This window comes from Bacillus sp. JK106 (genome assembly GCF_053663355.1).
Window position 1 is genome coordinate 915,065 of sequence record NZ_JBSJQC010000001.1, and the last position, 57,671, is coordinate 972,735.

The 57,671-nt window shown below is 48.1% G+C and carries 54 protein-coding genes and 1 pseudogene (2 of these 55 running past the window's edge); 44 read left to right on the forward strand and 11 right to left on the reverse strand.

The annotated features are described in order from the left end of the window. Positions 1-1,382, forward strand: the 3' portion of a protein-coding gene (locus ACWJJS_RS04770; protein WP_454023359.1) for a S9 family peptidase. It extends 595 nt beyond the left edge of the window; the window shows 1,382 of its 1,977 coding nt (coding positions 596-1,977); its start codon lies beyond the left edge, outside the window; its stop codon occupies positions 1,380-1,382. 40 nt (positions 1,383-1,422) lie between these two features. Here ACWJJS_RS04770 and ACWJJS_RS04775 read toward each other — a convergent pair whose 3' ends face one another. Beyond that, the gene (locus ACWJJS_RS04775) at positions 1,423-1,758 is read right to left on the reverse strand and encodes a NifU family protein (protein ID WP_169510385.1); all 336 of its coding nucleotides are present in this window, start codon (positions 1,756-1,758) and stop codon (positions 1,423-1,425) included. Positions 1,759-1,837: 79 nt separating this feature from the next. On the opposite strand from ACWJJS_RS04775, the gene ACWJJS_RS04780 reads away from it, so the two are divergent. Continuing rightward, positions 1,838-2,164: a YuzD family protein gene (locus tag ACWJJS_RS04780; RefSeq protein ID WP_160249218.1), complete on the forward strand. Its 327-nt coding sequence runs from the start codon at positions 1,838-1,840 to the stop codon at positions 2,162-2,164. Between the two features lie 37 nt (positions 2,165-2,201). Here the strand turns inward: ACWJJS_RS04780 and ACWJJS_RS04785 are convergent, their stop codons facing one another. Next, positions 2,202-3,269, reverse strand: coding sequence for an NAD(P)/FAD-dependent oxidoreductase (locus ACWJJS_RS04785; protein ID WP_007613539.1), 1,068 nt, complete (start codon positions 3,267-3,269; stop codon positions 2,202-2,204). A gap of 266 nt (positions 3,270-3,535) precedes the next feature. On the opposite strand from ACWJJS_RS04785, the gene ACWJJS_RS04790 reads away from it, so the two are divergent. From ACWJJS_RS04790 to ACWJJS_RS04805, 4 genes are all read left to right on the forward strand, one after another. Then, positions 3,536-3,772 carry a YuzB family protein gene (locus tag ACWJJS_RS04790; RefSeq protein WP_007408721.1) on the forward strand — a complete coding sequence of 79 codons (237 nt, stop codon included), beginning with the start codon at positions 3,536-3,538 and terminating at the stop codon, positions 3,770-3,772. Positions 3,773-3,905: 133 nt separating this feature from the next. Further along, positions 3,906-5,123, forward strand: a complete 1,218-nt coding sequence (locus tag ACWJJS_RS04795) for a NupC/NupG family nucleoside CNT transporter (RefSeq protein ID WP_024085753.1) — start codon at positions 3,906-3,908, stop codon at positions 5,121-5,123. Positions 5,124-5,246: 123 nt separating this feature from the next. Next, entirely contained in the window at positions 5,247-6,101 is an 855-nt protein-coding gene (dapF, locus tag ACWJJS_RS04800) for a diaminopimelate epimerase (protein ID WP_012118345.1), read from the forward strand. A 76-nt stretch (positions 6,102-6,177) separates the two neighbouring features. Next, positions 6,178-6,540, forward strand: coding sequence for a HesB/IscA family protein (locus ACWJJS_RS04805; RefSeq protein WP_003151967.1), 363 nt, complete (start codon positions 6,178-6,180; stop codon positions 6,538-6,540). 142 nt (positions 6,541-6,682) lie between these two features. Here ACWJJS_RS04805 and ACWJJS_RS04810 read toward each other — a convergent pair whose 3' ends face one another. Then, the gene (locus ACWJJS_RS04810) at positions 6,683-7,444 is read right to left on the reverse strand and encodes an SDR family oxidoreductase (RefSeq protein ID WP_454023360.1); all 762 of its coding nucleotides are present in this window, start codon (positions 7,442-7,444) and stop codon (positions 6,683-6,685) included. 452 nt (positions 7,445-7,896) lie between these two features. Between ACWJJS_RS04810 and ACWJJS_RS04815 the strand changes: the two are divergent. From ACWJJS_RS04815 to ACWJJS_RS04845, 7 genes and pseudogenes are all read left to right on the forward strand, one after another. Beyond that, positions 7,897-8,334 (forward strand): annotated as a pseudogene (locus tag ACWJJS_RS04815) (GNAT family N-acetyltransferase). A gap of 262 nt (positions 8,335-8,596) precedes the next feature. After that, the gene (locus ACWJJS_RS04820; RefSeq protein WP_146275425.1) at positions 8,597-9,169 is read left to right on the forward strand and encodes a hypothetical protein; all 573 of its coding nucleotides are present in this window, start codon (positions 8,597-8,599) and stop codon (positions 9,167-9,169) included. Between the two features lie 67 nt (positions 9,170-9,236). Then, positions 9,237-9,572, forward strand: coding sequence for an uberolysin/carnocyclin family circular bacteriocin (locus ACWJJS_RS04825; protein WP_003151973.1), 336 nt, complete (start codon positions 9,237-9,239; stop codon positions 9,570-9,572). Positions 9,573-9,654: 82 nt separating this feature from the next. Then, positions 9,655-11,310 carry a hypothetical protein gene (locus ACWJJS_RS04830; RefSeq protein WP_003151974.1) on the forward strand — a complete coding sequence of 552 codons (1,656 nt, stop codon included), beginning with the start codon at positions 9,655-9,657 and terminating at the stop codon, positions 11,308-11,310. After that, positions 11,303-12,007, forward strand: a complete 705-nt coding sequence (locus ACWJJS_RS04835; RefSeq protein WP_003151975.1) for an ABC transporter ATP-binding protein — start codon at positions 11,303-11,305, stop codon at positions 12,005-12,007. Before ACWJJS_RS04830 ends, ACWJJS_RS04835 begins: the two co-directional genes overlap by 8 nt. Beyond that, positions 12,004-12,531: a stage II sporulation protein M gene (locus tag ACWJJS_RS04840; protein WP_454023361.1), complete on the forward strand. Its 528-nt coding sequence runs from the start codon at positions 12,004-12,006 to the stop codon at positions 12,529-12,531. Before ACWJJS_RS04835 ends, ACWJJS_RS04840 begins: the two co-directional genes overlap by 4 nt. A 16-nt stretch (positions 12,532-12,547) precedes the next feature. Then, positions 12,548-12,769, forward strand: coding sequence for a DUF5970 family protein (locus tag ACWJJS_RS04845; RefSeq protein ID WP_003151978.1), 222 nt, complete (start codon positions 12,548-12,550; stop codon positions 12,767-12,769). A 62-nt stretch (positions 12,770-12,831) separates the two neighbouring features. Here ACWJJS_RS04845 and guaC read toward each other — a convergent pair whose 3' ends face one another. After that, positions 12,832-13,812: a GMP reductase gene (guaC, locus tag ACWJJS_RS04850; RefSeq protein ID WP_102422009.1), complete on the reverse strand. Its 981-nt coding sequence runs from the start codon at positions 13,810-13,812 to the stop codon at positions 12,832-12,834. Between the two features lie 217 nt (positions 13,813-14,029). Between guaC and ACWJJS_RS04855 the strand changes: the two genes are divergently transcribed. Continuing rightward, the gene (locus ACWJJS_RS04855; RefSeq protein ID WP_003151982.1) at positions 14,030-14,173 is read left to right on the forward strand and encodes a hypothetical protein; all 144 of its coding nucleotides are present in this window, start codon (positions 14,030-14,032) and stop codon (positions 14,171-14,173) included. Positions 14,174-14,213: 40 nt separating this feature from the next. Here ACWJJS_RS04855 and yumC read toward each other — a convergent pair whose 3' ends face one another. After that, entirely contained in the window at positions 14,214-15,209 is a 996-nt protein-coding gene (yumC, locus tag ACWJJS_RS04860) for a ferredoxin--NADP reductase 2 (protein WP_003151984.1), read from the reverse strand. A gap of 311 nt (positions 15,210-15,520) precedes the next feature. Here yumC and ACWJJS_RS04865 point away from each other — a divergent pair, with 311 nt between their 5' ends. The 4 genes from ACWJJS_RS04865 (at position 15,521) to ACWJJS_RS04880 (ending at position 18,170) form a co-directional block, all read left to right on the forward strand. Continuing rightward, on the forward strand, positions 15,521-16,741 hold the full coding sequence (locus ACWJJS_RS04865; RefSeq protein ID WP_070082302.1) for an NAD(P)/FAD-dependent oxidoreductase: 1,221 nt from the start codon (positions 15,521-15,523) through the stop codon (positions 16,739-16,741). Positions 16,742-16,913: 172 nt separating this feature from the next. Beyond that, positions 16,914-17,039, forward strand: coding sequence for a YuiA family protein (locus ACWJJS_RS04870; protein WP_007408708.1), 126 nt, complete (start codon positions 16,914-16,916; stop codon positions 17,037-17,039). A gap of 68 nt (positions 17,040-17,107) precedes the next feature. Beyond that, complete coding sequence (locus ACWJJS_RS04875) at positions 17,108-17,428, forward strand: YuiB family protein (RefSeq protein WP_003151989.1); 321 nt, start codon at positions 17,108-17,110, stop codon at positions 17,426-17,428. A 100-nt stretch (positions 17,429-17,528) separates the two neighbouring features. Further along, entirely contained in the window at positions 17,529-18,170 is a 642-nt protein-coding gene (locus ACWJJS_RS04880) for a 3D domain-containing protein (protein ID WP_454023362.1), read from the forward strand. Positions 18,171-18,198: 28 nt separating this feature from the next. Here ACWJJS_RS04880 and ACWJJS_RS04885 read toward each other — a convergent pair whose 3' ends face one another. Continuing rightward, positions 18,199-18,675: a divergent PAP2 family protein gene (locus tag ACWJJS_RS04885; protein ID WP_003151991.1), complete on the reverse strand. Its 477-nt coding sequence runs from the start codon at positions 18,673-18,675 to the stop codon at positions 18,199-18,201. A 147-nt stretch (positions 18,676-18,822) separates the two neighbouring features. Here ACWJJS_RS04885 and ACWJJS_RS04890 point away from each other — a divergent pair, with 147 nt between their 5' ends. Beyond that, positions 18,823-20,313: a leucyl aminopeptidase gene (locus ACWJJS_RS04890; protein WP_278071284.1), complete on the forward strand. Its 1,491-nt coding sequence runs from the start codon at positions 18,823-18,825 to the stop codon at positions 20,311-20,313. 132 nt (positions 20,314-20,445) lie between these two features. Further along, entirely contained in the window at positions 20,446-21,774 is a 1,329-nt protein-coding gene (locus ACWJJS_RS04895; protein WP_003151993.1) for a Na+/H+ antiporter NhaC family protein, read from the forward strand. Between the two features lie 45 nt (positions 21,775-21,819). On the opposite strand, the gene ACWJJS_RS04900 is transcribed toward ACWJJS_RS04895, so the two are convergent. Next, positions 21,820-22,413: a biotin transporter BioY gene (locus ACWJJS_RS04900; protein WP_454023363.1), complete on the reverse strand. Its 594-nt coding sequence runs from the start codon at positions 22,411-22,413 to the stop codon at positions 21,820-21,822. A 99-nt stretch (positions 22,414-22,512) separates the two neighbouring features. Here ACWJJS_RS04900 and ACWJJS_RS04905 point away from each other — a divergent pair, with 99 nt between their 5' ends. The 8 genes from ACWJJS_RS04905 to ACWJJS_RS04940 all read left to right on the forward strand — a co-directional run bounded on the left by ACWJJS_RS04905 (position 22,513) and on the right by ACWJJS_RS04940 (position 36,260). Further along, entirely contained in the window at positions 22,513-23,109 is a 597-nt protein-coding gene (locus tag ACWJJS_RS04905; protein ID WP_070082300.1) for a sulfite oxidase-like oxidoreductase, read from the forward strand. A 175-nt stretch (positions 23,110-23,284) separates the two neighbouring features. Next, on the forward strand, positions 23,285-24,154 hold the full coding sequence (locus tag ACWJJS_RS04910) for an alpha/beta hydrolase (protein WP_077722776.1): 870 nt from the start codon (positions 23,285-23,287) through the stop codon (positions 24,152-24,154). 135 nt (positions 24,155-24,289) lie between these two features. Then, positions 24,290-25,075, forward strand: coding sequence for a 2,3-dihydro-2,3-dihydroxybenzoate dehydrogenase (locus ACWJJS_RS04915; protein ID WP_454023364.1), 786 nt, complete (start codon positions 24,290-24,292; stop codon positions 25,073-25,075). A 23-nt stretch (positions 25,076-25,098) separates the two neighbouring features. Next, positions 25,099-26,295 carry an isochorismate synthase DhbC gene (dhbC, locus tag ACWJJS_RS04920; RefSeq protein WP_094247535.1) on the forward strand — a complete coding sequence of 399 codons (1,197 nt, stop codon included), beginning with the start codon at positions 25,099-25,101 and terminating at the stop codon, positions 26,293-26,295. Between the two features lie 18 nt (positions 26,296-26,313). Further along, positions 26,314-27,939: a (2,3-dihydroxybenzoyl)adenylate synthase gene (locus tag ACWJJS_RS04925; protein ID WP_454023365.1), complete on the forward strand. Its 1,626-nt coding sequence runs from the start codon at positions 26,314-26,316 to the stop codon at positions 27,937-27,939. A gap of 18 nt (positions 27,940-27,957) precedes the next feature. Further along, complete coding sequence (locus tag ACWJJS_RS04930; RefSeq protein WP_454023366.1) at positions 27,958-28,884, forward strand: isochorismatase family protein; 927 nt, start codon at positions 27,958-27,960, stop codon at positions 28,882-28,884. 14 nt (positions 28,885-28,898) lie between these two features. Further along, the gene (locus tag ACWJJS_RS04935) at positions 28,899-36,026 is read left to right on the forward strand and encodes an amino acid adenylation domain-containing protein (RefSeq protein WP_454023367.1); all 7,128 of its coding nucleotides are present in this window, start codon (positions 28,899-28,901) and stop codon (positions 36,024-36,026) included. Between the two features lie 18 nt (positions 36,027-36,044). Then, entirely contained in the window at positions 36,045-36,260 is a 216-nt protein-coding gene (locus ACWJJS_RS04940) for an MbtH family protein (protein ID WP_109567161.1), read from the forward strand. A 44-nt stretch (positions 36,261-36,304) separates the two neighbouring features. Here ACWJJS_RS04940 and ACWJJS_RS04945 read toward each other — a convergent pair whose 3' ends face one another. The 3 genes from ACWJJS_RS04945 to ACWJJS_RS04955 form a co-directional block, all read right to left on the reverse strand. Further along, positions 36,305-36,982, reverse strand: coding sequence for a DUF2278 family protein (locus tag ACWJJS_RS04945; protein ID WP_454023368.1), 678 nt, complete (start codon positions 36,980-36,982; stop codon positions 36,305-36,307). 116 nt (positions 36,983-37,098) lie between these two features. After that, entirely contained in the window at positions 37,099-38,229 is a 1,131-nt protein-coding gene (ald, locus tag ACWJJS_RS04950; protein WP_454023369.1) for an alanine dehydrogenase, read from the reverse strand. Positions 38,230-38,332: 103 nt separating this feature from the next. Next, positions 38,333-39,562, reverse strand: a complete 1,230-nt coding sequence (locus tag ACWJJS_RS04955; protein ID WP_003152012.1) for a PucR family transcriptional regulator — start codon at positions 39,560-39,562, stop codon at positions 38,333-38,335. Positions 39,563-39,877: 315 nt separating this feature from the next. Between ACWJJS_RS04955 and ACWJJS_RS04960 the strand changes: the two genes are divergently transcribed. From ACWJJS_RS04960 to ACWJJS_RS05035, 16 genes are all read left to right on the forward strand, one after another. Then, entirely contained in the window at positions 39,878-40,171 is a 294-nt protein-coding gene (locus tag ACWJJS_RS04960) for a WXG100 family type VII secretion target (RefSeq protein WP_003152013.1), read from the forward strand. A gap of 75 nt (positions 40,172-40,246) precedes the next feature. Further along, entirely contained in the window at positions 40,247-40,486 is a 240-nt protein-coding gene (locus tag ACWJJS_RS04965) for an EsaB/YukD family protein (protein ID WP_003152015.1), read from the forward strand. A gap of 14 nt (positions 40,487-40,500) precedes the next feature. Then, the gene (gene essB / locus ACWJJS_RS04970) at positions 40,501-41,787 is read left to right on the forward strand and encodes a type VII secretion protein EssB (protein WP_025650213.1); all 1,287 of its coding nucleotides are present in this window, start codon (positions 40,501-40,503) and stop codon (positions 41,785-41,787) included. Between the two features lie 57 nt (positions 41,788-41,844). Further along, the gene (essC, locus tag ACWJJS_RS04975; protein ID WP_454023370.1) at positions 41,845-46,320 is read left to right on the forward strand and encodes a type VII secretion protein EssC; all 4,476 of its coding nucleotides are present in this window, start codon (positions 41,845-41,847) and stop codon (positions 46,318-46,320) included. Then, positions 46,317-49,442, forward strand: a complete 3,126-nt coding sequence (gene esaA, locus ACWJJS_RS04980; protein WP_454023371.1) for a type VII secretion protein EsaA — start codon at positions 46,317-46,319, stop codon at positions 49,440-49,442. The genes essC and esaA overlap by 4 nt, the downstream gene beginning before the upstream one ends. A 7-nt stretch (positions 49,443-49,449) precedes the next feature. Continuing rightward, the gene (gene essA, locus ACWJJS_RS04985; protein ID WP_079898251.1) at positions 49,450-49,923 is read left to right on the forward strand and encodes a type VII secretion protein EssA; all 474 of its coding nucleotides are present in this window, start codon (positions 49,450-49,452) and stop codon (positions 49,921-49,923) included. A gap of 60 nt (positions 49,924-49,983) precedes the next feature. Further along, positions 49,984-50,715, forward strand: a complete 732-nt coding sequence (locus tag ACWJJS_RS04990) for a (S)-benzoin forming benzil reductase (protein ID WP_454023372.1) — start codon at positions 49,984-49,986, stop codon at positions 50,713-50,715. Between the two features lie 163 nt (positions 50,716-50,878). Further along, positions 50,879-51,409, forward strand: coding sequence for an HD domain-containing protein (locus ACWJJS_RS04995; protein ID WP_003152022.1), 531 nt, complete (start codon positions 50,879-50,881; stop codon positions 51,407-51,409). Between the two features lie 137 nt (positions 51,410-51,546). Then, entirely contained in the window at positions 51,547-51,783 is a 237-nt protein-coding gene (locus tag ACWJJS_RS05000) for a DUF2642 domain-containing protein (RefSeq protein WP_003152023.1), read from the forward strand. A 135-nt stretch (positions 51,784-51,918) separates the two neighbouring features. Next, positions 51,919-53,025, forward strand: coding sequence for an AI-2E family transporter (locus tag ACWJJS_RS05005; protein WP_014418769.1), 1,107 nt, complete (start codon positions 51,919-51,921; stop codon positions 53,023-53,025). A gap of 61 nt (positions 53,026-53,086) precedes the next feature. Then, entirely contained in the window at positions 53,087-53,308 is a 222-nt protein-coding gene (locus tag ACWJJS_RS05010; protein WP_003152026.1) for a spore germination protein, read from the forward strand. Positions 53,309-53,380: 72 nt separating this feature from the next. Then, the gene (locus tag ACWJJS_RS05015) at positions 53,381-53,629 is read left to right on the forward strand and encodes a YueH family protein (protein WP_003152028.1); all 249 of its coding nucleotides are present in this window, start codon (positions 53,381-53,383) and stop codon (positions 53,627-53,629) included. A 65-nt stretch (positions 53,630-53,694) separates the two neighbouring features. Next, positions 53,695-54,093, forward strand: coding sequence for a YueI family protein (locus ACWJJS_RS05020; RefSeq protein WP_003152031.1), 399 nt, complete (start codon positions 53,695-53,697; stop codon positions 54,091-54,093). A gap of 96 nt (positions 54,094-54,189) precedes the next feature. Continuing rightward, a complete protein-coding gene (locus tag ACWJJS_RS05025; protein ID WP_025853916.1) occupies positions 54,190-54,741 on the forward strand; it encodes a cysteine hydrolase family protein in 552 nt (183 codons plus the stop codon). Positions 54,742-54,758: 17 nt separating this feature from the next. After that, positions 54,759-56,225 carry a nicotinate phosphoribosyltransferase gene (locus tag ACWJJS_RS05030; RefSeq protein WP_014305722.1) on the forward strand — a complete coding sequence of 489 codons (1,467 nt, stop codon included), beginning with the start codon at positions 54,759-54,761 and terminating at the stop codon, positions 56,223-56,225. A gap of 129 nt (positions 56,226-56,354) precedes the next feature. Next, positions 56,355-57,575 carry an EAL and HDOD domain-containing protein gene (locus ACWJJS_RS05035; RefSeq protein WP_003152038.1) on the forward strand — a complete coding sequence of 407 codons (1,221 nt, stop codon included), beginning with the start codon at positions 56,355-56,357 and terminating at the stop codon, positions 57,573-57,575. Between the two features lie 6 nt (positions 57,576-57,581). Here the strand turns inward: ACWJJS_RS05035 and ACWJJS_RS05040 are convergent, their stop codons facing one another. Then, positions 57,582-57,671 carry the 3' end of a hypothetical protein gene (locus ACWJJS_RS05040; RefSeq protein WP_278071274.1) on the reverse strand. 252 nt of this gene lie beyond the right edge of the window, so only the last 90 of its 342 coding nucleotides appear in the window; its start codon lies beyond the right edge, outside the window; the stop codon is at positions 57,582-57,584.

The following is a 57,671-nucleotide window of genomic DNA, read 5'->3' on the forward strand; positions in this document are numbered from 1 at the left end:
ATGGCAGGCAGCTTGCGTTTACCGCCAATTTATGCGAGCCGGGTGACGCCGGAAAGCCGAGCGATGTCTATCTGATGAATCTGGCGGACGGAAGCCTGAAGCAGATTACGCCGCACCGCGGTTCTTTCGGTTCCTGCGTGTTTTCACCGGACGGTTCTTATATCGCGATGCTGGGCCATGAGAATGAATTTCGCAATGCGACTTTAGAGAAAGCGTGGCTGTACGACGTGAAAACTGAGCGGCTGTCCTGCCTGACCGATATGCTGGATGTTCATTTGAGCGATGCGCTGATTGCGGATTCAATCATAGGAGGAGTGACGCCCCGGCCGGTATGGGCAAACGACGGGCAGGGTTTTTACGTTCTCGGGAGCGAGCAGGGAAGCACCGGTATTTATTATATCTCGATTGACGGCCTCGTATATCCGATCCGATTAGAAGAAGAGTACGTGAACGGTTTTGCTTTTCATCCCGATCAGAAAAGCTGTATCGCCGCAATCGCCAAACCCGCACAGCCTTCCGAGCTTTACAGCATTTCACTTGAAAATGGGGAAGAAAAGCAATTGACATTTGACAATGATCGGTTTATAGAGGAGCGTATCATATCCGTGCCGGAAAAGCTGCAATATGAAACAAAGGACGGGCTGACGGTAAACAGCTGGTTTTTAAAGCCCGCCGTTTTTGAAGAGGGTCAAACATATCCCCTCATTCTATACATACACGGCGGGCCTCACATGATGTACGGCCATACGTATTTTCACGAATTCCAAGTGCTGGCCGCACAAGGATATGCTGTCGTGTATGTCAACCCGAGAGGAAGCCACGGCTACGGGCAGGATTTTGTCAATCGTGTCAGGGGTGATTACGGAGGCGGAGATTACCGTGATGTCATGCAGGCGGTGGATGAAGCCGTTCAGGCGTATCCGTTTATTGACAGCGGCCGTCTCGGTGTGACAGGCGGAAGCTACGGAGGGTTTATGACGAATTGGATTGTCGGACAGACAGGCCGTTTTAAAGCAGCCGTCACGCAGCGTTCCATTTCAAATTGGTTCAGCTTCCACGGTGTCAGCGATATCGGCTTCTTTTTTACCGACTGGCAGCTCGGACATGATTTGTTTGAGGAAGCGGATAAGCTTTGGGATCGTTCTCCTGTAAAATATGCATCCCGCGTTTCGACGCCGCTTTTGATCCTGCACGGTGAGCGCGATGACCGCTGTCCGATAGAGCAGGCGGAGCAGCTCTTTACCGCGTTGAAGAAACTGAACAAAACGACGTCGTTCATCCGATTTCCGAAAGCTACGCATGAGCTGTCGAGAAGCGGCCATCCCGAACAGCGGATGAAACGCATCCGTTATATTTGTTCATGGTTTGATGACTATTTGTAAAAATAAAAAAACCAGGCTGTCATGCAGCCTGGTTTTATGATTAAAATACTTGTTCTACTTCAACGACACCCGGTACTTCTTCAAGAAGGGCGCGTTCAATTCCGGCTTTCAGCGTAATCGTTGAACTTGGGCAGCTGCCGCATGCGCCAAGGAGGCGAAGCTTTACAATGCCTTCGTCTACATCAACAAGCTCACAGTCACCGCCGTCACGAAGCAGAAACGGACGTAATTTATCCAATACTTCCTGTACTTGCTCTTTCATTTCAACCTCAGTCATGAGATTCGCTCCTTTCATATACATAAAACCATTATATTCACAGTAACGGTAAAAATCTAATGTTTGGTTTGCAAAGCTGCTTTCTCCATTATAGCATATTTAAACTTGAACATAAAAACCGTTTTTTATACAAAAGCTGCCCCGTCCTTTGTATACTGGTGTAAAGGGGATGATATACATGACAAAGCCGGTTACGCTCAGTGTTTACGGCGCTGAAACGCTTTGCGCAAGCTGCGTGAATATGCCGAGCGCCAAAGATACGTTTGAATGGCTGGAGGCGGCGCTGAAACGGAAATACCCGGAGCAGCCTTTTAACATGCAGTATATTGATATTGACGCACCGCCTCAGCAAAAGGAGACAGAAGAGCTTGCGGAGCGCATCAAGAACGATGAATTTTTCTATCCGCTCGTGCTGGTGGAGGATGTCATTGTGGGGGAAGGGAATCCGCATTTAAAAGATATATATGAAGAAATGGAAAAGCGCGGCTATGTTGCGGGCTCTTAAAAATGGCCGCTGATCGCAATCAGCGGCTTTTTTCTTATCAGCCGTTATGATGCTTGTACATCCATAAAAGGCCTGATTTTAATAAACGGGGCACACGCCCGATGAGCGGACGGTCGTTGACAAGACCGAAGCCCGCTTTTTTTCCGAGTGAACCGAGAACGCCTTTCAGCTTAAATTGCGGCATTGTTTCCGGCAGCTCTTCGTTGTTCCAGCGTTTCAGGAGGATCTGCACAATTTGTTCCGCCTGTGCTTCGGCCAGCTGGGCGCTCGGCGCATGCGGCAGGCTCGCGCAATCACCGACGACGTAAACATGCTCATCGCCCGGAAGGTTGTGATGCGGTGTTAAAACGATGCGGCCTTGCGGGTCTTTTTCAGCATCCAGTTCTCTGACGGCTTTATTCGGCTGAATTCCCGCCGTCCACACGATGGCATCGGCCGGTATTCCTTCATCATGATTATAAACGATGCCGTCTTCCACTTTTGTAATATTCGCATTATTGATAATGGTGACGCCGTGTTCTTCAAACCATTTCTGAACGTACTTGCTGAGTCTTTTCGGAAAGCTTGATAAAATCAGGTCGCCCCGGTCAAATAACATAATCTTCAGGTCGTCACGGCTCTCTCTTAATTCACTGGCAAGCTCCACGCCGCTTAATCCCGCTCCGACGATAGCGACAGATGCATTGGCGCCGAGGTTGTTCAGCTTTTGATAGGCTTCGCGTGACTGATCAATGGTCTGAATGCTGTAAGTATGTTCCGGCGCGCCGGGCACGTTATGATACTTATCCTCGCAGCCCAGTCCGATCACCGCGTCATCGTAAGAAATCGGTTCGCGGTCATGAAACAGAACCTGTTTGTTTTTCGTGTCGACGGAAGCCACCTCACCGTATTGAACATCCAGATTCGGATGCTCAGGAAAAGACACCCTGATATGATGATCAGAAATCGTGCCGGCTGCGAGCGCATAATATTCTGTTTTTAAGCAGTGATACGGGTTTCTGTCAATCAGCGTGATGGATATATCTGACGGAAGCTGGTTCGGCAGTAAGCGGTGCAGCACCCTCATGTTTCCGTAACCCCCGCCGATCAAGACCAATTTTTTCATAATGATTCCCCTTTTGCCCGAAAAATATGGTAGTCAATGTTGTTACAAAATAACGAACTATGTAAAATAACATCTAGAATTATATCGAATTTGATCTAAAACCACAATAATAGTTTTAAAATAACCTACAAATTGACCAGAAAACACGTAATAGTAAAACCTTTAACCTGAATTAATATGTTACGATAACATTGAGCGTGAAACCGCATCTTTGACGAATAGAGGAAATTCCGTTAGGATAAGGTACATATGTGAGGTGAAACCGCATGAATCCGATGATTGAATTCTGTGTCAGCAATTTAGCGCGCGGTTCCCAGGAAGCACTTGAGATCTTAGAGAAGGATCCGAACTTGGACGTGCTTGAGTACGGCTGTTTAAGCTACTGCGGAAAATGCATGGAGTCCCTGTTTGCCCTGGTTAACGGCGAAGTGGTCACGGGGGGCACGCCTGCTGAGTTGGTTGACAACATATATACATTCATAGAAGAAAATCCGATGTTTTAATCAGAGGCTCCGAACGGGGTCTCTTTTTTATTGCGCCTGGGTTTTGGCAAAATAAAAAATTTGTAGACAGCAAAAATAAATATTGTTATCTTAATAAAGACTTTTTTTAAATAAAATTTTAGAGGTGGATTCATTGAATATCGTTTGGGGGCTGCTCGGGGCAGTTGCTATATTAGCCATTGCTTTTTTGTTATCAGAGAAGAAAAGCAAAATTAACCTGCGAACCGTCATTGTCGGTTTATGTTTACAAATGGCCTTCGGATTCATCGTATTAAAGTGGGACGCCGGCCGGGCCGTATTTTTATGGTTCTCAAGCCGTGTGCAGCTTCTCATTGATTATGCGAACGAAGGCATCAGCTTTATTTTTGGCCCGCTGTTAAAAGTGGGCAGCAGCCCGGCTTTCGCGCTGAGCGTTCTGCCGGTCATTATCTTTTTCTCAGCGCTGATTGCCGTTTTGTATCACTTGAAAATCATGCAGCTCATCTTTCGCGTTATCGGAGGCGGACTGTCAAAACTTCTTGGGACAAGCAGAACGGAATCGCTTGCGGCGGCTGCGAATATTTTTGTCGGACAGTCTGAATCACCGCTTGCCATTAAACCGCTGATTGCGGGATTGACCCGTTCCGAGCTGTTTACGATTATGACGAGCGGCCTTTCGGCTGTAGCGGGTTCGACGCTTTTCGGTTACGCCCTGTTAGGCATTCCGATTGAATACTTGCTGGCGGCCAGCTTTATGGCGGCTCCCGCCGGTCTCGTGTTCGGAAAAATGTTAATACCTGAAACGGAAAAAACGCAGACGATAAAAGGCGATTTTAATATGGACGAAGAAGGCGAAGGCGCCGCTAATGTGATTGATGCAGCGGCAAAAGGCGCGTCCACGGGCCTTCAGATTGCTCTAAATGTCGGCGCCATGCTGCTTGCGTTTGTCGCGCTCATCGCCGTAGTGAACGGAATTCTCGGCGGAATCGGCGGCTGGTTCGGTTTCAAACATATTACATTAGAATCCATTCTCGGTTACGTGTTTTCACCGATCGCATTTGTAATCGGCGTTCCTTGGCATGAAGCGCTTGGAGCGGGAAGCTATATCGGACAGAAACTTGTGCTGAATGAGTTTGTCGCTTATTCAAACTTCGGTCCGCACATTGCGGACTTTTCTAAAAAAACGTCTACGATTATCAGCTTTGCGCTGTGCGGATTTGCCAACTTCTCTTCGATTGCGATTATGCTCGGCACACTGGGCGGTTTGGCCCCAAGCCGCCGTTCGGACATTGCGCGCCTCGGATTAAGAGCGGTTATTGCGGGAACACTCGCAAACCTTCTCAGCGCGGCGATTGCCGGCATGTTTATTTAGTAAACGATAAAAGCTCCCTGCATATGCAGGGAGCTTTTATGTATGAAAAACGGGGGATATTTGTATTGTGTCCGAGGGGAAGAGCTTTTATACTAAGTAAAAGAAAAAAAGTTGGAGGCCGATATGAATTCATTCCGTTTTACCAAGATGCACGGTCTTGGAAACAGTTATATATATGTAAATCAATTTGAAGAACAGCTGCCGGAAGAACGGCTGGCTGAGATTGCCGTTAAAGTGTCCAGCATTCACACGGGCATCGGCTCTGACGGAATGATCCTCATCTGTCCGTCAGAAAAAGCGCCGGTCAAAATGCGGATTTTTAATAATGACGGCTCAGAAGGGAAAAATTGCGGCAACGGCCTTCGCTGTGTGGCAAAGTACGCATACGAACATAAGCTGACAGAAGAAACGTCCTTTTTCATTGAGACGCTTTCAGGCCTTGTGAAAGCAGATATTACGGAAGACAACGGGATTGTGCGTGAAGTCGCCGTCGATATGGGCGAACCGCGCCTCACCAAAAAAGAGCTGCCGATGCTCGGCAATGAAGATGAACGGACGATCGATGAAACCTTTGTTTTTGGAGAAACGGAGCTTTCCGGAACAGCCGTATCAATGGGAAACCCCCATATTGTTTTTCCGGTTGCGGATATCAATCAAGCGCCTCTTACAACGCTCGGTCCCGTCATTGAAAAAGACCCGAGATTTCCGGAAGGCGTCAATGTCGAATTTGTGGAAACCGTCAGCGCCGATGAACTTCATTTCCGCGTATGGGAACGCGGCTCCGGCATTACACAGGCTTGCGGAACGGGCGCCTGTGCGGCGGCTGTCGCATCCGTATTGAACGGTGTTTCCGAACGAAACCGGGATATTACCGTTCATTTAGCGGGAGGCGACCTTGTGATAAATTGGCAGGACAACGGGCACGTGCTGATGACGGGACCCGCCGAAACCGTATGCAGCGGCGTCTATTATTTGTAAACAGCTCGTTTGAGAAATACGCTCCTCAAGGTTTATAATAGTATCAGCATCCGTTTTTAAAAAAGGAGGTCTACCTATGAGTGTTCCAGTAACCATCACTGAAGCAGCGGCTTTGCATATAAAAGATATGATGAAAGAGCATGAGGAAGAAAACGCGTTTCTCCGTGTGGGCGTAAAAGGCGGCGGCTGCAGCGGCCTGTCTTACGGAATGGGATTTGAGCACGAAAAAGGCGAAAAAGACAGCATGTTTGAACAGCACGGAATCACCGTTTTGGTCGACAGCGAAAGCCTTGATATTATGACCGGCACGATCATTGACTTCAAACAGTCCATGATGGGCGGCGGTTTCACCATTGACAACCCGAATGCCATCGCTTCCTGCGGCTGCGGATCTTCTTTCCGCACGGCCAAAAACGCCGGTACGCCGGAAGAGTGCTAAGGCTCAGCCCGCCATTCTCAGGATGAAAAAATAGGACGTCTTTCTTTTCGATGGCGCTTGCACCATTGTTAAGAAAGGCGTTTATCTGTTTAATAAAAGCAAAACCCGCTCAACAGAAGCGGGTTTTGCTTTTTCAAAGATGTTATTCAATTGTATGTTTCATCGCATTGTACACATTAGCGGTATGTTCATCGGCTTTATCCCGGGACATGCGCAGCCGTTCCGCTGAAGAACCGTATCCGATTTCTAGTTTGCCCTCTTTCAGTCCTTTAAAAATCCCATCCGCGAATTCATCCAGCGGTTCTCCTTGAGTATGCAGCCCTGCTCCGCCTAAATCTGTATTCACCGCCGGAGGCGCAACTTCAATCACTTCTACAGATGAATCAGAAAGCTGATGTCTCAGACTCATTGTAAATGAGTGAAGCGCCGCTTTCGTTGCTGAATAGATCGGTGCAATAGCAAGCGGTGTAAAAGCCAATCCCGAAGAGACGTTAATGACAGCCGCATCTTCTTTTCCGGCAAAAAACGGAGCGAACAGCATAGACAAGTGGAAGGGAGCTTCAATGTTCGTTGTGATTTCTTTATTAAAATAGTCCCAATTGTCCTTCGCATCCGCTTTCAGCACATGAAAACGTTGTTGAATCCCCGCGTTGTTTACTAACACATTCACTTCCGGATAATTTTCTTTCACCCAATCAAACAGTGATATACGTTCAGATGGAATGCTCAAATCACTGACATAGGTAATAAGATCCGGGAATATTTCCTTTGCTTTTTGAAGAGCGTGCTCACGCCGTCCGGTCACGATGACTTTATTTCCCGCTTTTAAAAACCGTTCTGCGAAAGCCAATCCTATTCCGGCATTTCCGCCTGTAATCAGTATTGTATTTCCCGTCAGTTTCATATTAACTCCTCTTTTCCGATTGTTTTACATTTCTTTGTCAACATTTCAGCTTTGATCCAATCAATATATTGCCTCATCCCGCAAACTAAGACAGCAGTGATTCTGTAAAATTGATTTTTAGATCACCGGGAAACCCGCCAAAACTATTCTTTCCTTGTCACAATATGATGATACGGCTTATAGCGCGGTTTAAGTCAACAAAAGAACCTTGTGATTTCGTTTGCACGAAAGGAGGTGAACGTAAAGTCTTGGATTTTCTCGATGCGATAAAGCGTACCGTATAACAAGGGTGAGAGGCAATTAAAAAACGTTTCTGATCAAAACAAAAGGATGGTGATGCCGATGTATATGCAGGAGGAGACAGCGTTGATATCAGGCCGCTCAGCCTGAATGATGCAGAGCAGGAGCTGGTTTTGCAGACGGAAAACCGCACGTTTTTTGAAAGGTTTGCCATGTCGGGACAGGAGGATTTTTATACGCTGGAAGGCCGGAAAAACGAATTGAACAATCACTGAAGAATGCGGAAAATGACACAGAATACAACTTCTTCGGCATTTTTCTTCAGGATCAGACCCTGATTGGCACGATCAGCCTTTTTCAGGTGGTTCGGGACGCCATCCAAAGCGCTTTTATCGGTTATTTTTTTAGATGGCAAACATAACGGGAAAGGCTATGCGACGAAGGCTGTCAAGCTGGCAGTCGATTATGCATTCAATGAGCTGAAACTGCATCGGATAGAAGCCGGAGTCATGCCGCACAATAATGCGTCAATCCGGGTGCTCGAAAAAGCTGGCTTTCATAAAGAAGACATTGCGAGAAAAAATGTAAAGATAAATGGAAAATGGGAAGATCATCAGGTGCTGGCGATCATACATCCGGAGGATAAATAACAATATCCTCCTTTTTTATACCCTGCGTCTCATTCCACAGATCATTCTTCTCTAATACCTCAAATCCATTGTCCGAATCATACTATTTGCAAATTCGGAAAAAAATAAAGGGTATATAGAATCAAAAAATCTGAAAGATGTGCTCTTAGTCAACACGTTCTAAAGTCATATTTTTCGAAAGGATATTGATTTTTTGATAGGAATAAACTAAATTGTAAAAGTATAGAATAGTTAATTTATTTTGTAAGAAAAGGATGATAATATGATAGGTCAATTGAGCAATAAAAAAATATTTTTAAGTTCTTTTTTCATCATTTTGATCTGTTCATTACTCTTCCAATTCAGTATTTCAGATAAAGTTCTGCAGTCATATTATTCTTCTGTCGGAGAAAGTACCTACGATATCGGGGAGAAAAGTGTTCGTACGATTGTCATATTTCTGCAAGGGTTTATGATCTTCACAACCTTTGTGGAAATTCTGATAGGCGGATTTCTATTATTCGTTGCCGCTTTTATTCTCGGTACAAAAAAACCGAAAAAAATATATTTGCTTCTATATACGCTGACTTCTTTAATCTCGGCATTTAAAATGTTGATTCTTTCAGTTGTTAACTACTTAACGGCTGATTCCTCGCTTATATATTCTGCCGGCGGCACCAGCTTGAGTCTGCAGCTGCTGGATCCATTTCTGCTCATATCAATTGCGGCTCTTTATGCTGCCGCAGGAAAACTGACCGATCTCAGTAAAGGCAAGAGAATCATTTTGACTGGATGTTTTGTTTTATTAAAACTCTTTACTATTTTCTTTAATTATTTTATGGCGGATAAAATTTAGCTCGGGAGAGAGTCAATTAAGCTGAATTTTATTATAAATTAAAAAAACAGAGTAGGGAGATGTTATGATGAACTTAGTAAAATCTAATAAAAAGTCTTTCATTTTGTTTGGCGCGGCTCTTGCTGCAGCAACATTGGTTTATGCACTATTATTAACGGGAACTGAATTAAACGTGGCGGCGGCTCATGCATTCTCAGCCAATGCTGAATTAGCTTCGACTTTGGGTATCTCTACAGCAGCAGCTAAAAAAGCAATTGATATTATTGATGCGGCATCAACAATTGCTTCTATCATTTCTCTCATCGGTATCGTTACAGGCGCAGGCGCAATTTCTTATGCAATCGTTGCAACAGCAAAAACAATGATTAAGAAATACGGCAAAAAATACGCAGCTGCTTGGTAAAATCGATCAATAAATAATTGCTCTTTTTGTACAAGCTGCAAAAAGAGCCTCTCTCCCAAATACATATGTAAGGATTGAAAGTATGATAGTCAAACAAATTGCGGCTCTTATCAAATATAATACCCTGTCATCGTTTCGAAAAAGAAAGGAAGATTGGGGCATTCCTCAACTCAACAGCAAACTGCTGTCTGCCATTATTATTTCTCTGTTATGTTTATATCTCGTTTTCCTGGGATGCGGTGTTGTATTCGGGACAAAACTGATTCAGCTGCCCCTCAGCGCATGGGGGCAATTTGTTTTAATCGCCGTTTCACTTGAGCAGCTTTTTTGGGCTGCCGGCTTCTTTAAAGAACATCACAATGCCTTTCTGCTGGATACGCGCAAGGTCATTCATCAATTAAAAAAGGTGCGTTTTTTACAGCTGTTTTCTGTTTTTGCCGGCCAGGCGATCAAAAAAACCATTTTCGTATGGTATCTTTTTGTTTTTCCGGTCTTTTTGTTTTTATCGAGCGCAGGCATGACCGGGTCTGCGGCGATCATCGTATTTTTCTTGGGCTTCGTTTATTTTCTTCTCAATTTATTTTTATCTATGCTGTTTTCTTATGTTGTTTATCTTCTTACAAATATATGGAGCAAATTGTTTTACTTGAAAATCCTGAAAGGCATTTTATTCAGCGTCAGCCTGCTGGTTCCGCTTGCAGTCGGGTATGCCGTTTATCTTCTCGTGTTTGGGGAGTATACCGCAAAGGATATTTCAAGCTTTACGGAGTCACCGGCTTTCCGGAACATCCTCATGAATACGCCGTATGTATGGTTAGCATTCCGCTCACATTCCGTGCTCGTTTTCGCTGCGGTGTTTGCGGCCGCCGTCCTTTTAACGGCGGGGATGTTTAAACTGTGGTCGGCCACGCTGAAGAAAATGGACCTTATTCCTTATATGTTTTTGACAAACGCTGATTTTGCGCCAAAGCTGAAATTATATAGAAATAACAAAATATTTCATGCCGTTTTTCAAAAGGATCTGCTGTTTTTATCGAGAATTGACGGGTTTTTTATCAGGAACTTCGGCAGTATGCTGTATTTGTTCATGCTGTTTTTAGGTTTTTGTATTCCGCTTCTATCGCATCATTTTATCGGGTATTCGGCAGCCGCCATCGTGTCTGCGGCGGTTATCATTGCGAACTTTTCGTATCAGCTCGTCGGAGATGCGCTCAAAACAGTATTATCAGTTGACGGGGAAATAAAAAATCAGCATCTGTTTCACCGGAATATCAAACATGCGTGGCAGCTGGTGTTTCCGAAAGTATGTATTTATAATCTCGCCGCTCTTATCTATTCGTTCATCATCACCATTTTGATTACGGTGTTTTTTCCGTCTTCCGCGGCGCTGACGATCTACTTGTTTATTGTGTTTTTATGTTCGGGTTTTTTATACAGTCTTGTCCAGATTTCAAGCACCGCCCTGTATCCTAAGAAAAACTGGGAGCATCTGTACGAAATTGGAGAAGCGGGGAAAGCAAAGACGTATAACAACTTATACAGTTCTTTCATTTTCATTGTGTCGCTTCAAATCGCTGCGATCACGTCCTATTTTATCTATAAAAAGCCGGAACTTGAAACGATGCTTATTCATTCTGCATCAGGTATTTTTGTCCTGTTCACACTATTAAACTATGGAGTCATGTTTCTGTTTCTTCGCAGAATCAATATGGCGGAAAGGTTTGCGAACAATGATTAAATTAGTGAATATACAAAAAAACTATAGTGAAAAACAGGTATTGAAAGATATTTCGTTTGAGGTGAAAAAAGGCTCAATCTATGCTTTGCTGGGGACTAATGGAGTCGGGAAAACAACGACTTTGAAAATCATTTCGGGCCTGCTTAAACCGACTTCAGGCCGCGTCATGATTGACGGCAAGGAACTGGATTCAGAAGAGGGGGGGCAAATATCGGCTGATATCGGTTTTGTGCCCGACCATGCCTTTTTGTATGATTATTTAACGGGAGTCGAATACTTGCGCTTTACAGCGGAGATGTTTCAAGTTCCGTCTCAGCGGACAAATGATTATATAAAGAATATGTTGGAGACGCTGAAGCTTTCTCAAGACGGAAATCAGCTGATTAAAACTTATTCACATGGAATGAAACAAAAATTATCAATTGCGGCAGCGCTCATTCATCAGCCAAAGATATTAATTCTTGATGAGCCGCTGACGGGCATTGATTTAATCAGCGGTAAAACGATACGGACGTTATTAAAGGAGTACGTCAAGCAGGGAAATACAGTCCTGTTATCGACTCACCTGCTGGAGCTGGCGCATTCGCTGTGCGATACGATCGGTATTATACATGAAGGCGTTTTTGCGGCGGAGTATCAGTCATCCGAGCATTCATTAGAAGAGATTGAAGAATTGGCTGAGCGTATCTATACATGATGAACCGCATGTTGCCGGCAATCAGAACGTCCGCCATTCCGTTAATCGCGTCAGTGCTGTTTTTTTCAGGCGGTGTGGTCGCTGCGTTTTTTTCCGATCACTTTGTTTCATCAGCGGCTTACAACGGCTCGTCAGGCGCGGTTGAACTGCTGAAAAATAATGCAATCGCTTGTCTGTTTTTAGCCGCGGGTTTTCTTACCTTTGGGTTGACCTCTATCTTTTATTTATTCACTAATGGGTTTATTTTAAGCGGCTCTATTATAGAAAATCTGCATAGCGGGGTTCCTTTTTATCAGATTTTTTTACTGCTAATTCCTCATGGTATATTTGAAGTTCCCGCGTTATTATTAAGTGGCGCCATTGGTTTTAAGGGCGTTGAATTGGTCATCAGGCTGTGTTTTTCTAAGGAAAAAAAGATAATGGCTTCAATGTTCAGGCATATTGGAATATTGGTGCTGCTTATTATTTGTCTGCTGATCGCCGCTGCCATTATTGAAGCTTACATCACACCAATTTTTAAGTAAAAGGGGCAGAAATCATATGAGAAGTAAATTATCATTAATCGGTGTGCCGATTGTTATGATTATCGGTTATATCATTTCTTTATCCTTTGAGTGGCTGTTTCCTGTTCTTACTTTTGGGGTTGCAGGACTATATCTCTTTATATTTGCTCCGGTGCAAAATAAATTCATTCGTTACATCTTTTTGTTTATTTTTGTGATTAATCTGTTAGCCAGTGCGGCTCTTTATTTCGGTATTTAATAAAAAAAATGACATTCATATTGAATGTCATTTTTTTTATCTTCGATCGGCTCTGCTGCGTGTTAAAATCTGTCGCCGTTGAAAATAGAGTTTTTTACGATTACATAGTCGACATTACGGATGGCTTCGAGTGTATTGCCGCCGGCGTAAGAGATGGAAGATTGCAGATCCTGCTCCATTTCAACCAGCGTGTCCTGCAAAGACCCTTTATGTTCGACATGCATTTTTTTGCCCTCGACGTTTTTCTTTTCGCCTTTTTGAAATTCAGAAGCGGAGCCGAAATATTCTTTGTACAGCTTTCCGTCGATTTCGATTGTTTGTCCCGGTGATTCTTCGTGGCCGGCGAATAATGATCCGATCATGACCATAGACGCGCCGAATCGGATGGATTTCGCGATATCGCCGTGCGTGCGGATGCCGCCGTCAGCAATGATCGGTTTGCTCGCAGCTTTTGCGCACCAGCGAAGCGCGGCTAATTGCCACCCGCCGGTTCCGAAGCCGGTTTTAATTTTTGTGATGCAGACTTTCCCGGGGCCGATTCCCACTTTTGTCGCGTCAGCGCCCGCGCGTTCCAGCTCCCTTACGGCTTCAGGCGTCCCGACATTCCCTGCGATGACAAAGCTTTCCGGGACATGTTCTTTAATAAATTGAATCATGCTGATCACGGCATTGGAATGGCCGTGCGCGATATCAATGGTAATATAATCCGGCACCAGCTCCTGTTCTTTCAGCTCCTGGATGAATTCATAGTCATTTTCCTTCACGCCGACACTGATGGAAGAAATCAGTCCGCGCGCTTTCATATCCCGGACAAAAGCCAGGCGTTTTTCCGGCTCGAAGCGGTGCATGATATAAAAATACCCGTTTTCCGCGAGCCAGGCCGCGATGTTTTCATCTATAATCGTCTGCATGTTGGCCGGTACGACCGGAAGTTTAAACGTGTGTCCGCCCAACGTAACTGATGTATCACATTCAGATCGGCTTTCAACAATGCATTTTGCAGGAATCAGCTGAATATCTTCGTAATCAAATACATTTTCCATATATAACACCCCTAAAAGCGAATAATATAATTAAATAAAATTAAAATGTTCGTCTTTTTATAATGTACTTCGTTTTGTCAGGAATGTCAAATGATTTCATGCTGCCTCATATGCGGTCAGCTTGTCATCCATTTGCAGTTTGGTTATCATAGTAGTATTGGTTGTTGTAAGACATTTGTTACGATAGATAGATTTGCAGAAGAAGGGAGGGGCCGGTATGGAACAAAAACAGCCCGGGCACAGCCCGAAAGCCCAGAAAATTCAGGACCGGATTATTTTAGGCACGATTTGGGTCGTGTCGGCGCTTGTCATTGCGCTCGTTGTCGGAACCGTCATGAATTATATTTGGATGTTTAAATAAAAAAGAGTCTGTGCCGGTATGACACAGACTCTTTTTTATATTATTTTTCAAACATGCTTGTAGAATGCAGTGGCTGGACGCGCGCTTTCGGGTCCATGTAAGCCTTCGCGTTGTTCACGGCTGTCGGAGCTTCGCCGAAACCGCTGGCGATCAGCTTGACTTTGCCTTCATATGTGCAGATATCTCCGGCGGCAAAGAAGCCTTCAATATTCGTTTCCATCGTGCTTTTGACGACGATGGAATTTTTCTCGATGTCAAGGCCCCAGTTTTTAATCGGGCCGAGAGAAGAAACAAAGCCGTAGTTTACGATCAGGTCATCAATTTCAATGATTTCTTTACGGTCGCCTTTCACTTCTTCGAGAACGAGTTGTTCGATCCGGTCTTCACCGACAAGTTCAGCGGGAACAAACGGTGTCAGCACGTTGACTTTAGAATTATGCAGGTTTTCGACACTGTGCTCATGCGCGCGGAATTTATCACGGCGGTGGATGATGCTGACTTCTTTAGCAATCGGCTCAAGCATGAGCGCCCAGTCAACAGCGGAATCGCCGCCGCCCAGAACGGCAACGCGTCTGCCTGCGAATTGATTGAGGTCGTCAATGAAGTAGTGCAGGTTTTTGCCTTCATATTGTTCCGCTGATTCCAGCTCAAGCTTTCTCGGCTTAAATGCGCCGTTTCCCGCGGTGATAATGACCGTTTTTGAATAATGCGTTTCTGAATTCGTGACAAGCTTAAACACACCGTCCGCCTGTTTTTCAACAGATTCGACGGCCTGCTCTAAGCAGATGGTCTGATCGAACTTTGCCATTTGCTCTTTTAAGTTATTCACAAGTTCCTGGGCGCGGATTTTCGGGAATCCGGCTACATCATAAATATATTTTTCAGGGTACAGCGCGCTGAGCTGGCCGCCAAGCTGAGGCAGGCTCTCGATGATTTTGACGCTCGCCTGTCTCATTCCCCCGTAAAAAGCGGTAAACAGGCCGACCGGGCCGCCGCCGATGACCGTAATATCATAAACCTTTGAATCCTCTTGCATACCAAATTGCCTCCTAATTGAAAATTGTTATTAATTATAACATAGAATTTGAAAGGATGACGAGTGCCGAAAACCGCCCGGCCGCTTCATTCTTGAAAAAAATTGCGGCCGCCGCTAAGATGGGGACAAATTCCAATCTGTTTTTTCCTGAATGTTTTCCGATTCTTCCGGATAGTATGGTGATATGCAGACATGTGCGGTTTTCTAAAAAATTTTATATTTCATTTCATAAAATCCCGCCAATAAGCTGAAGCTAATACAAATGTTGATTTGATTATGCGTCTAACAGCAAAAAAAAGAAGGTGGATGTGATGGCATTGAATAAACCCAAAATCGTGGTTTTAGGTGCAGGTTATGGTGGATTAATGACAGTAACAAGGCTTCCGAAGCATATCGGGGCAAATGACGCCGACATTACTTTGGTCAATAAACACAATTATCATTATGAAACGACATGGATGCATGAAGCGAGCGCAGGAACGCTGCATCATGACCGCTGCAGATATCAAATAAAAGATGTAATCAATGAATCACGGGTCAAATTTGTGCAGGATACCGTAAAAGGGATAGATGTGCAAAATAAAAAGGTGACGCTTTCACAAGGGGACATCCCTTATGATTATCTCGTCATCGGGCTTGGCGCCGTCCCTGAAACATTCGGGATTAAAGGCTTAAAAGAATTCGCTTTTCCGATCGCGAATATTAATACGTCGCGCCAGCTGAAAGACCATATTGAGCTCCAATTTGCGACATACAATACGGAGGCCGAAAAACGCCCTGACCGCTTAACCATCGTTGTCGGCGGAGCGGGCTTTACGGGAATTGAATTTCTCGGTGAACTTGCGAACCGCAAGCCGGAGTTATGCAGATATTATGATATAGATGAAAGTCTCGTCCGGATCGTCTGTGTCGAGGCCGCCCCGACGGTTTTGCCGGGATTTGATCCGGAGCTTGTCGATTACGCCGTTCAATACCTTGAGAGCAAAGGCGTTGAATTTAAAATCGGCACCGCGGTTCAAGAATGCCGCGCAGACGGTGTCACAGTCGGCAAGAAAGATGAAGAGCCGGAAGAAATCAAATCGCAGACAGTTGTCTGGGCCGCGGGTGTGCGCGGACATCCGATCGTGGAGGAAGCGGGTTTTGAAAATATGCGCGGCCGTGTCAAAGTCAACCCTGATCTTCGGGCGCCGGGACATGATGACGTTTTTATTCTCGGCGACAGCTCGCTCTTTATCAATGAAGAGACGGAACGGCCGTACCCGCCGACTGCTCAGATCGCGATGCAGCAAGGAGAAACGGTCGCTAAAAATCTGGGCGGTTTGATTAAAGGAGGCCAGCTTGAAGAGTTCAAGCCTGACATTAAAGGAACGGTCGCCTCCCTCGGTGAGCATAACGCTGTCGGAGTCGTATACGGCAGGAAGCTCAAAGGCATGCCGGCGTCCTTTATGAAAAAGGTCATTGATAACCGCTCGCTCTTTATGATCGGCGGGCTGGGCCTGACGCTGAAAAAAGGGAAGTTTAAATTCTTCTGAAAACCCGCAGCCGCGGGTTTTCTCTTCTTTTAAAAAAAAGCGCTATAAAAAGCATGTAAAAGAAAAAAATGAATGTTTCCGCTTACATGAGTTGTTATGTTACATATTCTGACTTGTTGCTTGACAAGTAAATATGATATATTATCAGAAAATTAAGAAAAAGGTGATCCGCATGAAAACGACAGCAAAAAGCACGGCTGCGTGTCCGTTCTGCTCAGGTAAAGGGTATTTTCAATTGCTTCTTGGCGGCTCCGAAACATGTCCCTCCTGCCAGGGAAGCGGCAAAGAGAGACGCTGATTTTTCCAGACGTTGACTTTTTTACCGCCCTCGAGGTACACTGAAAGTGCTGTAGGGGGTGGATGTTTGTGATTAGTTTGCCGGTTGTCCTGATCTCAATCGTACTATTTTTTGTACTGTTTTTCGGCATAGGCTTTCTGTTGAACATGCTGCTTAGAATGTCGTGGATTATGGCTGTTGTCTATCCGATTGTATGCCTTTTCATTATCAGCAATAAAAAGATGATCAGTTACGTGCAGGCGCCGGGGGAATCCTTTCAAAGCCTGTTTCAGCGCATCATGTCATTAGCGGTTGCGGATGTCGTGATTTTGGCGGGCGGACTGGCGGGAGCCATCATGTCAGGCATTGCCATAAAGGCGCTCAGAAAAAGAGGATATCAAATGTTTTAAGCCGCTTTCTTATTCAAGAAAGCTTTTTTTGTGTCGCGGCGCTTTTTGTATAGCACCTCACCGAGTTGGGAACAATGACTCGGAGGAGAGTGATTTCAGATTGACGATAATCAGACGCGTATTCATGATCGTGCTCTTTTTGGGCGCATGCCATGCGACATACTTTTCCATAACCGGTGTTGAAGCAAAGGATCTGACAATTTGGATGACGGAACATCGCGGCGCCGTTTTGAAAAACATCGGCACTCCGTTTCAATCCTTACAGAATCAGCCGGAAAAGAAGGCATCAGGCAGGGTAAAGCCGCTGGAAGAAGCTTTTGACTGGGAACGCTATCCGTCACAAAAGGTGACGGCCACCGGTTATACCGCCGGAGCGGAATCTACCGGAAAATCTCCGGGTCATCCGCAGTACGGAATTACATATTCAGGCGTGAAGGTCAAACGCGATTTATATTCAACTGTTGCGGCCGATCCGTCTGTTTTCCCGATCGGGACGATTCTGTTTATACCGAATTACGGTTACGGGGTTGTCGCCGATACCGGCTCAAAAATTAAAGGCAGCCGCCTTGACCTCTACTTTGACACTGTCAAGGACGTCTATAACAATTGGGGCAAAAAAACACTTGAAGTCTACATTATTAAAAAAGGGAACGGCACAGTGACTGAGGACGAACTTGTAAAGCTGAACGAAACAAAGTCGCTGCAAGTGTTCAGAAATCAATACAAAACGGTAAAAGAATAAAAACGCTTCAGCATCCGCTGAAGCGTTTTTACATAAAGAAATAATCTAAAATCAATGTCAGCACAATACCGGTGACGCCGCCGAAGAACACTTCAATCGGCTGATGGCCGAGCAGCTCTTTCAATTTCTTCTGTTTTTCTTTCTCTTCCGCTTTCTGAAAGTCCTTCGCTTCGCTGACAAACCGATTAAAGTCGATGACCAGTTTATTAATGACTGTCGCCTGTTCACCCGCATGCCGCCTGACACCTGTAGCATCGAACATCGTAATGACGGCGAAAATCGCGGCGACTGCAAACAGGGGCGAGTCCAGTCCCTGTTCCAAAGCGATTCCGGTTGACAGCGCGGTGACGGCGGCGGAATGGGAGCTCGGCATGCCGCCGGTGCTCGTCACAAGAGACCAGTCAAGTTTTTTGGATACGATAAATTGAATAGGCACTTTTACAACTTGGGCAAAAATAATGGCGGCAAAACTCGCCAGTAAAGGAAAATTCATAAGTACATCCATATGCGACATCCTTTCTGTATCTGCTGATTCCGATCGTATCGAAAAACTGCAGAAAACGCCCTTAGTTTGGTAAAATAAAATCAATGAAAAATGTTTTTTCATTATACCACTTTACATAACAAATACCCACATAAGGAGTGTGTACTCATGTTTTATGCATCTGATCAACTGCGGCATCCCGAAACACTGGTCATCGGTCTTTTTCAAAAAAGCACGCTGAACGGATTTACGAAGGAATTGGATGTTAAATTGGACGGTCATCTGACCCAGCTGTTAAAGGATGGTGATGTGTCCGCCAAACGCAATCGTGTATCAAAAGTATACCCTCCGGCTGCGACCGGTATGAAACGTATTTATTTTATCGGCCTGGGAAGAGAAGCGGATTATTCGTTTGAAGATACGAAAGAATGTTTTGCACGAGTATTTCAGCAGATTCATCAAGATAAAAAACAGGAAGTATCCGTGTTGCTCGATACATTCGTCTCCGGGGAAGTGCCTGCCGCCGATGCCGCTCATGCGCTTTCGGAAAGCTGTCTGCTTGCGGTTTATGAGGTGCAGGATTATAAACATAAATCGAATGAGCCGGATCAGGAACTGAAATCAGTCTGCGCCGTGACCGAAGAAGACCTGAGGGAAGTGCAGGCCGGCCTGAACGTCGGCGCGGCATACGGCCAAGGGACGAATTCAGCCCGCACGCTTGTGAATATGCCGGGTAATATGCTGACGGCCACTGATTTGGCGTCATATGCCGCTGAGCTTGCGGCAAAATACGATTTCGAGTGTGAAATTTTAGAAAAAGATGAAATGGAAGAGCTCGGCATGGGCGGGCTGCTTGCTGTTAACAAAGGCTCATCCGAACCGCCGAAAATGATCGTTCTGAAGTATCAGGGCAAAGATCAGTGGGAAGACGTCATCGGCCTGGTCGGTAAAGGAATTACCTTTGATACGGGCGGATATTCAATTAAGCCGAAAACCGGCATCGTCGGCATGAAAAGCGATATGGGAGGGGCCGCCTCGGTATTGGGCGCAATGGAAATTATCGGCGAACTCCGGCCTGAACAAAACGTGCTCGCCGTCATACCGTCTACGGACAACATGATTTCGTCCGATGCTATGAAGCCTGATGACGTCATCGTCTCGCTCAGCGGAAAAACCATTGAGATCCTGAACACCGATGCGGAAGGGCGTCTCGTGCTTGCCGACGGCATCACATACGCCAAGCAGCACGGAGCCTCTGTCCTTGTAGACGTCGCAACGTTAACGGGCGGTGTCATTGTCGCCTTAGGGAACGAAATGACGGGCGCCATGACCAATCACGCCGCGTTTTATGAACAAGTGGCGGAATCGGCGAAAGAATCCGGCGAGCCGATCTGGCAGCTTCCGATTACAGAAAAGGATAAAAAACGGGTGAGAAACAGTCAGATGGCTGATTTGAACAATTCCCCGGGAAGAGAAGGCCACGCGATTATGGCGGGGACATTCCTTGGTGAATTCGCGGAAAACACGCCGTGGGTTCATCTCGATATTGCGGGAACCGCGACGGCGAATAAAGCGACATGCTTCGGCCCTGCCGGCGCAACAGGCGTCATGGCAAGGACGTTGGCTGTTTTGACTGAGCGGTTTACGCCCGAAAGATAACAGCATCCCGCTGCCTTGATGCAGCGGGTTTTTTGATTTCCAAAATCTTTAGTTGACTAAAGCGCAGAATGTATGTTAACTTTAATTATCTACTACATTAGCAAACTAAAGGATTTTTGGAGGGACTCATCAATGAATGCTGTTGTTGTCGCAGTATTGCTTATGCTCGTCTTAAGCTTGCTGCGTGTCAATATTATTATAGCTTTAATGATCGGCGCGCTTGCCGGCGGGCTGACCGGCGGCTTAGGCCTCGGAGAGACGGTGAAGGCTTTTACGGACGGTCTCGGCGGAAATGCCACCGTCGCGGTCAGCTACGCGCTGCTCGGAGCATTTGCCGCGGCGCTGACAAAGACGGGGCTTCCCGATGCAATGGTGGAAGCGTCTGTCAAACTAATCGGAAAAAAGGAAGATTCGCGGAAAAAAGCACTGTCAAAAGTGTTAATCGTACTGGTTATTTTAATCATATCCTGTTTCTCGCAAAACGTGGTGCCCGTTCACATTGCGTTTATTCCTGTATTGATTCCGCCGCTTTTAAAAATATTTAACGAACTTGAAATAGACCGCAGACTGATCGCGTGTGTGATGACATTCGGACTGACTGCGCCGTATATCGTTCTGCCTGTCGGATTCGGACAGATTTTCCAAGGGATGCTGAGAGATAATATGGCGTCAGCCGGTTTAAAGGTGCCGCTCAGTGATATCCCGTATGCTTTAATCATCCCGACGGCCGGGATGGTAGTCGGATTAATTTTATCCGTCATCGTCTTCCGGAAACCGAAGAAATATGAGACGAAGGAGATTGCCGGACTGTCGTCTTCTCCTTATACGAAAAAAAGCATTGCCATCGCCCTGATCTCCATTGCCGTGTCGCTTGCCGTTCAGCTCTATCTGTCACAAGTGCTCGGAGTGGAAGGTATGATCATGGGCGCGCTTGCCGGTTTGTTTACGCTGTTTATCAGCGGAGTCATGAAGCGCAATGAAGCGGATAAGCTGATCACGGACGGCATGATTCTGATGGCTTTTATCGGGTTTGTCATGCTTGTTGCGGCCGGTTTTTCAAATGTATTGAACAAAACGGGCGATGTGGCTTCCTTGGTCAAAGCATCAACAGGCTTTATCGGTCACAGTCAATCATTAGGCGCGCTCCTGATGCTGGTGGTCGGTTTATTAATCACGATGGGAATCGGATCATCATTTGCAACCGTTCCCGTCATTACGACCATATTTGTCCCGCTGTGCGCTCAGCTCGGATTCAGCCCGATGGCGACGATCGCCGTAATCGGAGCGGCCGCCGCGGTCGGTGATGCGGGTTCTCCTGCAAGTGACAGTACGCTCGGGCCGACGTCAGGCCTCAGCGCTGACGGACAGCACCACCACATTTGGGATACGTGCGTACCGACATTTATTTTCTATAACATTCCGCTTGTGATATTCGGGTGGATTGCCGCGCTTGTTCTGTAAAAAAGGCTCCCGGAAAGGGGAGCCTTTTTGTATGCTGAGAACATCTTACGCCGGATTTCTGCTGAACCCCGTCGCTTTATGAATAGACCTGTATACGGCAGGCGCGATAGATGCCAATAACAGTGCTAAAATGATATCTTTTATGAAAAACCATATCATGTAAAACCAGGCCATTCCGTAGCTGATCGGAGCATGAAGCCATAATTTCAGCGCAATATACGTATAGGTCGTGCCAATGATATAAATGACGGCGGTACCGATCAAAGAGGCCCATGCATAATGCAGGCGGCCGGGATTTTTTGTTTTTTCCAGCAGCCATCCGGCTGCAAATGCCGCCGGGATGTAAGCGAGAATAAATCCGCCGCTCTTTCCGATAAACGGCGCAAAGCCTGCTGAGAATTGAGCGAAAACAGGCGCCCCCGCGAGTCCGGCCAATGCGTATACCGTCATTGCAATGGCTGCCCGTCTGGCGCCGAGAAGCATCGCGGCTAACAGACAAAAAAAAGGCTGCAGCGATAACGGGATTCCCGCAACTTGCAAAAAAGGAGCCATTGATGTAATGTTGGCGCCGACGGCCATCAGGGCGGCAAACATGCCGATAAGCGCCATATCGCCCGCACGAAGGTTGCGTTGTTTCATTTGTTTTTCCCCCTTACACTTGTACCAGATTAGCGTAATCGAAGGGTGATTGATTGTCAACAAAGATTTAATACAGGTTTACTAAATGGAGGGAGCCATATGTTTTTCGGGAAAACGAGACAAACAAAACAGTCGGAACGGATTCCGCCAAATCAAAATGTCACAACGAAGTTTCCCGTGCTTCACGCCGGAAATGTTCCTTATTATGAAGATATGTCAAAATGGAATCTGCAAGTGTACGGGCTTGTTGACCGTCCTATGCTGTTAAGCTTTGAAGATATCAAAGCCTTTCCGGAAGCCGAAGTGAAAAATGATATTCATTGCGTCACGGGCTGGTCCCGTCTTGATAATATCTGGCAGGGAATACGCGCCAAAGACATCGCTGAGAAAGCGGGTGTGCACAAAGAAGCGGGATTCGTCATTCTGCACGCTGAAGAGGGCTGGACGGCCAACCTGCCGCTTTCTGATTTTACGCGGGAAACATCCTTGCTGGCATATGCGCATAACGGCGAGCCGTTAACGCCAGAGCACGGCTATCCGCTCAGAGGCGTTTTCCCCCATCTTTATTTCTGGAAAAGCGCAAAATGGCTGCGCGGCATTCAGTTCACAAAGGAAAACCACCCCGGCTTTTGGGAGAAAAACGGCTACCATATGAGGGGAGATCCATGGAAGAATGAGCGCTTTACATGGGATTAAGCCCCTATCCCTACATAGTTCTTAGGTACCTTATTGAAATAAGGTGCTTTTTTTATATCAAAAATCCATTGACTTTGTTTGGCAAAAAACCTATTATTTGAGGTGTCTTTTGATATTGAAAATCATTATCAATAAGGGTAGATAAAGCAATTGCCACAAAGGGGATGAACACATAATGGACGGAAAACAAATAAAGCGGGGTTTCGCGCCGGCCGGCCGATACGCGGTTCCGGGCACAGAAGTAAGAGAAATGCGCTCAAAAGGAGGCCGTACGTATCGTATCTTTGTCTCTTTACCTCAGGAAGAACCGCCTGCATCCGGCTTCCCTGTCATATACCTGCTCGATGCGAATTCCGTGTTCGGCACAATGGCCGAAGCTTTGCGGGTACAAAGCCGACGGCCTGAAAAAACAGGCGTTGTGCCGGCGGTGATTGTCGGAATCGGCTACCCGACAGATCAGCCGTTTTCCGCCGAACGGCACAGTGATTTTACGATGCCGCTTTCTGAATCAGAACTGCCGGTGCATCCGCACGGCGCGGCATGGCCCGAACAGGGAGGGGCGGAAGCGTTTCTGGAGTTTATAGAAGAAGAAGTAAAGCCCGCGATGGAGCGGGATTATCCGATCGACAGAGGCAGGCAGACGATTTTCGGCCATTCGCTGGGCGGTCTTTTTGTGCTGCAAGTGCTTTTGACGAGGCCGGACATGTTCCAGACCTATGTTGCGGGAAGTCCGTCAATTCATTGGAACAAGCGTTTTATTCAGGAAAACGCGGAACGTTTGTCAGACCGGCTCTCTGCGGAAAATCTTCAAGTCAGCGTATTGCTGGCTGCGGGAGAAATTGAAAAAACACATAAAAGCAGAATCCCGGAGCACGCAGAGGCGCTGTACTCTTTATTATCCGGATTTGAAGGTGATGGAGTCCGCGCTGAATACAGCGAGTTTGAAGGAGAGGGCCATATTTCTGTCCTGCCCGTTTTAATCAGCAGAGCCTTGCGTTTCTGCCTGAATCCGGGAGGGCCGCATACCCCGTATTCTCCCGCATGAGAAAAAACAGGCCCTTCGAACTAAATGCGGCTGATTCTAATTTTCTAATTGACTGCGTGTTTTGATTTGGATATGATTGTCTTGAATCATAATTGATAATGATAATCATTATCAATATAGAAAGGGAATGATAATATGGACGCATTGGGAATGAAAGGGAAAACGGCCGTTGTCACCGGCGCCGCTCAAGGCATCGGAGAAGCAACAGCGCTTGCCCTTGCTGAACAAGGCGTAAATGTGGCAGCTATAGATACAAATGAAGACCTGCTTCCCGGGCTAACTGACAGACTTCGGCAAAAAGGCGTGCAGGCGCAGAGGTTTGCCGCAGATGTATCTGACAGTGCGGCTGTCAATGATATCATCGCTGCCGTTGAACGTGACATGGGGCCTATTGAAATATTGGCGAACGTTGCGGGCGTGCTGCGGCCGGGTCCGGTGCAATCCCTCAGTGATGAAGATTGGGATCAAACATTTTCTGTTAATACGACCGGCGTATTTCATGTATCGCGGGCTGTCAGCCGGTACATGATGGAGCGTCAAAAAGGCGCCATCGTTACGGTCGGTTCGAATGCAGCCGGCGTTCCGCGTGCTTCCATGGCGGCTTATGCGGCGTCAAAAGCGGCTGCCGCCATGTTTACGAAATGCCTCGGACTGGAGCTTGCGGCCTATCATATCCGCTGCAACATCGTATCTCCCGGTTCAACGGAAACCGACATGCAGCGTGCGCTGTGGCGGGATGAAAACGGAGCACAGGACGTTATCAGAGGTTCGCTTGATACATATAAAACGGGAATTCCGCTTCAAAAGCTGGCAAAGCCTTCTGATATTGCAAATGCCGTTTTGTTTCTGGCCTCTGAACAGGCAAGCCATATCACGATGCATGATTTATGCGTGGATGGCGGCGCTACTTTAGGCGTTTGATGTAACGAGAAGGAGGGATAATCATGACAAATCAACATGTATTGACGGAAGTGTCTGCAAAAGAGGTGCTGGACGCTTACAAGCCCGGGGCGTTCTTTTTAGCTTCCCCGAAAAGTACGCTCCTTGCAGAAGGTGTGTTTGCAAAAGTGCCGGATGCAGACGCGGAGAATCAGCTGGACTCACTGCCTGAACGTGTGAGACAGACGCTTCTTGAGGCAAAGCAAGCCGGCATCAAACATCCGATTGCGGCCGGCGCCATTCCTTTTGACGGCAGAAAAGCTTCCCGGCTTTTTGTACCGAAGAATGTCCATACGGCAGGCCCGCTTTCGTTTGCGGAATCTTCCGCAGAAAAGCCGCAATCCAATACATATGACATCCGCCCTGTTCCGGAGCCTGAGGGCTTTATGAGCGGTGTGGAACAAGGCGTATTCAACATTACGGACGGCCCGCTCAGCAAAATCGTGCTGTCAAGGACACTTCATCTGACCGCTGAAAAGGATATCGACATTCCTCAGGCCGTCAAGCATTTGGCGCAGCACAACCCGCGCGGCTATACATTCGCTGCCGATGTGACGGGAACGTCAGAAACAAGAAAAACGCTTTTCGGCGCAAGTCCTGAACTGCTGCTGTCCAAAAACGGAACATCGATTCTGTCCAATCCGCTGGCAGGTTCCAGACCTCGCAGCACAGATCCCGCCGAGGATCAGAGAAGAGCGGAAGAACTGCTGCAATCAGCAAAAGATCTGCATGAACATGCCGTAGTCGTGGCCGCCGTGGCCGCCGCCCTAAAACCGTTCTGCCGTGTGCTTGATGTGCCGGAAAAACCGTCACTCATTAAAACTGAGGCGATGTGGCACCTGTCCACCGAGGTAAAGGGAGAGCTGCGTGATCCGTCAACGACATCACTTGAGCTGGCCATCGCCCTGCATCCGACGCCCGCGGTATGCGGAACGCCGACGGATGCGGCGAGAGAAGCGATTCAGGATATTGAACCGTTTGACCGCAATTTCTATACGGGAATGGCGGGCTGGTGTGATGCTGAAGGCGACGGAGAATGGATTATCGCACTCCGCTGCGCCGAAGCGGAAACAAGGTCTCTCCGGCTCTTTGCGGGTGCCGGGATTGTCGCCGGATCAAAACCGCAGGATGAATTGGACGAGACATCGGCGAAATTCCGCACTATGCTCCGGGCGATGGGGCTTTACCAAGATGAGTTGTAAAAAAGGAGGGAACGGATCGTGCTGACTGGATTTACGCCATGGCCGGAAGAATGGGCTGACAAATACCGAAAAGACGGCTGCTGGAAGGGTGAGACGTTCGGAGGAATGCTGAAAGAGCGTGCGGCTTTATACGGAAATCAAACTGCCGTGACGTGTAAAGATGTACATTGGACCTACAAAGAATTAGATGAAAGGGCCGATCGTTTAGCGGCGGGGCTGCATAAGCTCGGAATTCAAAAGGAAGACCGCGTTGTCGTGCAGCTGCCGAATATCGCTGAGTTTTTTGAAGTGATTTTCGCGCTGTTCCGTCTCGGAGCACTGCCCGTTTTCGCGCTGCCTTCTCATAGAAGCAGTGAGATTACGTATTTCTGCGAGTTTGCAGAGGCGAAAGCATACATCATTCCTGATACGCATTCAGGTTTTGATTACAGGGCGCTGGCCAGACAGGTGAAAGACAAATTTCCGGATTTGGCGTATGTCATTGTGGCCGGCGAAGCTGAAGAGTTTCAGGAACTGAGCAGCCTGCATAGAGAGCCTGTTCAGCTGGAAGAGGTAAGCCCGGCGGAAGTCGCCTTTTTACAGCTTTCAGGAGGCAGTACGGGGCTGTCCAAGCTGATTCCGCGAACACACGACGATTACATATACAGTTTGCGCCTCAGCGCGGAAATATGCGGCTTGGATCATCACAGCGTTTATTTGGCCGCTCTGCCGACAGCGCATAATTATCCGCTCAGCTCGCCCGGTGTGCTGGGAACTTTATATGCCGGAGGCCGGGTTGTTCTGTCACCGACGCCGAGTCCGGATGACTGTTTCCCGTTAATTGAAAAAGAACGTGTCACGATTACAGCGCTCGTCCCGCCGCTTGCGATGGTGTGGATGGACGCATCCGGTTCGCGAAGTGATGATTTATCAAGCCTTCAAGTGCTGCAGGTGGGAGGCGCCAAATTCAGTGCTGAGGCGGCCCGCCGCGTAAAGAGCGCTTTCGGATGCACCCTTCAGCAGGTTTTCGGAATGGCGGAAGGATTGGTGAATTATACGAGACTGGATGATCCTGAAGAGATCATTGTCAATACGCAAGGCAGACCGATGTCACCTTTTGATGAGGTCAGGGTTTTAGACGATGACGGGCGGGATGTCGCCCCCGGGGAAGCGGGACATTTGTTTACACGCGGCCCTTACACGATTCGCGGATATTATAAAGCGCCTGAACATAATGAAAGATCATTCACAGCCGACGGATTTTATCAGACCGGCGATATCGTCAAACTGACGGCGGACGGCTATATCATCGTCGAAGGACGTGCGAAAGATCAAATCAACCGGGGCGGTGAAAAAATAGCCGCTGAGGAGGTGGAAAATCACCTTCTTGCGCACCCTGCCGTTCATGATGCGGCCATGGTTTCAATGCCGGATGATTTCCTTGGAGAGCGATCCTGTGTGTTCGTCATCCCGAAAGGAGAAGCGCCGAAACCGGGAGAGCTGAAAGCATTTTTACGTGAGCGCGGATTGGCGGCATATAAAATCCCCGACCGGATTGAATTTATCGCTTCTTTCCCGAAAACCGGCGTCGGCAAGGTCAGTAAAAAGGATCTTCGCGAAACGATCGCCCAAAAAGTAAAGCCGGCTGAAATCAAACAATCTTAAAAAAAGGAAGTGTTTACATTGGCTATACCGTCTATTCCCGCATATGCGCTGCCGACAGCGTCAGATATGCCTGAAAATAAAGTATCGTGGACGCTGAATCCGAAACGCGCGGTGCTTCTGATCCATGACATGCAGAATTATTTCGTCGATGCTTTTGCGAAAGGTGAGGCTCCGATCACGGAGGCGGCTCAGAATATCAAGAAAATAAAAGAGCAATGCAAAGCGCTCGGCATTCCGGTGGTGTACACCGCGCAGCCGGGCAGCCAAGACCCGGCGGACCGCGCGCTGCTGACGGATTTTTGGGGACCGGGGCTGAAAAGCGGGCCTTATGAAGAAAAGGTCATTCCGGAGCTTGCCCCGGATGATCAGGACATAGTCCTCACAAAGTGGAGATACAGTGCGTTTAAACGGACGAATCTCCTTGACATCATGCGTGAAAGCGGCAGAGACCAGCTCATGATTACGGGAATTTATGCACACATCGGCTGTCTCGTCACAGCCTGTGAAGCATTTATGGATGATATCCAAAGCTTCTTTATCGGAGACGCCGTTGCTGATTTTTCTTCAGAAAAACATAAGATGGCCATCGAATATGCGTCTCAGCGCTGCGCTTACACGGCTTTGACAAACGAAGTGCTGGAGCTGCTGGGCGGCGCGCCGGTTTCTGAAGGAGAAGGGAAGACTTCCGCCGTATTGACAAAAGACCGGGTGCGGGAACAAATTGCGGCGATTCTTCAAGAATCACCGTCTGATATTCAGGATCATGAAGACCTGCTGGACAGAGGCCTTGACTCCGTCAGAATCATGAGCCTTGTCGAACAATGGCGCCGTGACGGAGCTGAAGTGACGTTTGTGGAACTGGCGGAGAACCCGACGCTGGAAGAGTGGTGGAGACTTCTTTCTTCCCGATCTCAAAAAGTCTTGCCGAACGCAGATTATTTATAAAGGGAGAGAATAGAATGCATGATACACAACAGCTGCCTCTGACAGGCGCACAGGCCGGTATCTGGTTTGCGCAGCAGCTTGATCCTGATAATCCGATTTACAATACAGGCGAGTACGTTGAGATAAACGGCGCGATCGATGTGAACATATTTAAAACCGCTCTCGAACGCGTGCTGACGGAAGCTGCGTCATTACACGCCCGCTTCGAAGAGGGAGCAGACGGGCCGAAGCAGATCATCAATCCTCCATTTGAGGCTGCGATCGATGTCATAGATGTGAGTTCAGAAGCTGATCCGAAGCAGGCCGCACTCAGACTCATGCAGACAGATTTGGCTGAGCCCGTCGATATGGCGGACGGGCCTTTGTTCCGCGACATTTTATTTCAGGCGGGACCGGAACGCTTTTTCTGGTATCAGCGCATTCACCACATTGCGATAGACGGCTACGGTTTTTCACTGCTGGCACGGCGTACGGCGCAAATGTACACCGCAATACGGGAAGGACGTCCGGATAACGGGCGCTCCTTCGGCTCTTTGAAGGAGCTGGTAAAAGAGGAACAAGAATACCGCGCGTCTGATCAATTCCTGAAAGATCGGGAGTTTTGGATGGAGAAATTTGCGGATGAACCTGATGTCGTCAGTTTGGCAGAAAGAGCGCCGAGAACGTCAACAAGCTTTCGGAGAAGCACGGCTTATCTTTCTGAAACGGCTTTGCAGCATGTAAAAGCGATTCCGAACTGGCATGAAGCCGTCACAGCCGCAGCGGCGGTATATGTCCACCGGATGACAAACGCAGGGGATATCGTGCTCGGTTTACCGATGATGGGGCGGATCGGCTCAATTTCACTGAATATTCCGAGTATGGTCATGAATCTTCTGCCTTTGCGGCTTTCTCTCCGACCGGATATGAATTTTCATGAGGCCGTCAGCCAAGTGGCAAAAGAAATCCGAAACATTCGGCGCCATCATAAATACCGCCATGAAGACATGCGCCGCGACCTTAAATTGCTCGGAGAAAATCGCAGGCTGTTCGGCCCGCAAGTCAATGTGATGCCGTTTGATTACGCGCTTGATTTCGCCGGAGCGCCAGGCACCGTCCATAACTTATCAGCCGGGCCCGTTGATGATTTGTCAATTAACGTTTACGACAGAGCGGACGGAAGCGGAATGCGTGTGGACTTTGATGCGAATCCGGAAGTGTACAGCGCTGAAGATATTGAAAACCATCAAAAACGATTCCTGCTTCTGCTGGAATCCGCTGTGAAAGACCAGACACAAAAAATCGGCACACTCAACATTCTGCCTGAAAGTGAACGTCTCTGCGTACTGGAAAGCTGGAATGACACGCGCAAGGCCGGGAAGCAGAAAAGTCTGCCGGAGCTGTTTTACGAACAGGCCGTAAAAACACCGGACCGGCCGGCAATCATCACCGAAAACGAAGAGCTCAGCTATGCCGAATTGAACAAGCGCGCGAACCAGCTTGCCGGCATGCTAAAGGAAAAGGGGCTCGGACCGGAACAATTTGCCGCTTTGCTGCTTCCGCGGTCACAGGAGTTGGCCGTGAGCATGCTGGCCGTTTTGAAAACGGGAGCCGCATACCTGCCGCTTGATCCTGATTTTCCTTCTGAGCGGATCACATACATGCTCAAAGATGCACAGCCTGCATGCCTGATTACAACGATGGACTTATCCGGCCGCATGCCGGAAGACAGTGATGCAAAAAGGATCATTCTCGATGACACGGATACGGTAAAAACCGTTGCCGCTCAAAATGCTGACTGTCCCGCTCAGGCGGAATGTTCGCCTTTGCACCCCGCTTATATCATATATACATCGGGTTCAACGGGCAAACCGAAAGGCGTAGTCGTGACATTAAAAAGCGTAAGCAATTTCCTCTTATCCATGCGGGAAATGTTCCCGCTCGGCGCACAAGACCGCCTGCTTGCCGTTACGACTGCGGCGTTTGATATTTCCGGACTTGAGCTCTTCCTTCCGCTCATCAGCGGGGCGGGGTGCGTCATCGCACGTAAAGAGACGATTCAGGAACCGCGGGCGCTTGCGCACATGATTCACTCATACGGTATTTCAATCATGCAGGCAACGCCGACATTGTGGCATTCATTAGTCACCAATGAACCGGATTCCCTCCGGGCGCTGCAGGTGCTTGTCGGAGGTGAGGCGCTTCCGAACGCGCTTTTGCATGCTCTGCTTGAATCAGGCTGTACGGTGACAAATCTGTACGGGCCGACTGAAACAACAATCTGGTCGGCCGCACAGCCGCTTGCAAAAGGCCATACAGGGGCGCCTCCGATCGGAAAGCCGATTTGGAACACGCGGGTATACGTGCTGGACGCCGCATTGCAGCCAGTCCCGCCGGGAATTGCGGGCGAGCTTTATATAGCGGGCGAGGGGCTTGCCAGAGGTTATTATAACCGTCCTGATTTAACAGCTGAAAGATTCATTGCCGATCCATACGGACCCGCGGGCGCGAGGATGTACCGGACGGGAGATCTCGTGCGCTGGCGTGAGGACGGCTCGCTTGATTATATCAGCAGAGCCGATCACCAAATTAAAATCCGCGGGTTCCGGATAGAATTAGGAGAAATTGAGTCAGTGCTGTCGAAATACCCGGGTATTTCGCAGGCCGCCGTCATTGTCCGTGAAGACCAGCCGGGAGATAAGCGGCTGGCGGCTTATGCTGTCGCGGATCAGCCCCTTGATATCGGCGGACTCCGTGAATATATGGGCGAAAGCCTGCCGGATTATATGGTGCCGGGCGCGTTTGTACAGCTGAAAGAATTGCCGCTGACGCCGAATAAGAAGCTCGATCGCAGCGCTCTGCCTGCACCTGATTTTTCCGCTGTCCTGTCTGACAGAGGGCCGCGGACGCCGCAGGAAGAAATATTATGCGATCTGTTTGCCGAAGTTCTCGGTCTCGCGCGGGTCGGAATTGATGACGGGTTCTTTGAATTGGGCGGACATTCGCTCTTAGCCGGACGCCTGATGAGCCGGGTCCGGGAGACGATGGGCGCAGAGCTTGGCATCGGCCGTCTGTTTGATACGCCGACCGTTGCCGGGCTCGCCGCACAGCTTGACACCGCAAAGAGTGCGCGGCCTAAGCTCAAGCCGTTTGACCGGCCGGAACATATCCCGCTGTCATTTGCGCAGCTGCGTCTTTGGTTTCTCTACTGTCTTGAAGGGCCGAGCCCGACTTACAACATTCCGGTGATTGTCCGCATGTCAGGCAAGCTTGACCAATCAGCGCTGAAACACGCCTTTTACGATGTTGTCAGCCGTCATGAAAGCCTGCGCACCGTTTTTCCGGAAAATAAGGGATCATCTCATCAGCTCATTTTACCTGCTGAAGAAGCCCGCCCTGTGTTTACAGTGACACGAGCAGACAAAAACGAGCTCCAAGACATGCTTGCCGCTGCGGCACGATACCGGTTTGATCTTGCTAAAGAGCCGGCCGTCCGTGCTGAGCTGTTTGATCTTGGTGACGGCGAATATACGCTGATGGTTCTCCTGCATCACATCGCAGGCGACGGCTGGTCCTTGAATCCGCTCATGCGTGACTTATCCATAGCCTATATCGCCCGGCAAACAGGTGAAAAAGCAGAATGGGCGCCGCTGGCGGTTCAATATGCTGATTATGCGCTTTGGCAGCAGCAGCTTTTAGGCAGCGCGTCTGATTCTGAGAGCTTAATTGCGCGCCAGCTGGATTTCTGGAAGAAAACGCTTGAAAATGTACCCGATCAGCTGGAGCTGCCGTCTGATTTTCCGCGTCCCGCTGAATCAAGCTACAGGGGCGGCGTCATTCCGGTCAACATCGGCCAAGAGCTTCATGCCCGTCTTCTCTCACTAGCCAGAAATCAGCGCGTAAGCCTGTTTATGGTGCTTCAATCAGGGCTTTCCGCACTGCTGACCCGGCTCGGGGCGGGAACCGATATTCCGATCGGCAGTCCGATAGCCGGCCGCAGTGATGACGCATTAGGAGACCTTGTGGGTATGTTCATTAATACACTCGTACTGAGAACCGATACCTCTGGCGATCCGAGCTTTTGTGAGCTTCTTGAAAGGGTCAGGGAAATGAATCTCGCAGCATATGAACATCAGGACGTGCCGTTTGAACGTCTCGTGGAAGAATTGAATCCGGTTCGCTCCCGGTCAAGACATCCGCTGTTCCAAGTGATGCTCGCATTCCAAAATACGCCTGACCCTGTACTCAGTCTTCCTGATATGGAAACAAGCCTGCAAATCAGCAGTGTCGGATCGTCCAAATTTGATTTGACGCTGGAATTGGCTGAACAGCGCCATGACGACGGCACGCCTGCCGGTATTGATGGCCTGCTGGAGTTCAGTACGGACTTATTCAGAAAAGAAACGGCTGAAGCACTTGCCGGACGCCTGCTTCTTTTGCTCGAAGATGCCGCATCACATCCGGATAAACCGATCGGAAGCTTAACCATTCTTTCTGATGAAGAGCGCCGGAAGCTTTTGCCGGTTAAACAGGCAAAACAGCATATTCAGCCTCGGCAGACACTGCCTGAACTGTTTGAAATACAGGCCGCCGCAAAATCGGATGAAACGGCGGCAGTATTTGAAGAGAGCGGACTCACTTATCAAGAGCTGAATGAAAGAGCCAATCAGCTCGCCCACATGATGATTGCCCGCGGCGTCGGCCCGGAGCAGTTTGTCGCACTGGCGCTGCCGCGTTCTTTAGATATGATTGTCGGGCTGTTAGCCGTCCTGAAGACGGGGGCAGCGTATTTGCCGCTTGATCCTGATTATCCCGCGGACCGCATCGCTTTTATGTTACATGATGCCAAGCCTGTATTTATGCTCACCAATCGTGAAGGCGCAAGTAAGCTCTCTGGCGAAAACGGCATGCCGGCCTTCATCCTGGATGATCCGCAGAATAAGGAAACACTTCGGCAATATGCCGTCACGAACCCTGAGAATGCCGACCGGATTCGTCCGCTGTCACCGCTTCACCCGGCCTATGTCATTTACACGTCGGGATCAACCGGTGTGCCGAAAGGTGTCATCATTCCGCACAGCAATGTTATCCGGCTGTTTGAGTCGACGCGGCATTGGTATCACTTTAATTCTGATGATGTGTGGACGATGTTTCACTCCTACGCTTTCGATTTCTCTGTCTGGGAAATATGGGGGCCGCTGCTTCACGGCGGACGTCTCGTCGTCGTGCCGCATGACATCAGCAGATCGCCGGAAGCGTTTCTGCATCTCCTCGTGAAAGAGCGAGTGACCGTACTTAACCAAACGCCGTCAGCGTTTTACCAGCTGATGCATGCGGAAAAAGAACACAAAGAGCTGGGGCGTCAGCTCGCACTCAGATATATCATCTTCGGCGGCGAGGCGCTTGAGCTGAGCCGGCTTGAGGATTGGTACAGCCGCCACGCGGACAATCAGCCGGTGCTTGTGAACATGTACGGCATTACGGAAACGACGGTGCACGTCAGTTACCTTGAATTAGACAAAAACATTGCCGAACTGAGAGCAAACAGCCTCATCGGCTGCGGCATTCCTGATCTGAACGTATATGTGCTTGATGACCGGCTGGAGCCTGTGCCTCCGGGCATCACGGGCGAAATGTATGTTGCCGGAGGGGGCGTAGCACGAGGCTACTTAGGGCGGCAAAGTCTGACCGCCGAACGCTTTGTGGCTGATCCGTACGGCCCGCCGGGAACGAGAATGTACCGGACGGGGGATTTAGCCCGTCTGCGGACGGACGGTTCTCTTGATTATATGGGCAGGGCGGACCACCAGATTAAAATCCGCGGCTTCCGGATTGAATTGGGAGAAATCGAAGCGGTTCTCGTCAAACATCCGGATGTCGAGGATGCCGCCGCAGTCGTCCGTGAAGACCGGCCGGGAGATAAACGGCTGGCCGCCTACCTTGTCCGATCTGCCGGCAGCACCTTGGACACTGGGGACGTGCGCCGGTTTGCCGAAGAAAGCCTGCCGGATTACATGATTCCGTCAGCTTTTGTCCAAATGAATGAACTGCCGCTGACACCGAATGGAAAGCTTGACCGAAAAGCGCTCCCTGCGCCTGACTTCCAAACGGAGGTCACCGGCCGGGGACCGAGAACGCCGCAGGAAGAAATGCTGTGTGAGCTGTTCGCAGAGGTGCTTCATCTGCCGCGTGTCGGTATTGATGACAGATTTTTTGATTTAGGCGGCCATTCTTTGCTTGCGGTTCATTTAATGAGCCGTATTCGGGAAGCGATGGGAGCCGAGCTCAGTATCGGAACATTATTTGAAGCTCCTACGGTGGCAAGCCTTGCTGAAAGACTTGAGTCAGGAACGGGCACAAGCGCGCTTGATGTTCTTCTTCCGCTCAGAACGGCAGGAGAAGAAACACCGTTGTTCTGTGTCCATCCGGCCGGCGGTCTCAGCTGGTGTTATGCCGGGCTGATGTCTTCTTTAGAGGCTGATTATCCGATATACGGCTTACAGGCGAGAGGCATCGGAAAAAAAGAACCGCTTCCGCAAAGCTTAGATGACATGGCGGCGGATTATATTGAAAAAATCCGCACCGTGCAGCCGAAAGGGCCGTACCGTCTGCTCGGCTGGTCTCTCGGAGGGAATGTCATTCAGGCCATGGCGACACAATTACAGAGCCGGGGCGAAGAGGTTTCGCTTTTGGTGATGCTTGACGCGTATCCGAATCATTTTCTGCCGATAAAAAATGCGCCTGATGACGAGGAAGCCGTCATTGCGCTGCTTGCCCTGGGAGGGTACGACCCGGACAGCCTCGGGGATCAGCCGCTTGATTTTGACACCGCGCTGACCATTCTCCGCCGTGAGGGGAGCGCATTAGCCAGCCTGGACGAGTCAGTGATGATGAATCTGAAAGACACGTACGTTAATTCTGTCGGGCTGTTAGGAACATACAAGCCGAAGCCGTTCCACGGAGATGTGCTGTTCTTCAGATCCACGATTATTCCGGAGTGGTTTGACCCGATTGAGCCGGATACTTGGAAACCGTATATTACGGGGAAAATCGAGCGGTATGACCTAGACTGCCGCCATAAAGATATGTGCCAGCCGGGCCCGCTTGCCGACATCGGCGCGATTCTGGCAGAGAAATTAAACGGACGGCGTACAGTCCGGTAAAGAAAGGAAAGAGATGATATGACAAATCCATTTGAACGGGAAGACGGTTCATACCATGTGCTCGTCAATGCTGAAGGCCAGTACTCACTGTGGCCGGCCTATCTGGATGTGCCGGACGGCTGGGAAACCCGCCTGACGAATGAAACCCGCCCCGTTTGTCTCGAATATATTGAAACAAACTGGCGTGATATGAGGCCGGAAAGCCTGAAGCGGGCCGAAGCCGCTAAAATGTAATAAGAAAAGCCTGCCGTTATCTCGGCAGGCTTTTTATGCGGACATCAGCCGTTAAGCTGTGTATGATCACAAAATGTATAAGGGTGGCCTTCTTCATCCGTGCACCATGACTGAGACAGAAAAGCCAAAAAGACCGCGGCCCACTGGTCTGCAAACTGGATTAAAATACCGCCGTCGTGCCACGTTCCGTTATCCTTCTTCCAGCGTGTATCAATTGGGTTTCCCTGATTCATATGAATATTATGCATGCCGTTTGTCGGCTTGAAACCGAAAATCTTATCAGCGCCCGGCTCCGGCCCGAATTTAGAGCCGTAAATATAGACGGTGGCTTTTTCTGATTTGGCTTTTTGCATGTACGTCTCAATAAAGTCATTTAAGTCATTATCCGGACCGGTGACTTCATGCGGGAGGGGCACCATGTTCTGGGGATCAAACAATCCGCCGCGGACATAATCCAGCGCCAGCTCACGGCTGGTTTCATCAATTGGGGTATATCCATACGGAATGTTCGGCAGCAGGGTGATCGCGCTTGCGTCAAAATGATCGCGTGCCGCATACAGAACCTCTGATTCTTTTGAACTTGACATGACATTGATCGCGCAGCGATAGCGCGTATCAGGCTCGCCTAGCACCTCGACTTGAAAATGCGGAGAATCATCATCTGTTTCCCTTCTCATATCTAACACAGTGCCTTTTAATACACCATAGTGCTGAACAGCCATATGAATCCTCCTTTTTCTTCCGGGATATGAATTGATATTCGAGACAGGGGGCCGTTTTTCCTTTTATGAGAAAGGAAAAAGACAGCCCGCTGATCAGGCTGTCCTCTTCATATCTATTAAGCTTTTGCAGCCGAACCTTGCATTGCTTTTTCAGCAGGCACGTAGTCATAGCCTAAGTCTCTGGCTACCGCTTCATACGTGACATGTCCGTTAGCCGTATTTAAGCCCGCTTTAAGCGCAGGGCTGTCTGCAATGGCTTGTGCCGCGCCTTTATTGGCGATTTGAAGCGCGTAAGGAACGGTTACATTCGTTAATGCGAGCGTAGACGTACGCGGTACGGCGCCCGGCATATTGGCGACAGCGTAGTGAACGACGCCGTGTTTTTCGTAAGTCGGATTATCGTGGGTTGTAATATGATCGACGGTTTCCACAATGCCGCCCTGATCGATGGCAACATCAACAATGACGGAACCCGGTTTCATTTGTTTAACCATTTCTTCCGTAACGAGAGTCGGCGCTTTGGCTCCCGGGATGAGCACGGCGCAGATCAGAAGATCCGCTTCCGCGATGGAATCTGCAATATTTACAGGGTTTGACATCAATGTTTTAATCTGATGCCCGAAAATATCATCAAGCTGACGCAGGCGGTCTGCGTTCAAATCGATCATTGTCACATCGGCACCGAGTCCGACAGCCATTTTCGCGGCATTTGTTCCGACACCGCCCCCTCCGATGATCGTGACTTTTCCGCGGGATACACCCGGTACGCCGGCTAATAAAATTCCTTTTCCGCCCTTTGGTTTTTCAAGAAACTGTGCTCCGATCTGCGCGGCCATTCTGCCGGCCACTTCGGACATCGGCGTAAGCAGCGGAAGGGAACGTCCGTCCGTTACCGTTTCGTACGCGATAGCTGTCACGCCTTTTTCTGTAAGCGCTTTAGCTAATTCCGGCTCTGCGGCTAAATGAAGGTAAGTGAACAAGACCAGACCTTGACGGAAATACGCATACTCTTCAGCCAGCGGTTCTTTTACCTTCATGACCATTTCCGCATCCCATACTTGCTTTCTGTCCTCCAGAATTTCCGCCCCTGCTGATACATAATCTTCATTTGTAAAGCCGCTTCCGAGTCCGGCTCCGGATTCCACAAGAACCCGATGGCCGTTTCCGATAAGCTGTGAAACGCCTCCAGGTGTTAATGCCACTCGATTTTCATTGTTTTTGATTTCTTTTGGAACCCCGATAATCATGTCTGTTTCCCCCAATGTTTGTGTGATGCTTCAAGTGTAGCGCGATTTTTGCGAAAATTCTTTGTTTGAAACAGAAAATAAAAAAACACGGATTTGTGAAATTTCACGAACCCATGCTGCGAAGTTTGATATCCAGGTAAATCGTAAACTTCTCATTCACATTTTTTAAGTCGATTTCTGCGATCTGGCTGATTCTTTTCAGCCTGTAATTCAATGTATTGACATGGATGTTAAGCGCTTTAGCGGCGGTGTTGACGTTGCTGTCGGCATCAATAAAATGTTCGAGCGTTTTTACCATATCGGCTTGGTGCTCCCTGTCATACTGCTCAAGCTTTGACAGGGAATAGTTCATATAGCCGCTGTGCTTGCGTTTTTCATCCAACACATCAAGGTACTGATAAATGCCGAGTTCAGAAAAGCTGAAAAGGTGTTTGGTTTCTCTCACAAACCGTTCTTTCGCTTTTAATACGGAGAGCGCTTCCTGATAGGAGCGGTAAACGTAAGAAATCGATTCGTAAATACCGCCGATCGCAATCGACGCATCCTCAATTTTATATCGTTCCTTCAGCTGTTTTTGAATATGAAGAGCGAAGTGCTTTAAATCTTTAAAAGGCTGATCGGTTTTCGGCGCGGCTAATAAGATTAATTCATTTGAATCAACAGTCGCCAGCATGACATGAATCTGCTGTGTCGTTTCCTGCAAATATTGCAGCTGCTGTTCCGTCTTTTCAGTCAGCTCATCATGTAAACGGATGATCATGACGCTGAACACGGACGGCAGCGCCATTCCGAGCTTATGAAACCCTTCGGCCATCTCGGCTTCCTGATAGATATGGCCGGTCAGCATTTTCCAAAAAAACTCCTGGCCCCGCTCTTCGATTTTCGTTTTGCGGATCTGCAGGTGCAAAAGCTTGTTCCGCACCGCTTTGGCGGCCAGCTGAAGTGTCTTCAGATCTTCGTCATTGAGCTTTTTTTTGATCTCAAGCGCCCAAATAAATCCGAGAACCTGACTGTTTTTCCAGATGGAAATCGCCACGCGGTTGCTTAGGCCCACCTCGTCAATTTCTTTCACTTTGATCGGCTGGTCCGTTTTTAAAAGGGCCGGAATGGTTCCGTCTTTCCACAGTTTGTTGATGACTTTTTCCGGCACCCTTCGCCCGATAATCGTCGACGTCCGGGCCGGATCTGTACAATCGCTGTGCGTGCTGTATGCAAGCAGTTTATGATTAACGTCTTCTATTGTAATGGGGCATTGAAGAACTTCACTGATATGGTCGGCAACATCTTCAAGTCTGTCGAAACTGTACTTAAATGGATCCTTTGGATTGGTCATCTGTATCCCTACTTTTTCATAGCTTCATATCTTGATCTTACCATCTTGCTTTTCAGACTGAAAGGCATCTTTGCAGGGAAATAGACTAGGACAATAAGATCATTCAGTGAAAACGAAAATAATAAGAAAATCATACTATCGTATTTACAAAATGTGTAAATATGACGAAAAATCCAATATATCATAAGACTCATTTTGTAAAATTAAAACAGATTTGTTTGACTGTGCCGATTGGTTGTTTTTATAATAATGACGTTCAAAAAATAAGTGAATTAGCCCATATTTAGGCTGATGACACAGGAGGGTATAAGGAATATGTCTGGATTAATTCGTGTCACACCCGAAGAGCTAAGAGCGATGGCTAAGCAATATGGCGTTGAAAGTCAGGAAGTCATGAATCAGGTTGACCGCCTGAACCGCATGATTTCTGATTTGAAAGGCATGTGGGAAGGTGCTTCAAGTGAAGCATTCGCGGATCAATATGAGCAGCTGAAACCTTCATTTATTAAAATGTCTGAATTGCTTCAAGATGTGAATCATCAGCTCGATCAAACGGCAAATACGCTTGAGTCTACCGACCAAGATATCGCTAACCAAATTCGCGGATAATAAGATGAATGAAGAAACGGAGCGCCTGATTCAATCAAGAAGACGGCGCTCTTTCTATGTAAGGGTGATATGAATATGTATATCGATATTACAATAGATTTAACACATTATAACGGCAGCGTCTTCGATCTCAGATTGTCAGATTACCATTCTGTGAAAAAAGTCATTGATATTGCCCGGCAGGCTCAGCATGTATCCGTTCCGCCGCGTGAAGGCTATTGGATCAGAGTGGTCAATAAAGAAACGGTTTTTTCCGGAGAACAAAAGCTATCTGACTGCGGCATTACGAACGGAGACCGCCTTGAAATTTTATGAAAGGACATGGTGGAATGACAGGTCATAACAGATCTTATTTAGAAACAGAATTAGACGCCGTCCGGGAAGAAACCGAATCAGGCTTCACGTTCACCTTCCAGCGGGAAAAAATCAAGCTTCTTGACGGGCTGGAAGCGAATGTGATTAAAGATGCCGATCCTTTTTTTCAAAAAGAGGTCTCAGTTTCAGAAGACGAAGTAACCATCACAATCAAACCTCCTTCTTCTTATCAGGCTTTCCGCTATATAAAAGGAAAAGATAAAAAAAGCAGGTGGCAATTTGCCTACCGTCTCGTCCAAGCCGTGAAACAGCATAAGCTGAAACGTCTCAATCTGATTGCCGCCCCTGAAAATATCGTGTTTGATAAAGCGCTGACGCCTTACTTTCTTCATTACGGCGTAAAGGAGAGCCTTCCGCCTTATGAGGAAGATAGAGAGAGGGTGTTAAAAGAGCTCAAAGCCTGTGCGGCGCTTGCAGCTGACGGGGCGTACACCTTCGATGAATATTTGAAGTACAAGGAGACGCTTCATTTCTCTCCTGAGGTGAAAAGCGTGTTAGAGGCGGAGACGATTGAAGAACTGGAAGAAGCCATTCAAACCGCAATCGATTCCCTCGAAGAAAGGGACAAGACATACATAAAACTGCCGAAAAAGAAATGGAAAATCCAAAGATACGCCGGTCTGGCGCTTGCCGTCCTCCTTGTGCCGGCACTTCTTTACTCCTTATACGTTCTGTTTTTCGTCCAGCCGAAGCAAGAGGCAATTACGGAAAGCAACCGCTATTTTTTAAATCAGCAGTACAGCAAAGTCATTGACACACTCGCTAAATACGATGCGGAAAGCCTCCCGGAATCTGTGCAGTACGAGCTTGCTTCCTCTTATGTGGCAGTTGAAAATCTGAGGGAAGAACAGCGGAAATACATCGGGAATCTGGTCACGCTGCAATCAGACCCGAAGCACTTCCTTTATTGGATTGATATCGGCAGAGGGGAAAATGAAGAAGCCATCAAAATCGGCCGCAATCTTGAGTACAACCCGTACATCTGGCTCGGACTTACAAAATATAAACAGCAATTATTAGCGGATGACAGTATGAAAGACGACGAAAAGCAGAAAGAACTGGACGCCGTGGAAAGCGAGCTTGCGAAGGCGAAAAAAGAGGCGGAGGAACAGCATAAAGAAGCGGAGGAAAACAGTGACACCGCCGAAGCTTCCGCCGGACAAGATGAAAGCAAACAAGACAAAGCGAAAGATAACAAAGAGAACGACAAGAAAGATGAGAAAAAAGATGAAAAAAAATAACAGCACACATCAAATGGCCGCATGTAACGATCAGGCTGTCGTCAGGAGGTTCGCCATATGAGTCTGTTATGGGTCTTTTACCGAGAGCACGTACAAAAGGTTCAGCTGTCTGAACTCCCGCCCTCTCAGCCGATTACGATCGGTCCGGATATGAAAGATACAATCACGGTCGGCACACTTCCGTTACGGCAAAACGCCGCAACCCTTTATCGGAAAGAAACAGATCGTTATGATGTTTTCCTGGGAAATAACTGTGCCGGCGAATTGACAATAGGAAATGAAATGCCCTGCCGGATTGAAGAAGAGACGATGCGGCTTCTGCTCACCCCTGACCAGGAAGAATCCTCCGTGTATTTTATCGGAGGGAAGGATGAGATCGTTTTCTCATCAGAAACAGAGGAAGCGGATATATACAAAGAGCCGTCCTCCGCTCAAACAGGGGCTTTTTATCTGAGAAAGTCGGGAGGATGCTGGTCTGTCGTCCCTGATGGTCAGGAAGTTTATGTGAACGGAAAGCTTGCAGAAGCTCCCGAAAGGCTCCGGACGGGAGATGAGCTGCTGTGGAATTTTCTGCGTGTGAGGCTGACGGAGGACGACCTTTTAGAAATCGTTCATCACGAAAAGCTTCAAGCCGGTTTAACCAAAACGGTAAAACCCAGCACCGAAATGAAAAAGAAATACCCGCAATATCGAAGAACGCCGCGCATGGTCTACGATCTTCCCGAAGACCGCGTTTCATTCAGCTTTCCCTCGCAGGAAAGCGAACAGAATAACCGGGGGCTGTGGCTCGTCATTCTGCCTCCTGTGGTCATGCTGATTGTAATGGGGGTTGTCGCCATTATACAGCCGAGGGGCATATTCATCCTTGTCTCTTTGGCGATGTTTATGATGACTCTCATTACGTCCACCGTGCAGTATTTCCGTGAAAAAAACCAGCGGAAAAAACGGGAGGAAAAACGGGAGCGTGTGTACAAGCAGTATTTAGAAAGCAAACGGAAAGAGCTTCAGACGCTGTCGGAAAAACAGCTGCACGTGCTGACGCATCATTTTCCCCCGTTTGAAAAAATGAAATATTTAACTTCTGAAATCAGCGGCCGCATTTGGGAGAAATCGCTGGAAAGCAGGGATTTTCTGATGCTTCGGCTCGGAACGGGCACGGTCCCGTCAAGCTACGAGATTTCAATGAGCGGAGGAGACCTGGCGAACCGTGATGTGGATGACTTGATGGAGCAGTCGCAGCACATGCAGCGTGTGTATAAAGATATCCGCCATGCGCCCGTGACCGTTGATTTACAAGAAGGGCCGATGGGGCTTGTCGGGAAACCTCAGATCGTCAAAAATGAAATTCACCAGCTGATCGGCCAGCTCGCATTCTTCAACAGCTACCATGACCTGCGATTTGTCTTTATCTTTCATGAGGACGAATATAAGGAATGGGAATGGATGAAGTGGCTGCCGCAATTTCAGCTGCCTCATATGTATGCGAAAGGATTTATTTACAATGAACAGACCCGCGATCAATTGTTATCGTCCATTTACGAGCTGCTGCGGGAGCGGGATTTGGAAGAGGATAAAGAAAAAAAGATCTTTCAGCCGCATTTTGTCTTTGTCATCACAAATCAGCAGCTGATCGCAGAGCACGTCATTTTAGAATACATTGAAGGCCGGCATGAGCATCTCGGCATCTCGGCAATCATCGCCGCGGAAACGAAGGAAAGCCTGGCAGAAAACATTCACACCCTCGTCCGCTACATTAATGAAGATGAGGGAGACATTCTCATTCAGCAGAAAAAAGCGGTGCAGATCCCGTTTAAGCTGGACAGGCATGAACGGACAAACAACGAGCGGTTTTCCCGGACGCTTCGGACATTGCACCATCAGGTCGGAATGACGAATTCCATTCCTGAAACGGTCTCATTTCTCGAGCTGTTTCATGCGAAGGAAGTAAAAGAAATCGGCATCAGGCAGAAGTGGGAGACAAGTGAGTCTGCAAAATCGCTGGCTGTTCCGATCGGCTATAAAGGAAAAGACGACATCGTCTATTTAAACCTGCATGAAAAAGCGCACGGGCCGCACGGATTGCTGGCGGGAACGACCGGCTCCGGGAAAAGTGAATTTCTGCAAACGTATATCCTGTCATTGGCCGTTCACTTTCACCCGCATGAAGCGGCGTTTTTGCTGATTGACTATAAGGGCGGAGGAATGGCGCAGCCGTTCCGCAAGATGCCGCACCTTCTCGGGACGATCACGAATATTGAAGGAAGCAGAAACTTCAGTATCAGGGCGCTTGCATCCATTAAGAGCGAGCTGAAAAAACGGCAGCGGCTGTTTGATCAATATCGCGTCAATCACATCAATGATTATACAAAGCTGTATAAACAGGGAGAAACGGATATTCCGATGCCGCACCTGTTTTTGATTTCAGATGAATTTGCCGAGCTGAAAAGCGAAGAGCCTGACTTTATCAGGGAGCTTGTCAGTGCGGCCCGCATCGGACGGAGCCTTGGTGTGCATTTAATTCTCGCCACGCAAAAGCCGGGCGGCATCATTGACGACCAAATATGGAGCAACTCACGCTTTAAGGTCGCGCTGAAAGTGCAGGATGCAAGTGACAGTAAAGAAATCCTGAAAAACAGTGATGCGGCGAATATTACGGTCACCGGACGCGGCTACTTGCAAGTCGGAAATAACGAAGTGTATGAGCAGTTCCAGTCTGCCTGGAGCGGCGCCCCTTACATGGAAGATGTATACGGCACCGAGGATGACATTGCTATCGTTACCGATACCGGCTTAATTCCGCTGTCTGAGGTGGATGCGGATGATGCGGCGAAAAAAGACGCCCCGGCAGAAATAGAAGCCGTAGTCGAAGAAATCGAGCGGATTCAAAATGAAATGGGCATTGAAAAGCTGCCGAGCCCGTGGCTTCCCCCGCTTGCCGAACGTATCCCGCGCACGCTTTACCCCGCGCAGGAAAAAGACCGCTTCTTCATCGCCTGCGTTGATGAGCCTGATCAGCAAAGACAGGCGCCTCTCGCTTACACGATGATGGATGACGGCAACATCGGCATTTTCGGCTCATCCGGCTACGGCAAGTCAGTGGCTGCCATCACCTTCCTGATGAACTTCGCGGAAGGATACACGCCGGAAGAGCTTCATATGTACATCTTTGACTTCGGAAACGGCACGCTTCTGCCATTGGCAAAGCTTCCGCACACCGCAGACTATTTCTTAATGGATCAAATGAGAAAGATCGAAAAATTCATGATCCGCATCAAGGAAGAAATCGAGCGGCGGAAACGGCTGTTCAGAGAAAAAGAAGTCAGCCATATCAAAATGTACAATTCGCTCAGTGAAGAAGAGCTGCCGTTTATATTTATCACAATTGACAATTTCGACATCGTCAAAGATGAAATGCATGAATTAGAAACGGAATTTATCCAGATTTCACGCGACGGGCAAAGCTTAGGTATTTACTTCCTGCTGACCGCAACGAGGGTAAACGCCGTCCGCCAGTCACTGTTAAACAACATAAAAACGAAAGTCGTCCATTATTTAATGGATCAGTCAGAAGGATACTCCATTTACGGGCGTCCGCCGTTCAGTCTCGAACCGATCCCGGGCCGCGTCATGATCCAAAAAGAAGAACTGTATTTCGCACAAATGTTTCTTCCGGCTGAAGCGGAAAATGACCTCGAGATGTTCCAGGCGCTGAAAGCTGATGTCAAAGCTTTAGCTGAGCGCCACTCCGGAACAGCCGGTCCAGACCCGATTCCGATGCTTCCGGATATGCTGACGGCCGGCGAATTTTCACTCCGTCTCGGCCCGGAACAAGAACCGTTCCGCATTCCTGTCGGGCTTCATGAGGAAAAGGTCAGCCCTGTGTACTTTGATCTGGGTAAAAATAAACATTGTCTTATTTTGGGCCAGACACAGCGTGGAAAAACAAATATCCTGAAAGTGATGCTGAATCACCTGCTGCGTGAAGGTACGGAACGGGTCGGGCTGTTTGACTCGATTGACCGCGGACTGTCGCAGTATGCGCAGGAAACAAAGGTCAGCTATCTGGACACAAAAGAAGACGTCCGGCAGTGGATCGAAACGGCAGAAGCCATTTTCACGGAGCGCGAAGCTCAGTATACGCAGGCCGTCAAAAATGGCGATGTGCACAAACTCAGTTTCTCTCCGGTCGTGTTAATGGCCGACGGCATTACAAGATTCCAGCAGACGATCGACACCGCCATACAGGACAAGCTGGCGATGTTTATGAAATCTTACGCGCATGTGGGCTTCAGTTTTATCCCGGCGGGCAATCACAGCGAATTCTCAAAAGGCTATGATTCCTTAACGACGGAAATGAAACAGATCCGCCACGCGATGCTGCTTGTGAAAAAATCCGAACAAAATGTCATTCCGCTGCCTTACCAAAGGCAGGAACCGGACATTCAGCCGGGCTTCGGCTATTTGGTTGAAAACGGGAAGGAGCAAAAAATCCAAATACCTTTATGTTCAGCGGAAAGGGAGGCCGTCAGATGACCGAACAACGAAAAAGCCTGATCAAATTAATAGCCGCGGTCGTCATCATTCTGCTGCTGCCGGTGCTGTTTTTCCGGTTTATCGGCGATGACCCGGGAAAACAAAAAAACAACGCCACCCGCCAAATCGCAGTCGTGAATGAAGACATGGGCTTACAAACAGATGAAAATGAGGAAGAGGAATCCGTCCATTTCGGCAAAGAAGTAGCGGCCGCTCTCGGCGGCCGTCCGGATTATTCATGGACGGTTGTCAACAGGAGCGCGGCAGAAAACGGTCTGGCGGCTAAGAAGTATGACGCCGTCGTTTACATTCCATCCGATTTTTCAAAAGACATCTTAAGCTATGACAAGGAGCGTCCGCAAAAAGCCACGCTGACATTCAATATTCAAAGCAACCTGAACGCCGTCAACAAAGAAAAAGTGCAGCGTGAGCTTGAAGACGCCCAAAAATCAATGAATAAAAAAATGTCGGCATTATATTGGAATTTCGTCTCACAAAAAGTGAACAATGTCCGAGGCGATTTTGACAAGATCGTCAATAAAGAATCAGAGTTTCAAAACGTCATGTACAACTTTTACAAGCCGAGCTCCAATGACTTGGCAGGTGAAATCAAACGGCAAAAAGACCTGATTGACGAACTGAAAAAATCAATGAATGAAGCGCAGGGCGCGGCAAAAGAAAAACTGACTTCGGCAGATGAAGCCAAAACCACGCTCAAAGACTTTGCCGACACGGTCGAGCGCTACAAACAATATCAAGAAAATCAGAAAAAACTGCTGATGGCCGCGCAGGAACAAAATCAAAAGCAAATCACAACCGGACTGAACGCCATTAAAGCACAGCAGGCCGCCAACCAGTTCAGCACGATGATGAGCGGGCTCTCTTCAGGAATAAACCGGGCGCAGACACAGCTTGACCAGACGGGATCGGCTCTTTTTGCCGCCCAACAGGTGAGAGAAGCGCAGATTCCTGAGCAGGAACACGGGATGGCGAATATTCAATCCAATTTACTGGACAATTATTTGACTCAATATAAAGCGCAAGCAAGATTTGAAACACTGAACAGCATCCAAACCCTTATGAAAAGGGATCGGCCGGCATTAACCGTTCCGGAAAAGGACCCGGGGGATGACGGCTCGGATGAACCGAAAGAAGAAGAAAAACCGGAAGAAGAAAAACCCGGCGATCTGAAAATTGACCTTGACGATCAGCGTGAAGAATTAAAACGCATCTCCGCTGAAATCAATCACATTTCTGACGGATTAAAAGAACCGGAAAAAGAAAGTCCGGACCCTGAAAAACCGGGCCAAGGCGATGACGGTGAAAACTCCGGCGATAGCGATCCGAATAACGGAACGAATCCCGGAGAAGACGGAAAAACGGAAGACGGCACAAAAGAAGAGCAGCCTGCTTCCGATAACACAGGCGATCAGGAGCCAAATACCGTCCAGACCTCGACAGCCGCTGAAAACGTCACTCCGCCTGCTGATGAGCCGGCGGACGATCCGAACGATTCTGAAGGGGACGGCGGCACGGACATAACTGAGGCGAAAGAAAGGCTGAACCAAGCCGCTGAGCGCATTCAGCAAATTGAAAAAGAGCTGGAAGAGAAACAGCAGACTCATAATGAAGAACTGAAAAAACGTCTCGATGCTCTTGATGAAGAAATCCAAGGCCTTAAAGACCAGATTGATGACGTCACAAAACGCGCAGAAAAATTAAAGAAAAAGCTGGAAGAATCAGAAGAAACGAGAAAACAAGACTTCAATACCGTTTACAGAATGATTGTAAGAACAGAACAGAACATTCTGAACTACCCGTCATTGGACAGCGGCCGCAAATCTGCTCTTGAACAGATATTTGCCGCTGACATTAATACAAAAAAGATATCCGATTTAATGAGTTACTATAATGATTTATCCCTGTATGAGGCGACACTCTATCACTCTCTTGACGCGGGCTCGCTGCCTGATGTGAAAAACCGGGTGCTGAAAGCCCAGCAAGGTGAAGTCCAAACCGTTCTCGCCATCAAACCGGAAGAAACGGCAAGCTGGGAAAATCTGAAAAACAACAAAATGCAGACTGATGAAGACATCAGCAATTTCATTAAAGGCATGACCGAATTCTCGGATAACTACAGCTCGTATATCAGAGATGAGCAAGCCGGGGTGCTCAATGAGCTCGCCAGCATTTCAGACAGCGCGGCGAAAGCATCCGATCAGCTGGCTGAAGGCGCTGTGCAGGAAGCAGCCGCGTTCAGCGGAGACGGATTAACCGGAACGATGGCGCTCGGCGCTCAGGATACCGTCGGCCGCGAAGTCCTGCAAATGTCTGACACGATGGGCCATCTGTCAGAACGCCAGTCCGGCATCATCAGCTATACCGACAATATGCAGCAAAGCGTAAATGACGTCCAGCAGAAAGCGGACACCCTGAACAGCAACTGGGGCAAAAACGTCAATTCCACGAAATTGATCAGAAATGACGTGTACGGCATTTTAGGGAACGCGCTCGTTGACGGACAGGAAAACGGCTACGTTTACGATTATCTCGCCAACCCGCTTAAAATCAGCGGAGAGGTGCCGGAAGACCGGGTTCAGAATGTTCCGCCGGTCGTCATTTTGGTGATCGTCCTGATCAGCAGTCTTCTGATCGGCTATTTCAGCTCGTATTATCAGCAGGCGCCGCTTCTTGTCAAAGGCGCGCTCTTTGGGATTTTAAACATTATGGTCGGATTGATGATCAGTCTGTTCGGTCTGAATATCTATTCGCTTCCGGATGATCAGACGATTAAATGGTCAGTCTTTACGATTCTCTTGCTTGCGGCGAGTTCAGCTTTTATCCGGGCAGCCTTTGTCTTCGGCTCAATTACCGGATGGATCGCATCATCCGCGCTCATTCTCTTTTATGTGGCGCCGTTGATCGACCTAATTATGCCGAACTTCACCTTTGACAGTCCGGTTTCGAAAGTCTATATCGATATCCAATACGGAACGGGCCATCTGTTTGCGATGGGCATAACGGTTCTTGCGATCATTACGCTGATTGCGGCGGCGCTTCCGCTCATCATTCGGCTGCTTGCGGAAAAAACGGAGGAAAGTGATCAGTCTTATGAGGCGTAACACAATCGTGGAAAAAGGAGTTTTGCTGTTTGCTCTCTCCTTTCTCCTTTTTCTCCCGCATGCCGCAGCCGCGAATGAGGACAATACTGATGTCAAGCCGAATGAATATGAAAAGAAGGACATTGAAATTCGTACGGATTACCTGCACGACGATGCCTACTCCGAGGAAAAAACGGCGCTTCCGAAAGAACAGAAGGATATCACGTTTGATCAGCCGGCCGAAAACCCGGATGACAAACTGATATCAAATCTGTTTACATCGTCAGACACGGAGCCGAATACGATCAAAGCGCAATCGAAACAACTGGGTATCACATTTGCCGAGCCGGCGGTGCGGCATACCTCGGCAGATATGGAAACGGAAGAGAAAAAGACTTCTTATCTGCTTCCTGTTATTTATGCCGTCTTGATCCTCCTTGGGATTGCGGCGATGATCTATCTGATCCCGAAAGTCACGGCGCAGGAAAAGGCAAGGCGGTAAACGGATCGCTTGTGTTTGCGGGAAGACAGCCCGTAAAATAAGAAAAAAAGGAGGAGTTTCATGCAGTTTTTTCTTATAACAGGCGCGTCAAAAGGCTTGGGCCGGGCGCTTACGGAACAGGCGCTTCAAGAAGGAGCCGAAGTCGCCGCGCTTTCAAGAACGATAAGCGGGGAAATGCGCGAGGGGCTGACAGAATACAGTGTTGATTTAACCGATCTGGCAGATACCGGGCGGCAGATGAAGGCGATTCTTGATCAAGCAGAGGAGAAGGGGTACTCCGCCGTCACACTGATCAACAATGCCGGAATGGTGGAACCGATCAAGCGGGCGAAAGAGGCTTCCGCCGAAGAATTGAACCGCCATTACACCCTTAATCTGACGGCGCCCGTTTTGCTCAGCCAAATGTTCACAAAGCGTTTCGAAGCGTTCAGCGGCAGCAAAACAATTGTCAACATCACATCGGGTGCGGCAAAAAATCCTTATAAAGGCTGGAGCGCGTATTGCAGCTCAAAAGCGGGGCTTGATATGTTTACGAGAACATTCGGGTTTGAACAGGAAGATGAAGAGCTGCCGGTCCGCATGATCTCATTCTCGCCGGGAGTGATGGATACAGACATGCAGGCTGTCATCCGTTCTTCGTCAAAAGAAGATTTCCATGACATCGAACGGTTCCGCAATCTGAAAGAAACGAAAAACCTCAGAAGTCCTGAATACATCGCCGGCGTCATTCACTCACTGATCGCGGGCGAGCCGGAAAACGGACGGATATACGATATCAAAGAATTTTTGTAGAGCAGCTTTCACGCTGCTCTTTTTTGTTTGTACAATCACTTCGGGCTTCGGCGGCATATGATGAATGAAACAACATATAAGGGGTATAAGAAATGTATCAGATGAATTGAGTTTCTTCTCGATTTATGTTAGGATTCTAAAAATATATGAAGGAGGGGTTTCCATGAGAAATGTAACGTTAATGGATGTCTTCACCCATCCAATCGCACAAAAGTATTTACAGCGTTCCGGTGTCGCCCATGCGATCGCCTGCGCGTTTCATGCATACCGTCTTGCCGTAAAAGCAGGTGTCAGCCCGGATCTGGCGGCGAAAGCGGCGTTACTGCATGACGTCGGCCATTATGAATGGTACACAGACGGCAAATGGGATTATGAAAAGTACAGAAGAAACGATATCCATGCCATTAAAGGCGCGGAACGGGCGCATAAGCTGCTCATCCGGCTCGGTGAAGAACCGAAAGCGGCGAAGGACATTGCGCTGGCGATTCTGCTTCACACCGATTCCTATCTGCCTGAAGGCGAACTGGACAAGAATACGCTCCAGCAAATCGTGAAACAAGCGGATGAACTCGATGAAGAACCCGGCGGACATCACCATTACCGCCAAATGGATCACACGGCCGCGCTCAAACAAATCCAAAAGCTTGATCAGTTAATTGACCGAGCCCAATATCCCATAAGAAGCTCAGTCTAGGCCACTCATGCGGCCTTTTCCGCTTACATAACTCCGCATGCTCACTAACACCTTTTCCGCTCCGATAGACGTACTGTGTCAAAGCCTTTGTCCGCTGCATATGCTGAAGGAAAACATAGTAAAGGGGATCAGCGAAAATGGCCCATCAAGGAAGCCCGCAAATCGTCTCGTTAGTGGATCCTTACGTTTATCAGACCATCCATAAGCTTATCGGCTCAAGGTTTATCATTCAAACCGTCAGACGCATTGTCAGAGGACGGCTGATTGATGCCACTCCGGATCACATCGCCATTGAAGAGACGCATGACCGTGTATTTTATATCAGAAACCGCCATGTGGTTTCCGTCATGCCTGATTATACCGAACGCGTGTAACAGCCCGAAAAGGCGCAAACCGGAGGCGGCACTATAGAACCCCGGTGCGTCTTCTTTTTTGAGATACATAGATGCACGGCGGCTTTTTTTGGTACAATCACAGTACAAGTTCACACGACAATAGGAGGAAATCGCTTGTTGAAATCAAAGGTCCATTTTTGGACGCTGCAAATTTTGCTCGTTTTGCTCATTATTTACGTATCAACGAAAGTCTCGTTTATTTTTCAGCCGTTTTTCGGTTTTATCACCACTCTGTTTTTTCCGATTTTGATCTCGGGCATTTTGTTTTTCATTTTTAATCCGATCGTGCGCCTGCTTGAGAAAAAAATCCCCCGGACATTGGCAATCCTGCTCATTTATCTCGTTTTCATAGGCCTGATTGCCTTTATGTTCACCGCCATCGGGCCGATTGTGGCTTCTCAGGTCACGGGGCTGATTAACAATTTCCCTGATTACATTCATCAGATTCAAGTCTTGACGGCGCAATTATCCCATTCCAAATGGTTTACGTGGATGATGACGCAGGATTATGTGTCGATAGAAAAAATCCAGCAGTCTCTGACGGGGTTTTTACAAAGCCTTCCGCAAAATATTACGGCAAGCCTGTCGGCTGTGTTCGGCGTCGTTACGAATATCACGCTTGTCGTGATCACCGTTCCGTTCATTTTGTTTTATATGCTGAAGGACGGCCGGCGGTTTCCGCTCTTGGCAGTCAAAATCCTGCCTTCTTCCTACCGGGCGGAAGGTCGGAAAATATTTAACGACTTATATGTCACATTGGCCGCCTATTTCCAAGGCCAGCTGCTGATTTGTCTCTTTGTCGGAACGGCATGTTTTATCGGATATTGGATCATCGGTCTGCAGTATGCGTTAATTCTCGGGATGGTGATCGCCGTCACCAATATCATTCCGTACCTGGGGCCGTTTCTCGGGGCGGCGCCCGCGGTGATTATCGCGTTTATGGATTCGCCGGCTAAGGCGCTCTTTGCCGTTATTGTTGTCGTTGTCGTCCAGCAGCTTGACGGGAACCTGCTTTCTCCGCTTGTGATTGGGAAACGGCTGAATACCCACCCGCTCACCATTATTCTTCTGCTTATCGGAGCGGGCAGTTTCGGCGGCATTCTCGCAATGATTCTGGCCGTGCCGGTTTACGCGGTTTTAAAAGCTTTCGTCTTAAATATCGTCCGGCTTATCAAACTTCGTCAGCGGTCAAAGCTCGAAGACAGCCGCAAGCCGAAATAAAAACGGGCACAACTCCCGGTGCAGCGCATAAAATGCTGTAAAGAAAAGCGGAGGTGTGGGTATGCCTGCAATTGTGGGACCGATTTATATTATGAGTTTAGCCGGAGACGCTGCGGCGAGCTTCGGTGACGTGTTTGCCATTTCTCCCAAAGCCGTTGACCACTCAGGCGCGGGGGCAGGGGCGTTTCATTCCGGAGATTTTGTCAAAATTACTAATAAATTCAGCAAAACGCGCTTTGAAGACATCGATGTGTTTGACGAACCTGATTGGTTTAACGCGTGACAGCCTCCTTTTAGGAGGCTGTCGCTTTTTTGTAGTATAATAGAATCAGTCTTTATAAAAGGGGAATGTTTTATGAAAATCAGAAAAGCGAATATTACCGTGCAGTCCGGAATGATCGGTGATGTATATCTGCATGAAAATAAAAAAGAACAGCATACCCTTGTAGCCGTTCCGGAACTTGAGTGGAGCACGATCATTTCCTATGAGGAAGAGAAAAAGGCGCTGGCGCAGCGGCTTTTACAATCATTCAGCAAGCTGATTGAAGAAGAACCCGCCGGAGAGCTCGCCGGCAAGATCTCCCATTGGGTGGCTGAAATGTAACGAAAACGGTTTACCGCGTCCCGTCCGGGGCGATAATTGTAAAACAAGCTGGGAGGGACAGGCCGATGAGCGACAAAACGGTTGACCTTTATTTACAGCAGGGGATGTACGGCCCTCTGCAGACGAAACCGGATGAACGCCATTTATTTTTAGGCTCGCTGCGTGAAAGAGTCATCATTGCCCTGACGAAGGGGCAGGTGCTGCAAAAGCAGCCGTATGAAGAAGTGAAACAGGCGCTGAAAAGCCGAAAAGACGCGGTGCTCTATATAAACGGAAGGCTCCCGTATCATGCTTATTCACCATATATGAAGCTTGCCGCACTTGCCGGTGTCCGAAGCTCCGTCATCTCGGACCTTCAATTCGAAACGCCGCTCGGCCTGGTTTTTGCCGCCGATTATGCCGTGAACCTTGACGGCATTTACGTGCAGGATGACATTTTTCAGCGCTCACTCCTGAAATCTTAAAAGGGCAAAACACCGTTTGTCATTTTACAATGCCAATTCACTTACAAGTGGAGATAGGATATAATGGTTTTCATATGAATGGCGGGGAGGCCGGCTATGAAAAAAGCATTTATATGCATTGATTATACGAATGATTTTGCAGCTGAGAACGGGGCATTAACTTGCGGAGAACCCGCGAGACAGATTGAAGATACGATTGTCAGTTTGACGCAAGCATTTATAGAAAACGGTGATTACGTTGTCTTTGCGGTAGATTCGCATGATGCAGACGATGACTTTCATCCCGAGACACACCTGTTTCCTCCGCATAATATCAACGGCACGGAGGGCAAAGAGCTGTACGGAAGGCTATCGCCTCTTTATGAGAAACATAAACACGCAAAAAACGTAAATTATATGGAAAAAACGAGATATTCTGCTTTTGCGGGAACGGATTTAGAGCTGAAACTGCGGGAACGGCAAATCACTGAGCTGCATCTTGCGGGCCTGTGCACCGACATCTGCGTTCTTCACACGGCGGTTGACGCCTACAACAAGGGCTTTCAGATCGTCATTCATCAAAACGCTGTGGCCAGCTTTAATCCGGAAGGGCATGAATGGGCCCTGTCCCATTTTAAGAACAGCATCGGAGCGCAAGTGGCAGAGTAAGGAAGGGGAAAACAATTTTGGTGGAGCATGGTTTTAAAGACGACAGTTTGTCTTTACATACAGATCTTTATCAAATTAATATGGCCGAAACGTACTGGAGAGACGGCATTCATGAGAAAAAAGCGATTTTTGAGCTTTTTTTCAGAAAGCTTCCCTTTGAAAACGGCTATGCGGTATTTGCGGGCTTAGAAAAAGCAATCGAATACTTGGAGAACTTCAAATTTACCGACAGCGATCTGAATTATTTAAAAACGGAATTGCACTATGCTGATGATTTCATTGATTATTTACGGGATCTTTCTTTTACCGGATCTCTTTACAGCATGAAAGAAGGCGAGCTCGTTTTTAACAACGAACCGATTATGCGGGTCGAAGCGCCCCTGATTGAAGCGCAGCTGATTGAGACGGCTCTGCTTAACATTGTGAATTACCAAACATTAATCGCCACGAAAGCGGCCCGCATTAAAGGCGTTGTCGGTGACGAAGACGCCCTCGAATTCGGAACGCGGCGCGCCCATGAAATGGATGCGGCCATGTGGGGAGCGAGAGCGGCTTTGATCGGCGGCTTCAGCGCGACGAGTAATGTAAGAGCAGGAAAGCGTTTTAATATACCGGTATCCGGCACGCACGCTCATGCGCTCGTACAAGCGTACCGCGATGAATATACGGCATTTAAGAAATATGCGGAGACCCACAAAGACTGCGTATTTCTCGTAGATACGTACGATACGATCCGTTCGGGCATGCCGAATGCGATTAAAGTCGCAAAGGAATTCGGCGACCGGATCAACTTCATCGGCATCCGCCTGGACAGCGGGGACTTGGCGTACCTGTCAAAAAAAGCGCGTGAAATGCTTGATGAAGCGGGTTTCACAGACGCAAAGGTCATTGCTTCAAGCGATCTTGATGAGCACACGATATTAAATCTGAAATCCCAAGGAGCGAAAATCGATACGTGGGGCATCGGCACGAAGCTGATTACCGCATACGATCAGCCGGCCCTCGGCGCGGTTTACAAACTTGTCGCCATTGAAGAGGACGGCAAACTGACCGACACCATTAAAATTTCGTCAAACCCTGAAAAAGTGACAACGCCGGGAAGAAAGAGAGTATACCGGATTATCAACAAGCTGAATCACCACTCGGAAGGTGATTATATCGCGCTTTATGACGAGCGGGTAAATGATCAGAAACGCTTAAAAATGTTCCATCCCGTCCACACGTTCGTCAGCAAATTCGTCACTGATTTCTATGCGAAAGACTTGCATGAGCCGATCTTTGAAAACGGCGTTTTATGCTATGATAATCCCGAAATTACCGACATCCAGCAATACGTGCAGGATAACCTCAAACTTCTGTGGGAGGAATACAAACGGATCAGCAAGCCGGAAGAATATCCGGTCGATTTAAGCGAAGACTGCTGGAGCAACAAGATGCAGCGGATTCATGAAATCAAAAGCAAGCTGAAACGGGAACTTGAATAGAAAACAAAGCGGCCTTTCCTATCTCTGGAAAGGCTTTTTTGTTGTGATAATATTTTTCACATTTAGACAAATTTCGTCAAGTTATTTGATATACTTATGTTCGAAGGCCGCATCTAAGGGGGTAAATGAATGAAGGTGTTTGTTGCGAGACAGCCTATCTTCAACAGAAACGAACAGGTTGTTGCTTATGAACTTCTTTACCGGGAGAGCGAAGAGAACCGTTATTCGGCCGCGGACGGAGATAAAGCTACGACGGATCTCATTATTAACAGCTTTATCAACATCGGAATCGAAAAGCTGACTGAGGGGAAACGCTGCTTTGTGAATTTTACAGAAAGCCTGATGTTTTCAGATCTCCCTACCTCCTTTGATCCTGACCAGCTTATTATCGAAATTCTTGAGGACATACCGATCACTCCGGCACTCATCTCAAGATGCAGACAGCTGAAGAAATTAGGATATACATTAGCACTTGATGATTTTTACGCCATCAATCCGGAAAATGAAGAGTTAGTGGAACAGCTGATGAAATATATTGATATTTTAAAAATCGACTTTTTGCAATCCTCGCGTCTGGAGCGCAAAAAAATCATTCAGACGTACAGCTGTAAAAGTCTGATTTATTTAGCGGAGAAAGTGGAGACGAGAAAAGATTATAAACAGGCGGCCATAGACGGCTTTCACCTGTTTCAAGGATATTTTTTCAGTGAACCGCGTGTCATCAGCGGAAATGATCTGACGTTTCATTTTCATTCTTACTACCAGCTTTTAAGCGAATTAAACAATGACCAGCCCAATATACAGCGCGTGACGGAATACATAGAGCGGGACGTCAGCTTATCGTATCAGATTCTGCGTTTTTTAAACGGATCGCAAACAAGGCTGAAAAAAAAGATAGACAGCATCCAGCAGGCTATCATGATGCTCGGGCTGAATGAGATTAAGCGCTTGATTTACATTCTTTCATTCAGAGATTTAACGGCGAAAAGCCACTCAAGCCAAAAAGAAATCATTAAGATTTCCTTAATCAGGGCCAAACTGTGCGAACTGCTGGCGAAAAGAACCGGAAGGCCCCAGCCCTCTTCTTACATGCTGATCGGCATGTTTTCGCTCATCGATACGCTTCTCCACAGGGAGCTAGAGGATATCATCAAAGAACTGCCCTTAATCGATGAAGTCGGACAGGCGCTGCTCGGTTATGAAAACGATTATTATAAGATGCTCGCGCTCGTCAAAGCCATTGAATGCAACAACTGGGACTGTGACGAGTGGGGAAAAGAACTGAACAAAGAAGAAGCGTATGAATGTTACTTACAGGCGATCGAATGGTGCCGGCAGCTGATCGATTGAGCCGCTTTAAGCCGACCACCTGAGGGCGATGATAAACCGGCTTTGCTCTCTGATCAGACTGACACGGATGCCGTCGGGATTATACGTCACGTCAAA

Coding starts and splice junctions, on each gene's coding strand:
- ACWJJS_RS04955 (WP_003152012.1), bottom strand. CDS start 39,562: ATGACCAATCCAAAGGATCCATTTAAGTACAGTTTCGACAGACTTGAA.
- ACWJJS_RS04805 (WP_003151967.1), top strand. CDS start 6,178: ATGAGTGTTCCAGTAACCATCACTGAAGCAGCGGCTTTGCATATAAAA.
- ACWJJS_RS04870 (WP_007408708.1), top strand. CDS start 16,914: ATGAAAACGACAGCAAAAAGCACGGCTGCGTGTCCGTTCTGCTCAGGT.
- ald (WP_454023369.1), bottom strand. CDS start 38,229: ATGATTATCGGGGTTCCAAAAGAAATCAAAAACAATGAAAATCGAGTG.
- yumC (WP_003151984.1), bottom strand. CDS start 15,209: ATGCAAGAGGATTCAAAGGTTTATGATATTACGGTCATCGGCGGCGGC.
- ACWJJS_RS04940 (WP_109567161.1), top strand. CDS start 36,045: ATGACAAATCCATTTGAACGGGAAGACGGTTCATACCATGTGCTCGTC.
- esaA (WP_454023371.1), top strand. CDS start 46,317: ATGACCGAACAACGAAAAAGCCTGATCAAATTAATAGCCGCGGTCGTC.
- ACWJJS_RS05025 (WP_025853916.1), top strand. CDS start 54,190: ATGAAAAAAGCATTTATATGCATTGATTATACGAATGATTTTGCAGCT.
- ACWJJS_RS04995 (WP_003152022.1), top strand. CDS start 50,879: ATGAGAAATGTAACGTTAATGGATGTCTTCACCCATCCAATCGCACAA.
- ACWJJS_RS04885 (WP_003151991.1), bottom strand. CDS start 18,675: ATGGATGTACTTATGAATTTTCCTTTACTGGCGAGTTTTGCCGCCATT.
- ACWJJS_RS04845 (WP_003151978.1), top strand. CDS start 12,548: ATGAGAAGTAAATTATCATTAATCGGTGTGCCGATTGTTATGATTATC.
- essB (WP_025650213.1), top strand. CDS start 40,501: ATGACAGGTCATAACAGATCTTATTTAGAAACAGAATTAGACGCCGTC.
- ACWJJS_RS04835 (WP_003151975.1), top strand. CDS start 11,303: ATGATTAAATTAGTGAATATACAAAAAAACTATAGTGAAAAACAGGTA.
- ACWJJS_RS04780 (WP_160249218.1), top strand. CDS start 1,838: ATGACAAAGCCGGTTACGCTCAGTGTTTACGGCGCTGAAACGCTTTGC.
- ACWJJS_RS05015 (WP_003152028.1), top strand. CDS start 53,381: ATGAAAATCAGAAAAGCGAATATTACCGTGCAGTCCGGAATGATCGGT.
- ACWJJS_RS04945 (WP_454023368.1), bottom strand. CDS start 36,982: ATGGCTGTTCAGCACTATGGTGTATTAAAAGGCACTGTGTTAGATATG.
- ACWJJS_RS05010 (WP_003152026.1), top strand. CDS start 53,087: ATGCCTGCAATTGTGGGACCGATTTATATTATGAGTTTAGCCGGAGAC.
- ACWJJS_RS05020 (WP_003152031.1), top strand. CDS start 53,695: ATGAGCGACAAAACGGTTGACCTTTATTTACAGCAGGGGATGTACGGC.
- ACWJJS_RS04905 (WP_070082300.1), top strand. CDS start 22,513: ATGTTTTTCGGGAAAACGAGACAAACAAAACAGTCGGAACGGATTCCG.
- ACWJJS_RS04890 (WP_278071284.1), top strand. CDS start 18,823: ATGTTTTATGCATCTGATCAACTGCGGCATCCCGAAACACTGGTCATC.
- ACWJJS_RS04830 (WP_003151974.1), top strand. CDS start 9,655: ATGATAGTCAAACAAATTGCGGCTCTTATCAAATATAATACCCTGTCA.
- dapF (WP_012118345.1), top strand. CDS start 5,247: ATGAATTCATTCCGTTTTACCAAGATGCACGGTCTTGGAAACAGTTAT.
- ACWJJS_RS04910 (WP_077722776.1), top strand. CDS start 23,285: ATGGACGGAAAACAAATAAAGCGGGGTTTCGCGCCGGCCGGCCGATAC.
- ACWJJS_RS04810 (WP_454023360.1), bottom strand. CDS start 7,444: ATGAAACTGACGGGAAATACAATACTGATTACAGGCGGAAATGCCGGA.
- guaC (WP_102422009.1), bottom strand. CDS start 13,812: ATGGAAAATGTATTTGATTACGAAGATATTCAGCTGATTCCTGCAAAA.
- ACWJJS_RS04855 (WP_003151982.1), top strand. CDS start 14,030: ATGGAACAAAAACAGCCCGGGCACAGCCCGAAAGCCCAGAAAATTCAG.
- ACWJJS_RS04825 (WP_003151973.1), top strand. CDS start 9,237: ATGAACTTAGTAAAATCTAATAAAAAGTCTTTCATTTTGTTTGGCGCG.
- ACWJJS_RS04790 (WP_007408721.1), top strand. CDS start 3,536: ATGAATCCGATGATTGAATTCTGTGTCAGCAATTTAGCGCGCGGTTCC.
- ACWJJS_RS04865 (WP_070082302.1), top strand. CDS start 15,521: ATGGCATTGAATAAACCCAAAATCGTGGTTTTAGGTGCAGGTTATGGT.
- ACWJJS_RS04840 (WP_454023361.1), top strand. CDS start 12,004: ATGATGAACCGCATGTTGCCGGCAATCAGAACGTCCGCCATTCCGTTA.
- ACWJJS_RS04820 (WP_146275425.1), top strand. CDS start 8,597: ATGATAGGTCAATTGAGCAATAAAAAAATATTTTTAAGTTCTTTTTTC.
- ACWJJS_RS04785 (WP_007613539.1), bottom strand. CDS start 3,269: ATGAAAAAATTGGTCTTGATCGGCGGGGGTTACGGAAACATGAGGGTG.
- ACWJJS_RS04915 (WP_454023364.1), top strand. CDS start 24,290: ATGGACGCATTGGGAATGAAAGGGAAAACGGCCGTTGTCACCGGCGCC.
- dhbC (WP_094247535.1), top strand. CDS start 25,099: ATGACAAATCAACATGTATTGACGGAAGTGTCTGCAAAAGAGGTGCTG.
- ACWJJS_RS05035 (WP_003152038.1), top strand. CDS start 56,355: ATGAAGGTGTTTGTTGCGAGACAGCCTATCTTCAACAGAAACGAACAG.
- ACWJJS_RS04900 (WP_454023363.1), bottom strand. CDS start 22,413: ATGAAACAACGCAACCTTCGTGCGGGCGATATGGCGCTTATCGGCATG.
- ACWJJS_RS04960 (WP_003152013.1), top strand. CDS start 39,878: ATGTCTGGATTAATTCGTGTCACACCCGAAGAGCTAAGAGCGATGGCT.
- ACWJJS_RS04935 (WP_454023367.1), top strand. CDS start 28,899: ATGCATGATACACAACAGCTGCCTCTGACAGGCGCACAGGCCGGTATC.
- ACWJJS_RS04895 (WP_003151993.1), top strand. CDS start 20,446: ATGAATGCTGTTGTTGTCGCAGTATTGCTTATGCTCGTCTTAAGCTTG.
- ACWJJS_RS05000 (WP_003152023.1), top strand. CDS start 51,547: ATGGCCCATCAAGGAAGCCCGCAAATCGTCTCGTTAGTGGATCCTTAC.
- ACWJJS_RS04965 (WP_003152015.1), top strand. CDS start 40,247: ATGTATATCGATATTACAATAGATTTAACACATTATAACGGCAGCGTC.
- essC (WP_454023370.1), top strand. CDS start 41,845: ATGAGTCTGTTATGGGTCTTTTACCGAGAGCACGTACAAAAGGTTCAG.
- ACWJJS_RS04990 (WP_454023372.1), top strand. CDS start 49,984: ATGCAGTTTTTTCTTATAACAGGCGCGTCAAAAGGCTTGGGCCGGGCG.